We start from the raw sequence: 55,660 nt of genomic DNA on the forward strand, positions 1-55,660 counted from the left end.
GAGCCGTTGCAGCGCAGGTGCGCCGACCTCGCGGCGGACCCCGGGCACGTCGCCGAGGTCTACCGACGGGGCGCCGCCCGCTGCCGTGAGGTCACCGAGCCGGTGCTCGACGCTGCGCGCGCCGCGATCGGGCTGGGCGGTCGCTGAGGACGCCGCCCGGCCTAGGAGGCCTCGGGGCCCCGGCGCCGTACCTCCTCGACGTGCGTGAGCGACTCGCGGAGCTCGGCGAGCCAGTCCTCGGTGTGCTGCTGGACCAGCCGGACGCACCAGCCGAGGGCGTCGCTGCGACTGCGCGCCACGCCGCCGGACACCAGGAGGTCGAGGACCTGACGCTCGGGCTGGCGCAGCCTCGTCATCACCGGCGCCGCGACGTGGGTGAACAGCGCGCGCCTCTCGTCGCACTCGACGCCCCAGGACACCTTGCGGTCGAACCGGTGCTCCGCCTCGCGGGCGACGGCCATCCTCGCCTCCCGGGTGCGCTCGCGGAACTCGGCGATTCGCCCCTCGACCGTCGCGGCTCGCTCCGCGTCGGAGGCGTCGGCCGCGACCTCCGGCTTCGGGATCCGGCCGACCACGGTGATCTCCTCGCGGTCGACGGCGACGTCGACCAGCTCCTCGAACAGCCCTGCGGGCAGGCGGCCGGCGAACCAGCCACGCACTTCGTCTGTCGTCATGTAATCATGATTACTCGCTTGCACCGATTGCGCAAGGGACCTCGGCAAGAGGTGGCCCGCCGGGCGCCGGGCGTGGGACGCTGCCGGGCATGCTGACCGTCGGGCTCGCGCTCGCGGGGCTCGCTGCGGCCCTGCACGTCTACATCTTCTTCATGGAGTCGCTGGCCTGGACCAGGCCGAGCACCCGCGCGGTGTTCGGCACCTCGGCCGAGGAGGCCGAGGCCACCCGGGAGCTCGCGTTCAACCAGGGCTTCTACAACCTCTTCCTCGCGGTCGTGGCCGTCGTCGGGGTCGTCGTGGTCGCGGCGGGCCCCGACGACGTCGGGTCCGCCCTCGTGCTCGCCGGCACCGGGTCGATGGCCGCCGCCGCGACGGTGCTGGTGGCCGGGAACCCGGCGCGTTCCTCGGCCGCCCTGAAGCAGGGGCTGGTCCCGCTGCTCGCCGTGATCGCCGTGGTGATCGGGCTCGCCACCTGAGCGATGTCGGCGGCCGCTGCGAGACTGTGCGCCATGGCGATCCGGGCGGTCCTCTTCGACCTGGACGACACCCTGTTCGACCACCGCGGGGCCGCCGAGCGGGGCCTGCGGACCTGGCTGACCGGCCTCGGCCTGCACGACGCGCTCGAGGACCACGCCGAGCGCTGGTTCGCCCTGGAGGCCCACCACTACGAGCGCTACCAGCGCGGCGAGATCACCCACACCGGGCAGCGCCGGGCCCGGGTGCGGGCGTTCCTGCCGGGCTGGGACCTGGCCGACGACGCGATCGCCGACGACACCTTCGCCGGCTACCTCGCGTGCTACCGCGCGGCCTGGTCGGCGTTCGCCGACGCGGCGGCCGCTCTGGAGGCGGCCCTCGCGGCGGGCCTCCCGGTCGGGATCCTCACCAACGGCGACCAGGCCATCCAGGAGGAGAAGGTGCGCCGCACCGGGCTCGCGCCGTTCGGCGTGCCGGTGTTCGCCTCGTCCTCGCTCCCGGCCGCCAAGCCGGAGCCGGCGGCGTTCGTCGCGGCCTGCGCGCGGCTCGGCGTGGAGCCGGCGTCCTGCGTGATGGTCGGCGACTCGCTCGTGCACGACGTGGCCGGCGCCGCCGGCGCCGGGCTCGGCAGCGTGCTCGTGGACCGCTACGGGCGCTACGACCGGCGCGCGGACGCGGTCGGCGTACGCCGGGTCCGGACGCTCACCGAGCTCGCCTGGTAGTCGACGCTCAGCCGCCCGCGAGCTCGCGCGAGCGGTCGCGGGCGGCCTCGAGGGCCGCGAGGAAGGCGGCACGGACGCGGTGGATCTCGAGCTCGCGCAGCGCCGCCGCCGTCGTGCCGCCGGGCGAGGTGACCTGCTCGCGCAGCACGGTGGGGTGCTCGCCGGTCTCGCGGAGCATCAGCGCCGAGCCGACCAGGGTCTGGATCACCAGCTCGCTGGCCGTCGAGCGGGGCAGGCCGAGGTGCACGCCGGCCTCGATCATCGACTCCACGACGAAGAAGACGTACGCCGGTCCCGACCCGCTGATCGCGGTGACGGCGTCCTGCTGCTTCTCGGGCACCCGCACCACCTTGCCGACCGAGGCCATCAGCGCCTCGGCCTCGACCAGGTGCTCCTCGTCGCAGTGCGAGCCTGCCGAGATGGCGGACATGCCCTGGTCGACCAGCGCGGGGGTGTTCGGCATGACCCGGACGACGGCGACGCCGTGCGGGACGCGGGACTCGATGAAGTCGGTGGTGATGCCGGCGGCCAGCGAGACCAGCAGCTGGCCGGGGCGCAGCACGGAGGAGATCTCGGCGAGCACGTCGGCCATGTCCTGCGGCTTGACGACGAGGGCGACGGTGTCGGCCTTGGTGGCGGCGTCGAGGTTGGAGACGACCGCGACGCCGTACCTCTCCTGCAGCTCCGCGGCGCGCTCCTCACGCTTCTCGCCGACCAGCAGCTGGTCGACGCGGCGGCCGGCCCGGACGAGACCGGAGAGCAGCGTCTCCCCCATCACGCCGGCGCCGATCACAGCAGTCTGCTTCATCGCCACAGGATGACAGGTCGCGGCGGCTCGCGGGCCGGAGAGGTCCTAGTACCACCGGACAATGGCGGGCTGCCCGCGCCCCCGCACACGATGAGTGGACCGTCCCCCGACAAGGAGATCCACCCATGAAGAAGCTCACCTCCCGCCTCGCCGCCTGTGCCCTGCTGGCCGCGGCCGCACCGTTCGCGACCGCCGGCGCGGCCTTCGCCTCGCACGGAGCCGACGACGGCACCGGCGACGACAGCGGCGGCGGACGCGGCGGCGCCGACGTCCGCAACCACGGCAGCTGCAGCGGCACGACGAGCTGGAAGATCAAGGCGAAGCCCGACGACGGCCGGATCGAGGTGGAGGCCGAGATCGACAGCAACGCGTCCGGCCAGCAGTGGGACTGGGTGCTCAAGCACAACGGCAGCACCTCGGCCCACGGCACCGCGACCACCCACGGCGCGAGCGGCTCGTTCAGCGTCGAGCGACGGACGGTGAACGCCGCCGGCGCCGACGCGCTCCGGTTCCGCGCCACCCACGCCGGCGAGACCTGCGTGGCCCGGGTGCGGCTCTGAGCGCCGCAGCCGACCGTCCGGCTGGCGCACGAGCACTACTCCGCTGATACTTGCCCGATCATGGCCGGACCTGGATGGCGCCTCGTGAGGAGCCCGGTGACCCAGTTCCTGGTCGTCGGGCTCCTCGCCTTCGCGGCGATCGTCGTCGGCGCCCGCGTGCTCACCGCTCGCGCGGCGAACGACGAGGCGATCCGCGACGCGCGGCGGTTCACCGAGGTGCTGGCCGGCTCGGTGGCCGAGCCGGTCATCCCGCGGGGCCTGGTCGACGGCGACCCCGGCGCCGTCGACCGGTTCGACCGGGTCGCGACCGACCGCCTGCTCGTGGGCGACGTGCGCCGGATCAAGATCTGGTCCGCCGACGGCACGATCGTCTACTCCGACGAGGTGCGCCTGATCGGCGAGCACTTCAGGTTCGGCAGCGAGGAGCGCGAGATCCTGCGCGACGGCGGCTCGGACGCCGAGGTGACCGACCTCGACAAGCCGGAGAACCGCTACGAGCGCGGCGGCGACGGGCTCGTCGAGGTGTACACGAAGATCTGGTCGCCCGAGGGCGAGCCGCTGCTCTTCGAGGCGTACTTCACCGTCCAGGGCATCGAGGCGCGCCAGGCAGCGGTGATCGGCCCGTTCCAGCGGATCACCCTCGGCGCGCTGGCTGTCCTCGTGTGCGTCGCGACCGTGCTGCTCTGGCTGCTCACGCGGCGGGCCGCGCGTGCCGCCGCCGAGCGCGAGCGACTGCTGCGCAGCGCCGCGACCGCGTCGGAGGCCGAGCGGCGCCGGATCGCCCGCGACCTGCACGACGGCGTGGTCCAGGACCTCGCCGGCACGGCGTTCACGCTGTCCGCACTGGCGCGCGACACCGACGAGCCGACCCACGGAGGTCTGGTCGCGGCCGGGACCGCGCTGCGCGAGAACCTGCGCTCACTGCGCTCCCTGCTCGTCGAGATCCACCCGCCCGACCTCACCGCGGCGACGCTCCCGGCGGCGCTGGAGGACCTCTGTGCGCCGGCGGCGGCCCGCGGCGTCGACGTCACGGTGACCGTCGGGGAGCTCGGCGCCGTCACGCCCGACGACGCCGCGATGGTCTGGCGGGTCGCGCAGGAGACGGTGCGGAACACGCTCCGGCACGCGCAGGCGACGACGATGACCGTGGGCCTGCAGCGGCACGGCGACCGGCTCGTCCTGGCCGTCACCGACGACGGCACCGGCTTCGACCCGGCGGCGGTGAGCGCGACCGCGCACTACGGCCTGCGCGGGCTGGAGAGCCTGGTCCGCGACACGGGCGGGACGCTCGCGATCCGGTCCCGGCCCGGTGAGGGCACGAGCGTGCGGCTGGAGGTGGGCGGGTGAGCACCATCCGGGTGGCCCTGGTCGACGACCACGCCGTCGTCCGCAGCGGCCTCGAGCAGCTGCTCGGCGGTGAGCCCGACCTCGAGGTCGTCGGCACCGCGGCGGACGGCGAGGAGGCCCTGGAGCTGGTACGCCGGACGCGCCCCGACGTCGTGCTCATGGACCTGCAGATGCCCGGCACCGACGGCGTCACCGCCACCCGCCGGATCGTCGAGGAGCTGGGCACCGACGTCCTCGTCCTCACCTCGTTCTCCGACGCGACGCGCATCGTCGCCGCGCTGGACGCGGGAGCCGTGGGCTACCTCCTCAAGGACGCCGAGCCCGAGGACCTGGTCGAGGGGATCCGCGCGGTCAGCCGCGGGGAGTCGCCGCTGCACCCGCGCGCCGCACGGCAGCTCCTGCAGTCCCGCTCCGGGCCCCGCGCGGACCCCGACCTGACGCCGCGCGAGGTCGAGGTGCTCGGCCTGGTGCGCAAGGGGCTCGCCAACAAGCAGATCGCCCGGAGGCTCGGCATCTCCGAGCGCACCGTCAAGGCGCACCTGACCTCCGCGTTCGCGCGGATCGGCGTGCAGGACCGCACCCAGGCGGCCGTCTGGGCCGAGCGGCACGAGATCGGCGGTTGACCGCTACTTCTTGGAGACCAGCGAGGTCAGGAAGAACGAGAGGTTCTGCGGCCGCTCGGCGAGCCGGCGCATCAGGTAGCCGTACCACTGGACGCCGTAGGGGACGTAGACGCGGACCATCTCTCCGGCTTCGGCCAGCCGCTTCTGCTCCAAGGGCCGGATGCCGTAGAGCATCTGGAACTCGTAGGTGCCCTGCGCGCGGCCGAAGCGGCTGGCGAGCGAGGTGGCGATCTCGATCAGCCGGGGGTCGTGGGTCGCGATCATCGGGTAGCCCGCGCCGCTCAGCAGCGCCTTGAGGCAGCGGACGTAAGAGCGGTCGACCTCGGTGGCATCGGTGTAGGCGACCTCGGCGGGCTCGTCGTAGGCCCCCTTGCAGAGGCGGACCCGCGAGCCCTCGTGGGCGAGCGCGCGGCAGTCGGCCTCGGTGCGGTGCAGGTAGGCCTGCACGACCGCGCCGGTCTCGGGGAAGTCCTTGCGCAGCTCGCGCAGCACGGCGAGCGTCGCGTCGGTGGTGGTGTGGTCCTCCATGTCGAGGGTCACGGTGGTGCCTGCGTTGCGGGCCGCGCGACAGATGGCGCGAGCGTTGTCGAGGGCGATCTTGTGACCGCCGCCCGGCGCCCCGTCGAGGGCGAGCCCGATCGCGGTGAGCTTCACGCTGACCTCGGCCTTGCCGGTGAGCCCGGCCGCGGAGAGCCGGGCGAGCAGCTCTCGGTAGGCCTCGACGGTCGCGTCCGCGTCGGCGACGTCGGTCGTGTCCTCGCCGAGGTGGTCGATGGTCGCGGTCAGGCCGTCGGCCGCCAGGGCCTCGACCGCCGCGACGACGTCGTCGACCGACTCCCCGGGAACGTAGCTCCGCACGATCCCGGCCGACACCGGCATCGACGACACCAGACGCTTGATCGTTCCGCTCCGCGCCAGCAGCAGGAGCGTGTCTCGAACGGGCCGCATGCCCCCAACGGTACGGCGGTGACGGTGGCTGTCCTCAATCGCTGCGGCGACGCAGGGTGCCGGCGCCGAGGGCGAGGGCGGCGAGCACGAAGGCGGCGACGATGCCGAGATCTCCCCAGACGTCGCCGGTGGCGGTGTCGTCGCGGACGGCCGTCATCGCGTCGACCGCGTAGGACAGCGGCAGCACGTTGCTGATCGCCTCCAGCACGTCGGGCATCAGCGGGCGACTCATGAACAGCCCGCACAGCAGGATCTGGGGTACGACGACCGCGGGCATGAACTGCACCGCCTGGAACTCGGTGCGTGCGAACGCGCTCACGAACAGGCCGAGAGCCGAACCGAGGACGGCGTCGACGACCGCGACCACGGTGAGCAGCCAGACTCCGCCCTCGATGTCGAGACCGAGGGCGCCGACGCTCAGCAGCACCGCCGCTGCCGACTGCACGGCCGCGACCAGCCCGAACGCGATCGCGTAGCCCAGCAGGAAGTCGAGCTTGCCCATCGGCATCGCGAGCAACCGCTCGAGAGTGCCGCTGGAGCGCTCGCGCAGCGTGGTCACGCTGGTCACGAGGAACATCACGATGAACGGGAAGATCGCCAGCAGTCCCGGCGCGAGCTTCTGGAACTGGTCGACCGGCCCCGGGGCGTCGTCGAACATCCACCAGAGCAGGGTCATCAGCGCGCAGGGCAGGACGAGCATGATCGCGAGGGTGCGGTGGTCGCGCCGGAGCTGCACGAGCACGCGGCCCGCGACGGCGAGGGTGATCCGAGGGCTCACGCCGCCTCACCTCGCACGATCGCCAGGAACGCCTGCTCGATGTCGTCGACCCCGGCCTTCTCCTTGATCGCCGTCGGCGAGCCGTCCGCGATGATCACGCCGTCCCGCATCAGCATCAGCCGGTCGCAGCGCTCCGCCTCGTCCATGACGTGGCTGGAGACGAGCACGGCCGCGCCGGCGTCGGCGAGGCGGTGGAAGGTGCCCCAGAGGACCTCGCGGAGCACCGGGTCGAGCCCGACGGTCGGCTCGTCCAGGACGAGCAGGTCCGGGCTGCCGAGCAGCGCCACGGCCAGGTTGGCCCGCGACCGCTGGCCGCCGCTGAGCCGCGCGACCACCTGGTCGGCGTGGTCGCCGAGGTCGACGGCGGCGATGCAGCGCTCGACCTCCGCCCGGTCCACGCCGAGCACCCGCGCGAAGAAGGCGACGTTCTCGGTGACGCTCAGGTCGTCGTACACGCTCGGCGCCTGGGTCACGTAGCCGATCCGGTCCCGCAGCGACCGCGACCCCGCGGGCTCGCCGAGCACCCGCACCGAGCCGGACACCCGGGCCTGCACGCCCACCACGGCGCGGATCAGGGTGCTCTTGCCGCAGCCCGACGGTCCGAGCAGGCCGGTGACCTCTCCCGCGGGCACGATGAAGTCCAGGCCGTGCAGGACCTCCCGCCTCCCGCGGACCACGACGAGTCCACTCACCTCGACGGCGTTATTCATCATGTGTTGAATAATCCTCCTGCGCCCCGCCGGGCGCAAGAGGCAGCGGTGCCGTGAGGTAGCGCTGGATGGTCGGGCCGTAGATCCCGACCAGGGCGTCGACCGACATCGACGCGATCGGCTCGATCCGGACGACGTAGCGCGCCAGGATCAGCCCGATCACCTGGCTCGCGACGAGCGGCATCCGCAGCTCGGGGTGCTCGATGCCGAGGCTCTCGCCGACCGGCAGCAGCACGACCGGGAGGAAGCCCTCCCTGATCAGCCGGTCCCCGCCGGGCTCGAGGATGCCGCGGGCCGTCGCGATCAGCCCGGGCTGGAGCGCCTCGTCGTCCCAGATCGACAGGAAGGTGCGCAGGAACGGCTCGGCGGCCTCCTCCGGCGGCCCGATGATCGCCGCCGCGAGCAGCGCCCGCGGGTCGACCGGCAGGGCGAGAGCGGCGAGGAACAGGTCGTCCTTGGTGCCGAAGTAGTGGTGCACGAGGGCCGCGTCCACGCCCGCGTCGGCGGCGACGGCGCGGATCGTCGTACCTGCGAAGCCCTCGGCGGCGAAGCGCTCGCGCGCGGCGGCGAGGATGGCGGCCCGGGTGTCGGGGCTGCCGGGGCGACGGCCGCGACGGCCCGCGGGCGCCGCGGTCACTGCTCCGAGGGAGCCGGTACGGCGCTCAGGTGCTCGGCGGCGAACTCGAACGACTCCCGCAGGTCGTCCTCCCGCTCGGCGGTCGACCGGCAGCGGCGGGTGTTGATCTCGAGCACGACCTCGCCCCCGAACCCGGTCGCCGCGAGGTGCCGCAGGAACCGGTCCGCGCCCATCTCGCCGCGGCCCGGCACCAGGTGCTCGTCCTTGGGCGAGCCGGTGCCGTCGGTGAGGTGGATGTGCCGCAGCCGCGGCCCGAGCCGCTCGGCCATCGCGACGACGTCGTCGCCCGCGATCGCCGCATGGGAGAGGTCGATCGTGGTGTTGGCGTAGGGCTCGTCGGAGGGGTCCCAGCCGGGCAGGTACATCTCGAGGCGGCGGCGCTGCGAGGCCCGCCACGGGTACATGTTCTCGACCGCGAACGCGATCCCCGTCGTCTCCTCCAGAGCGGCGATGCCCTCGACGAAGCCGAGCGCGTAGTCCTTCTGCCACCGGAACGGCGGGTGCACGACCACGACCTCGGCGCCGACCTCGTGCGCCATCTCCGCCGAGCGCTCGAGCTTCCCCCACGGCTCGAGGCCCCAGACCCGCTGGGTGAACAGCAGGCAGGGCGCGTGCACGGCCGACACCGGCAGTCCGTGGTGCTCGGAGAGCTGCTTGATCGCGGCGGCCTGCTGGGACAGGGCGTCGATGCCGACCATGATCTCCATCGCCTCGTAGCCGGTGCGGGCGGCGTAGGAGAAGGCGTGCGCGGTCGACTCCGGGTAGACCGACACGGTCGACAGGCCGATGCGGGGGCGCGTCACGCTCACACCTCGTCGGCGACCGAGAGCTTGTCGATCCGCTCGAGGATCACACCCTCGCGCAGCGCCCACGGGCAGATCTCCAGCTCGGGCAGGTCGAAGATGTCCATGCACGCCTCGGCGACCAGGGCGCCCGGGACGATCTGGTGCGTCCGGCTCGGCGAGACCCCCGGCAGCTCGGCGAGCTCGGTCGTCGACATGGCCACCAGCTTGGGGATCCAGTCGCGCAGGTCGGCCAGCGGCAGCGTCCTCGGCACCAGCGGGCCGCGGTCGGACGGAGCGGCCCCGCAGATCCGCGCGAGCGAGCGGAAGGTCTTCGACGTGGCCGCCGCGCGGTGGGTCGCGCCGGCACGCAGGACGTAGCCGGCGTCCCTGGCGATCGCGGCCCGGATCTTCTTGCGGATCGTCCGCAGGTCGTCCTCGCCGATCGCGTCCTCGAAGTGGGAGCGGGCGAGCCGCGCGGCGCCCAGCGGCAGTGACTGCGCCACGTCCGGCCGCTCGTCGGCGCCCGCGGCGATCTCCAGCGAGCCGCCGCCGATGTCGAAGACGGTGAGCCTGCCGGCGGACCAGCCGAACCAACGCCGTACGGCGAGGAAGGTGAGCCGCGCCTCGTCCTCGCCGGACAGCACCTCGATGGCGACGCCGGTGCGCTTCTTGACGTGGGACAGGACCGCGTCGGCGTTGACCGAGTCGCGGACGGCGGACGTCGCGAAGGACAGCATCTCCTCGCAGCCCCGCTCCTCCGCGACGACCAGCGCCTCGGCGGTGAACTCCGTGAGGGCGTCGATCCCGCTCTTCGTGACGGCCCCGGACTCGTCGAGGTGCTCGGCCAGCCGGAGCGGCTGCTTGTGGGAGTAGGCGGGGAGCGGCGCGGCCCCGTCGTGCGCGTCCACCACGAGCAGGTGCCCGGTGTTCGAGCCGATGTCGAGCACGCCCAGCCGCATGCCCCCACGGTACCGCCACGGGCGCTGCACGCACCCGTGGCGGACCGCCCTTCAGGCCCGGCCGAAGAAGACGCGGAGGTCGCCGACGACGTCGCCCGGCACCTCCATCGCGGCGAAGTGGCCTCCCGCAGGGAACTCCGACCAGTGCTCGATCCGGGCGTTGTCGCGCTCGGCCAGCGGGCGGATCGTCCGGAAGTCGTCCTTGAACACCGCGACGCCGATCCGGCCCCGGCTGACCACCGGCTCGCGCTGGGCCCGCTGCTCCTCGAAGTGGTAGCGCGCCGCGGAGCCGTAGGTGTTCGTCAGCCAGTAGAGGGTCGCCTGGGCGAGCACCTGCTCCGGCGTCACGAGGCTGGTGCCGTTGCCGAAGCTCTCGAACAGCTCGCTGTAGGCCAGCACGGCGACCGGCGAGTCGGCGAGGCCGGCGGCCACGGTCTGCGGCCGGGTCCCGTTCATCGCGTTGTAGCCGCCGACCGACTGGAACCACTGCAGGTGCGCGAGGGCGGCGTACTCCTCGGGCCCGAAGTCGGCCATCTCGTCCGGGTCGCCGGAGGGGAAGGAGAACAGCTGGAGCACGTGGGCGCCGAGGAAGCCCTCCGGGTCGAGGACGGCGAGCTCGCGGCCGACCATCGCGCCGCCGTCGCTGCCGTGCACGCCGTAGGAGTCGTAGCCGAGCCTGCGCATGAGGGTGTCGTAGGCCCGGGCGACGCGCTCCATCGTCCAGCCGGTGTCGACCACCGGGGTCGACCAGCCGAAGCCGGGCATCGACGGCACCACGACGTGGAACGCGTCCTCCGGGCGGCCGCCGTGGGCCTCGGGGTCGACGAGCGGGTCGATCATGTCCAGGAAGTCGAGCACCGAGCCGGGGTAGGTGTGGGCGAGGAGCAGCGGCGTCGCGCCCTCGACCGCGGAGCGGACGTGGAGGAAGTGGATCCGCTGACCGTCGACCTCGGTGACGAAGCCGGGGTGGGCGTTCAGCCGCGCCTCGACGGTGCGCCAGTCGAAGTCCTGCCACCGGGCGACCATGTCGCGGAGGTAGGACTCGGGGGTGCCGTAGTCCCAGCTGTCTCCGGGCACGGCCGGCGCGAACCGGGTGCGGGCGAGCCGCTCGCGGAGGTCGTCGATGTCGGCCTGGGGAACCTCGACGCGGAAGGGGGTGACCTGCTCGTCCATGGCTGTTGCCTCTCGGTGGGGCCGGCGGATCCGACCTGGTGAGCACCACGCTAGGAACCATTCAGGAACGTTTCTTTCCGCTAAAATGCGGCGCGTGGCAGGAACTTCCGCGCGGGTGCTGGAGCTGCTCGGGCTGCTGCAGTCGCGGGTCGACTGGACGGGTCCCGAGCTCGCGGCGCGGCTGCGCGTCACCGACCGCACCGTCCGCAACGACGTGGCCCGGCTGCGCGAGCTCGGCTACCCCGTCGACGCGGTGCGCGGCCGCGGCGGTCGCTACCGCCTCGGAGCAGGGGCGAAGCTGCCGCCGTTGCTGCTCGACGACGAGGAGGCGGTCGCCGTCACGGTCGGGCTGCGCACCGTCACCGGCGTCGCGGGCTTCGAGGACAGCGGCGGGCGGGCACTGAGCAAGCTCGAGCACGTGCTGCCGGACCGGCTCCGCCGGCAGGTGGCGGCGGTGCGGGACGCGACCACGTCCGGTCCGGTCAACACCGACTCCAACGTGGCGGACCCGGAGGTCGCGCCGGCGGTGCTCACCGAGATCGCCGCGGCGGTCCGCGACCGGCGCGGCCTGCGCGCGTTCTACCGCGAGGACCAGCGGATCGAGATCGAGCCGTACCTCGTGGTCGGCTGGCAGCGCAGGTGGTACCTCGTCGCCCGCGAGCCGGCGTCGGGCACGTGGTCGCCGTACCGCGTCGACTGGCTGCGGCTCCGTACGCCCGGAGGCCGCCCGTTCCCGCCGCAGGAGCCGCCGTTCGACCTCACCGAGTTCGTCGTCCGCGAGGTCGCCCGCACCGGCTGGGCCGTGCACGCGCGACTGGTGATCGACGCGCCCGCCGAGGAGGTGCTCGCCCGGATCAACCCAGCGGTCGGCACGGTCGAGTCGCTCCCGGACGGGCGCAGCGTGCTGGTGACCGGCGGCGACAGCCTCGAGGTGGTCGCCGTCTGGATCAGCATGCTGGGCCTCGAGTTCGCGGTCGAGCGGCCCGCCGAGCTGGTCGACCACCTCGCTGTCCTGCGCGACCGCTACACCCGCGCCGTGAGCGCGTCCTCGGCGGCACCGGGACGCCCTCAGCCGGAGGGTGGGCGGGCGGCGAATTCGAGAGGGTAGGTTTGCGCGGTGCCCGAGGTGTCCCTGGACTTCCCCCGTGCCTACGTCGAGTTCGTCAACCCCGACGACGACTCCGAGGTGCTGCGCTGCGACCTGACCTGGCTGACGTCGTCCTACCGGTGCATCTTCGGCCAGGGCTGCCAGGGCATCTACGCCGACTCCCCCGACACCGGCTGCTGCACCCTCGGCGCGCACTTCGCGGACAAGGCCGACGAGAAGCGCGTGGAGAAGTACGTCGAGCAGCTCACCCCGGCGCAGTGGCAGTTCCATCCCGGGCGCAAGGTCAAGAAGAAGGACTGGATCGAGCTCGACGAGGACGGGGAGCGGAAGACCCGGGCGCACGAGGTCGGCGGTCAGCGCGGCTGCGTGTTCCACAACCGCAGCGACTTCGCCCCGCCGACGGGTGGCGGCGGCGCCGGCTGCGCCCTGCACCTGCTGGCGCTCGAGCAGGGCCGCAACCCGCTGGAGACCAAGCCGGACGTCTGCTGGCAGCTGCCGATCCGGCGCACCTTCCGGACCGTCGAGCGGCAGGACGGCACGTCCTACACCGAGGTATCGATCGGCGAGTACGACCGCCGCGGCTGGGGTCCCGGCGGCCACGACCTGGACTGGTACTGCTCCGGGAACACCGAGGCGCACGTCGCCGTCGAGCCGGTCTACGTCACCCACGAGCCCGAGCTCGTCGAGCTGATGGGGCGGGCGGCGTACGACGAGCTCGCCCGGCACTGCGAGGCACACCTGCGGTCACGGTCGGCCCTCGCGATCCACCCCGCCGGTTGAACCCTCACTTCGAGCACGTCGAGCCGTCAGTTCGCGCGGCCCGAACCGACGGTTCGAGGTGCTCCACGTGAGGGTTCGATTGCTCGACATCGAGAGAACCCCACCCCGATTACTCGAACGGGCGGACGCATGTCGACAATGTCTGACATGCGCCTCGACCATCTCTCGTACGCCGCCGGACCCGACGGGTTGGCGGCCACCGCGGCTCGTCTCGCCCAGGCGATCGGGCGGGAGTTCACCGACGGCGGGGTGCACCCGCGGTTCGGCACGCGCAACATGATCCTGCCGATGGCGGACCGGACCTACCTCGAGGTCGTCGAGGCGCTGGACCACCCCGCATCGGACAAGGCGCCGTTCGGCCAGGCCGTCAAGGCCCGCTCCGCGTTCGGCGGCGGCTGGCTCGGCTGGGTGGTCGCGGTCGACGACCTGACCCCGGTCGAGGAGCGCCTCGGCCGCCCCGCGGTGGTCGGCAGCCGGCACCGTCCCGACGGGACCGAGCTGCGCTGGAAGCAGATCGGCGTCAACGGCCTGATCGCCGACCCGCAGCTGCCGTTCTTCATCCACTGGGAGAACGACGACGACCTGCACCCGTCGGCCGGTGCGGACGGCAGCATCTCGCTGGCCGGCATCGAGATCGCGGGTGACCCGCAGCGGGTGAGCGAGTGGCTCGGTGAGCCCGTCGAGGCCCCGCTCGAGGACGTCAAGGTCGAGTGGGTCGCCCCGCACGGAACCCCCGGCATCCTCGCCGCCCAGGTGCAGACCCCCGCCGGACTCGTCCGCATCTGACCCACGGGATGAACCCCGTCAAGGGCGCCATCCCGAGCCCCAACATCTGGCGGACGCCGGCGACGTACGAGATCGAGAACCGGGCCGCCGACCCGGACGGCCGGTTGTGGGCGGCGATGGAGGCCCGCGCCGACTGGGCCGGCCGGACCGTGCTCGACCTGGGCTGCGGCACCGGCTTCCACCTTCCGCGGTTCGCGGAGACGGCCGCCCGGGCGATCGGTGTCGAGCCGCACCCCGACCTGCTGCGCCTGGCCGCACGCCGGACCCGGTCCCTCGACAACGTCACCCTGCTCGCCGGCGCGGCGCAGGACCTGCCCCTGCCCGACGCGTCGGTCGACGTCGTGCACGCCCGGTGGGCCTACTTCTTCGGTCCCGGCTGCGAGCCCGGCCTCGCCGAGCTGGACCGGGTCCTGCGTCGCGGCGGGGTCGCGCTGGTCATCGACAACGACGGCTCGCGGTCGACCTTCGGTGCGTGGTTCCGGCGCGGCTACGCGCACCTGCCGGCGCCCGCGGAGATCGAGCGGTTCTGGACCACCCGCGGCTGGACGCTGACCCGGGTCGACATGGGCTGGCGGTTCGGCTCGCGCGCCGACCTCGAGGCCGTCGTGCGGATCGAGCTCCCTGCCGACGTCGCCGAGCAGGTGCTGCGCCACCACGACGGGCTCGAGGTCGACTACGCGGTCGACCTCTGGTCCCGCACGTACTGAAGCGGTCCGGACCCTCCTACTGGAACGCCGCCGCGAAGGGCGCGGCCGCGCCGTACAGCTTGTACAGCGCGAACGGGCCGGCCTGGAAGGTGCTGCACCGGTCGTCGAACAGCCAGGCAGCCTGGTTGTCGGTCAGCGCGGCGCCGTAGCCGAACTGCGCCGACCCGCGGCCGCCGTTGACCGGACCCGACGCGAACTTCCGGATCCGCTGCACCATCCCGTGCTTGGCGGAGTCGTCGGCCGAGCGCCACCAGTCGCACGTGAACGTGCTCAACCGGCCCGGGCTGAAGGACGGCTTCGTCATCAGCACGGCGTTGGTCGGCTCCGCCGCGCGGAACTGCAGCGGCACGTCCGGCAGCTGGTCCTGGTACGCCGAGCACAGCCTGCGCGCCAGCCCCATCGCGCAGAGCGTGGCGAACTGCTGCCGCCGTACCTGGTGGTGCGCATGGGCGGCGACCGGTCGAGCGCGCGCGGCGGTGCCGGGCTGCGGGGGCGTCTTGGTCCAGTTGCAGGCCAGGTCGCTGCCGTCCGGGTAGCCCGCGAGCGTGAAGCCCGCCTCGCAGCCGACCAGCTCGAGCTCGTTGGGCAGGAACGTGGTCCCGACGCTCAGTCGCGGGTTGGTCCCGTTGGCACAGGACGGCAGGTAGCCCGGCGAGGAGGTGACCTTCTTGCCCGGCGCCGCCTTGTTGCCCCACCAGCAGTTCCCGGTGTTGCCGAGGAAGGAGTCCCACCAGAAGTCCACGCCGTTCGGCTTCACGTGCCCCTGCGGGTCGACACCCATCACGTTCCCGTGGACCCGGTTGTTGTAGGACGTCGAGACCTTGAGCGGGTTGCAGCCGGGGACGGGCGTGCTGGAGCCGACCGGGGGCGGCCCGCAGACGGTCGCGTCGGGCACGGCGAAGATCATCAGCCCGCGCCGCCAGTTGTTCCAGAAGTGGTTGCCGACGACCTGGTTCTCGTTGCCGCCGGCGATCCAGCCGCCGGTCCCGACCGGCGCCGGGATGAACGGGGCGACGTCGCTGCCGGCGACGTAGGGGTTGAAGTTGTTGTCGTAGAAGTTGTTGTTGCTGAAGGTGTTGCCGTGCTGCGGGTAGCCCGGGTGCCCGGGCGCGGTGAATACGTCGACGGTGAAGCCGAGCGCGTTGTCGTAGAAGTTGTTGTGGGTGATCAGGGTGCCGTGGCTGTCGGTGCCGGACATGCCGCCGGTGTTGTGGTGCATGTCGCAGTCGCGGATCACCTGGCTGTAGCGCCACTGCGGGTAGAACGGCAGGTACCGGTGGTCGGTGCTGTCCGCCCCGGACCCGGGGTAGATGCCCGAGTCGCCGTTGCCCGCGGCCTCGCAGTGCTCGATCACGCCGTGGTCCTCGACGAAGGTGAGCACGCCGTACCCGCCGGCGTAGAACGTCTTGAACTGGCTGAACCGGTAGCCGTCGGTCTCGAGGATGTAGACGTCGTGCTCGCGGGCGTGCCGCACGACGAGGTTGCGCAGCACGAAGCCGTCGGCCCGGTCCACGAAGATGCCGACGTCCTTCTGGTTGCCGACCGCGGACGGGCCGCCGTCGCCGGCGGAGGCGTCGCCCGCCTCGACGACCACGTCGTCGGGACCGACGCCCGAGCCCTCCAGCTGCAGGTTGCAGCGGATGCAGGGGCCGACGTTCGGGATCCCGTGCCGGTTGGTCAGCGGCGGGCTCGGCGGCGGGGCGGTGTCCGGCCCGCGGCCGATCACGGCGACCAGGTTCGCGTCGTTGGGGCAGTGGATCTGGTAGTCGTGGCTCAGCGCGCCGGGGTCGCCGCTGTCGGACGGGATCGCGTACTGCGCGCAGGCGGGGTCGTGCGTCGGCTGCGACCGCGCGGTCGGCTCGGTGTAGAGGCCCGGCATCACGACGACCCGGTCGTTGTTGCCGGAGTCGTTCACCGCGGGCTGGATCTCGTCGTAGCTGCACATCGCGAACAGCTGCTGGTTGACCGCGAGCAGCTGGTCGGCCTGCGCCTGGCTCAGCGTGTGGTGCTCGGTCGGGCGCACGTAGTAGCCGTGCTGCCGCGCCGCGTCGATCGAGTCCTGCAGCCGTTGCAGCGAGTCGTCCTTGCAGACGACCCGGGTGTCGCCCGGCTGCGAGGTGTCCAGCGCCGACGCGAGCGACCGCACGTCGGGCACCTTGCCACCGGCGCACGGCGAGACCGAGCAGTCGGGCTTGGGGTCGGGCCAGTACGACGGCCGCTCGACGTGCGCGGAGGCCGGCGGCGCGAGGGCTACGGGGGCGACGAGACCGACGAGGGCGCCCGCGAGGAGCGCGAGCAGGGCGACAGGTGAGACCGCCCGGGGAGCACGGGACATTTTCGCACCATAAATGAGAACACGTTCTCGGGGGAATGGTCTTTCAGATCAGGTCGCGACTGGTCTGGACCGTCGCGTCGTCCGGGAAGTCCCGCATCCGCCGGATCGGGCTGAGGAACAGCACGAGCGGCGACAGCACGCTCAGGGCCGCCAGGACGAACAGCGCCGGGCGGGGCCCGAGCCAGCCGCCGAGCGCTCCGGCGGCGACGCCACCCACCGGAATGGCCCCCCAGGAGACGAAGCGGACCGTTGCGAGCACCCTGGACAGCAGCTCCGGCGGGGTCGCGACCTGACGGTAGGTACGGGTCGTCGTGCTCAGCACGACGACCCCGCCGGCGAAGACCACGTTCCCCAGCGCGAACAGCAGCCAGGCCGCGGCGCCGCTCCCGAGCGGGATGAGGAACGCGCCACCGACCGAGACGACGCCGCCGGCGAGGCAGGCGCGCGCCGAGCCGATCCGCCGTACGAGAGCCGGGCAGACGGAGGCGCCGACGAGCGCGCCGACCCCCTCGGCGGCGAGCAGGAAGCCGACCAGCCCGGCCGGGGCATCGACCACGCGGACCAGGTAGATCGCGAACAGCGCCATCTGCCCTCCGCACACGAAGTTGGTCGCGGTGGCGTCCCACAGGCAGGGGTTCATGACCGGGTGCCGGGTCACGAAGTGCCAGCCCTCCCGGATCTGCTCGACGATCGGGGCGCGCGACTCCTCGCGCGGTGACGTGCGGTCGGGCAGCGATCGGAGCAGTGCGGCCGAGACCAGGTAGCTGGCACTGTCGACGAGCAGGGTCGGCACCGCACCGAGCAGCTGCACGAGCACGCCGCCGAGGGAGGGTCCGCCCAGCTGGGAGACCGCGTGGGTGCCGCTCATCAGGCTGTTGCGCGCCTGCAGCTGCTCCTTCGGCACCACGCTGGGAAGGAACGTGGAGTTCGCGACGAAGAAGACGACGTCGGCGAAGGAGATGACCAGGGCGACCCCGATCAAGTGCGCGATCGACAGGCTCCCGAGCCACCAGGCGACCGGGACCGAGCCGATCGCGAGCGCGCGGACGACGTCCATCGCGACCTGGGTGCCCCGCAGCGGCAGGTGCCGGACGAGCGCGCCGGCGGGCAGGCCGATCACCAGCCAGGCGACGTACGCCGCCGCGGCGAGGAGGCCCATCTGCAGGGCGCTCGCACCGAGCACCAGCACGGCGGTCAGCGGCAGGGCCACACCGGTGACCGCCGAGCCGACCGACGATGCGCTCGACGCCGACCAATAGGTCCAGAACTGCCGGGACACGGCCGTGGTGGCGTCGGCGGTCGTCGTCACGAGAGTCCTTCCGATCAGTACATTCCATTTTGGAACCTACTACACTGAGCGCGGTCCAGGGAAGGAGCCGGCCATGAGGTACGACGACCTCGCGGACGCCGACTGCGGCATCGCGCAGACGCTCGGCGTCGTCGGCGACTGGTGGTCGTGGCTGATCGTCCGCGACGTCGCGGGCGGCACCACCCGCTTCGACGGGCTGCAGCGTGCGCTCGGCATCAGCCGCCGGGCGCTGGCCGAGCGGCTGGTCTCGCTGGTCGACCACGGCGTGCTGCGCCGGTCGCCGTACTCCGACCGGCCGGTGCGCTACGACTACCTGCTGACCGACCGGGGCGAGGGCCTGCTGCCGGTGCTCGTCGCCATGCAGGAGTACGGCGACCGCTTCCTCCTCGGCGACGGCTCGGTGACGGCGACGGCCGGCGCGGGATCGCGCGAGGCCGACCGGGTGCGCGCGCTCACCGGGAGCACCGTGCCCCCGCTCACGCTCTCGGCGCACGACGGGTCGTCCGTGCCCGTCGCGGGCGACGGGTGGCGGGTCCTCTACTTCTTTCCCGGCGCCTTCGCCCCGGACGTGCACGGCTACCCCCCGCGGTGGGACGAGATCCCCGGCGCGGCGGGCTGCACGCTCGAGTCGACGACGTACGCCGCGCGGCACGCGGCGTTCGCCGACCTCGGCTGCGGCGTCTACGGCGTGAGCACGCAGCGGCCCGACCAGCAGGCGGCCTTCGCCGACCTCGCGGCGCTGCCCTTCCTGCTGCTCTCCGACGAGGACGCCCGGCTCGGTGCCTCGCTGCGACTGCCGATGTTCCGCGCCGCCGGGGTCGACCGCTTCAAGCGGCAGTCGCTGCTGGTCGACCCCACCGGCACCGTCCGGCACGTGCAGATGCCGATCACCGACCCGGCCGGATCCGTCGACGAGATGCTCGAGGTCCTCGGGTCGCTGGCGCGCTGAGCCCGGCGGCGGCGTTGCAGGTTTCCCAAGGGATGCAGCGACCTCTGCGCTCCCCACGCCGTACAACCATGGGGAAGCGCAGGTCTTCCTGCATCCCTTGGGAAACCTGCAGGCCCTCAGCCCCGCGCCGTCGACCCGCGTACGGCGAGCGTGGGCGTGAGCAGCACGCCCTCCGCCTGGTGCGGCTCGTGGGCGAGGAGGCGGCGCAGGGCGCGGACCAGCTCGACGGCGACCTGCTCGAGCGGGGGGCGCACGGAGGTGAGGCCGGGCGGCACCACCTGCGCGACCTGGGAGTCGTCGAACCCGACCACGCCCACGTCCGGGCCGGCGCGCAGCCCGCGCGCCACGAGGGTGTGCAGCACGCCGATCGCGAGGGTGTCGGACGCGCACACGAAGGCCGTCGGCGCCGCGGTGTCGAGCAGCGCGGCCGAGGCGGTCCAACCCGCGTCGAGGGTGTCCTCCACCCGGACGGCGAGACCGTCGGTCGCCAGGCCGCGGGCCGCCATCGCCTGCTCCCAGCCCGCCCGGCGGTCCTCGCCGAGCCTGGAGTCCTCGCGCCACCCGAGCCAGGCGATCCGCTGGTGGCCGCGCTCGAGGAGGTGCTCGGTGGCGAGCCGGGTGCCCGCGGCGCCGTCGACGTCGACCCAGGGATGCCCGCTCGTCTCGTCGTCCCACGGACGCCCGAACGCCACGAACGGCGCGCGCCGCTCGGCGAGCCAGGAGGCCTGCGGGTTGCCGAGGTAGGTGTCGGTGACGATGAAGGCGTCGACCGCGGTCGAGCGCAGCAGCGCGTCGTAGCCCGCCAGCAGGTCGGGACGCTCCCCCGCCACCACCGGACCCCCGGAGAACAGCAGCACGTGGTAGCCGGCCTCGCGGCTCGCCTCGACGAGCGCATGCACGAAGCGGTCCATCGTGGCGTCGGCGGTGAACTCCTGCGCGGGCGACATCCGCAGCCCGATCAGCCGCGACGACCCGGTCCGCAGGTGCCGGGCCGCGCGGTTGGGGGCGTAGCCCAGCGCCTCGATCGCGTGCTGGACGCGGGCCAGCGTCTCGGGCCGCAGCAGCGCTGGCGAGTTGATCGCGTTGGACACCGTCTGCCGCGAGACGCCGGCGAGCTCGGCGACGTCGGCGAGCGTCGGCGGCAGCGGCGGCTGGTCGTCGACCACGGCCCACCTCCCTCGCGACTTGATCGATCGAATTCGACGCAAGGGTACGGCGCTGCCGTGTCGGGCGCGGCTGTGTCGGACGGATCGCCTAACGTCGGGCCCATGGCCTCTTCGAACACACGCTCGACCCGCGCGGTCTACGTCTGCAGCGAGTGCGGGTGGTCCACCGCCAAGTGGGTCGGCCGCTGCGGCGAGTGCCAGGCGTGGGGCTCGGTGGCCGAGCGGGCCGCTGCCCCGACCGGACGGACGCAGTCCGCGCCGGTGACGTCGCCGGCGGTGCCGATCGGGAAGGTCTCGGCCGAGCAGGCCCTGCACCACCCGTCCGGGGTGCCCGAGCTCGACCGGGTGCTCGGCGGCGGACTGGTCCCCGGTGCTGCCGTGCTGCTCGCCGGCGACCCCGGCGTCGGCAAGTCGACCCTGCTGCTCGAGGTGGCCGCCCGCACGGCGGGCCGTGGCCAGCGCACGCTCTACGTCACCGGCGAGGAGTCGGCGGCCCAGGTCCGGCTGCGCGCCGACCGCACCCAGGCCGTGCGCGACGAGCTCTACCTCGCCGCCGAGACCGACCTCGGCGCCGTGCTCACCCACGTCGAGCAGGTCCGGCCGGCGCTGCTGGTGATCGACTCCGTGCAGACCATCGGTGCCGCCGGCGTCGACGGCGTGCCGGGTGGCGTGACCCAGGTCAAGGAGGTCGCCGCTGCCCTCGTGCGGGTGGCCAAGACGCGCGACATCACCGTGGTCCTCGTCGGCCACGTCACCAAGGACGGCTCGATCGCCGGGCCACGCGTGCTGGAGCACCTGGTCGACGTCGTGCTGCACTTCGAGGGCGACCGGAGCTCGCGGTTCCGGATGGTCCGCGCCGTGAAGAACCGGTTCGGACCGGTCGACGAGGTCGGCTGCTTCGACCTGTCCGCCGACGGCATCACCGCGGTGCAGGACCCGACCGGGCTGTTCGTGGAGCAGCACCACGGCCGGGTCGCCGGCACCTGCGTGGCGGTGTCGATGGAGGGCCGCCGGCCGCTGCTGGCCGAGGTGCAGGCGCTGGTGACCACGACCGCGGCCGACCGGCCCCGCCGTACCACCTCCGGGCTGGACGGCTCCCGGCTCGCCATGGTCCTCGCCGTGCTGCAGCAGCACTGCCGGATCGCGCTCGGGCAGCACGACGTCTTCGCCTCCACGGTCGGCGGTGCGCGGCTCATCGACCCGGCCAGCGACCTCGCGGTCGCGGTAGCCCTGGCCTCCGCGCACTTCGTGATGCCGGTCGAGGCGGGCGTGGTCGCGCTCGGCGAGATCGGTCTCTCCGGTGAGCTGCGCCGGGTCCGCGACCTCCCCCAGCGGCTCGCGGAAGCAGCCCGGCTCGGGTTCCGCACGGCCGTCGTGCCCGCCGAGCCCGACTCCGAGGGCCGGCGCCGGGTGCGCGCCGACCGCGGCCAGGGCGAGCTCAACGTGATCGAGGTGCCGGACGTCGCGACGGCGCTCCGCGTCCTGCAGGTCCACGAGCGCACCAAGGACGCGCTGTCGGCGGTCCCCGACTTCTGACTCCCGCCCCGGCACCGGTGCCTTAAGGTTTGAGGTGGGGCCCGCCACGAGCGCGCCGTACGTCGAGGGGAGTTCCTTGTGGTGACCGAGCGGCCGGGCGATCTCCGGCTCCGGGAGACGCTCGCGTCCATCGCGCCGGGCACCGGCCTGCGGGACGGTCTCGAGCGGATCCTGCGCGGCCGCACCGGTGCGCTCATCGTGCTGGGCCACGACCGGATCGTCGACGGCATCTCGACCGGCGGCTTCGAGCTCGACGTCCCGTTCACCGCCACCGGCCTGCGCGAGCTCGCGAAGATGGACGGGGCGATCATCATCGACCGCGACATCTCCCGGATCATCCGGGCGGCGGTGCACCTGATGCCCGACCACACGATCCCCTCCGAGGAGACCGGCACCCGGCACCGCACGGCCGACCGGGTCGCGCGCCAGACCGGGTTCCCGGTCATCTCGGTCTCGCAGTCCATGCAGATCATCGCGGCGTACGTCGGCGAGACCCGCCACGTGCTGGAGGACTCCGGCCAGATCCTGTCCCGCGCCAACCAGGCGCTCGCGACGCTGGAGCGCTACAAGCTGCGGCTCGACGAGGTGTCCTCGACGCTGTCCGCGCTGGAGATCGAGGACCTGGTGACGGTCCGCGACGTCGCCGTGGTCGCGCAGCGCCTGGAGATGGTGACCCGGATCGCGCGCGAGATCGAGGACTACGTGCTCGAGCTCGGCACCGACGGCCGGCTGCTCTCCCTCCAGCTCGAGGAGCTGGTGACCGGCGTGGACGTCGAGCGCGAGCTGGTGATCCGCGACTACGTGCCGTCCCGTCGCCGCAGCCGCGACCCGCAGGAGCTGCTCGGCAAGCTCGAGAACCTGTCCGCGACCGATCTCGTCGACCCCGCCTCGGTCGCCCGGGTGCTCGGGATCGGCGCCGGCGAGCACCTCGACGGCGCGGTCGCCCCGCGTGGCTACCGGTTGCTCACCAAGGTGCCGCGGCTCCCCACCGCCGTGGTCGAGGGCCTGGTCGACCACTTCGGCACCCTGCAGAAGCTGCTCTCCGCCGGCATCGACGACCTGCAGGCGGTCGAGGGCGTCGGCGAGCTCCGCGCCCGGAGCGTGCGCGAGGGTCTGTCCCGCCTCGCCGAGTCCACCATCCTCGAGAGGTATGTCTGATCGGAGGGCAGCGACTGCCCGAGGAACGAGGGCAGTCGCGTCCGCCCGAAGCGGTTGAGGAGGCGCTGCACCACGGAGCGAAGCGACGAGGTGCAGCAGCCGTCTCGAAACCCAGGTGCCTCCGCAGCTCACAAGTCCCCTCACCCGAGGACCATCGGCACTGCCCCTCCCCCGCGCGCGGGCGCACGCTGGTGACGTACGAGGAGTGAGCCGCGGTCCTCGGACGGAGGGCGAGATGGACGTGGGGTGGCAGCTGCCGGTGGCCTGGTTCGCACTGGGCGCGACCGTGGTGGTGTGCGCGGTCCGAGCGCACCGGAGCCGGCGCGCGTACGTCGCCGGGATCGCGGCCGTGAGCCTGCTGTGGGTCCTGGCGGGCGCGGGGGCGAACGCCTGGTTCCTGCTGCGGGGCGACACCTACTCGGGATTCGCCGACGGCGCGTCCACGAGCTTCGTGCGAACCTCGTGGCAGACGGTCGTCGTACCGCACCACCACCTGTTCATCGGGCTGCTGATCGCCTTCGAGGCGGCGGCCGGCCTGCTCGTCCTCGTCGAGGGCGTGCTGCGGCAGACCGCGCTCGCACTCCTCATCGCCTTCGACGTCGCCCTGCTGTCCTTCGGCTGGGGCTACCTCGTCTGGTCGGTCCCGATGGTCGTCGCGCTCGCGCTGCTGCTGCACGCCGGGCGGGGCCCGCGCCGTCCCGATGCCGGGAGGCGGCCCACGACGTCGGCGGCCGGCGCAGCCCTGTGAGTCTCTGGCGTCGGGAGGGCGTCAGCGGACCGGGACGCCGGCCGTCGACCCACCCAACGGCTGCCCGTCGGGGCCGAGGTCGTCGCGTCCACCCGACGGGCCGGTGCCGCTCGGCTGGCCGGTGCCGCTCGGCCGGCCGGCACCGCTCGGCCGGCCGGTGCCGGTTGACTCCGGGGTCGGCGGGTCCGTGACGGTGGCGGCTGCCGGGTTGGTCAGCGCGAAGCGCTCCTGGGCGGGCTCGCCGCCGAGGGCGGCAGCCGCGACGACGTAGCTGCCGGCACCCGCCCACTCGGTGCCCTCGTGGCAGCGCTCGTCGGACCGCTTCGCGTTCCAGGTCATCGGGACGACCGTCGCGACGACGTCCCGGACGACCACGTCCCGGTCGGGCACCGCAGCCGGGCACTCCTGCGAGGTCCAGATCTGCTCGCCGCCGTGGGTGATCCGCACGAGCACGTGGTCACCGGAGATGTGCCAGCTGCACGCCGCAGGACCGGTCGAGCGCAGGCTCAGGCCGATGGTGACGTCCCGGCCGGCGACCGCTCCGTCCACCCGGGGGGTGATGCTGACGTCGTCGGGCGAGCAGGGACCCGACGGCGGGGCGAGCACGTTCGGGTCGAAGGTGGGGCCGTAGGACACCGGCGCACGGCGGGCGTGCCGCTTGGCCTTGCCGGTCGGCGGCAGGGTCACGCTCGGGATGTCCACGTCCGCCCCCGCCTGCTGCGCGACGGGCGCCTGGTCGTCGGAGCCGTCGCTGCCTCCGCGCAGCACGTTGGCCACGATGAAGACGAGCGAGGCCGCGATCGCAAGGACGAACACACGACGCCGCCAGTAGACGCCCGGCGGCAGCGGGCCACGGGTCATCGACGCCATGCTCGAACGTTAGGTCGCCGTGGCCCCCGATCCGCGTTCCCGCGCCGAGTCGGCAGAATCGGGGCATGGAGGTGGCGGGGAGCGGGCTCGTGGGGCCCGTGCTGGCGTGGTACGACGCCCACGCGCGCGACCTGCCGTGGCGCCGCGCGTCGGCCTCGGCGTGGTCGGTGCTGGTCTCCGAGTTCATGCTCCAGCAGACGCCGGTCTCGCGGGTGCTGCCGGTGCACGAGGCATGGCTGGCGCGCTGGCCGACGCCGGCCGACCTGGCCGCCGAGCCGGCGGGCGAGGCGGTGCGGGCGTGGGGCCGGCTCGGGTACCCGCGGCGCGCACTGCGGCTGCACGGCGCCGCGACCGCGATCCGTGACCGGCACGGCGGGGCGGTGCCGGCAGAGTACGACGACCTGCGCGCGCTGCCCGGCGTCGGCGACTACACCGCCGCCGCGGTGGCCGCGTTCGCGCACGGCCGCCGGCATGCGGTGCTGGACACGAACGTGCGGCGGGTGCTGGCGCGAGCGGTCTCCGGCGTCGAGTTCCCACCGCGCTCGGTGACCCGCGCCGAGCGGGACGTGGCCGAGGCACTGCTGCCGGCCGACCCGCCGACGGCGGCGACCTGGTCGGTCGCGGTGATGGAGCTCGGCGCGCTCGTGTGCACCGCGGACCGGCCGCGCTGCGGCAGCTGCCCGGTCGGTCCGGCCTGCGCCTGGAACACCGCGGGGCGGCCGGCGTACGACGGCCCGCCGCGTCCGGTGCAGACCTACGCCGGCACCGACCGGCAGTGCCGTGGCCGGCTGCTGGCCGTGCTGCGGGACGCCGCGGGCGCCGTACCGGAGTCGCGGCTGGCCACCGCGTGGGACGACGAGGTCCAGCGCCGGCGCTGCCTCGAGTCGCTGCTCGCGGACGGCCTCGCCGTCAGGACCGGCGCAGGAATCGCCCTCCCCTAGCGGGCTGGTCGCTGTCCTCGTCCCGGTCGACCGGGCGCGTGACCGGCGGTCGGTACTTCTCCTTCGACGACGCGGCGGCCCGCTCCAGCGCGGCCCCGAGGTCGGCGCGCTGGGCATCGGTGAGCGTCGCCGGGCGATGCGCCCCCCGGTCGGGGTCGATCTCCTCGACCAGGCCCAGGTCGCGGAGTACCTCGAGGTCATCGGCGATGGTCTGCTCGAAGATCCGGAGCAGGTAGCGCTCGGTCACGTCCGCCGGCAGCTGCCGGTCGACGAGGGCCTGCACGGCCACCAGGATCGGCTGCCGGCCCGGGCGGAACTTCGTGCCGGGACCGGCGCCGAGCAGGGCCAGCCACTTCCGGGCGAACTCCTCGCCGGAGTAGGACTCGTAGTGCAGCACCTGGAGCGCCTCGTCCGCTGCCTCCGGAACCGCGCGACCGGCGTCGTCGACCGGGTCGTGCAGCGTCAGCCACGCGTCGGCGCCGGGCCGGATGCCGGTCTTCCCATCGGCGTGCCCGTGGAGGTAGGCACCGTTGCTGGGCCGGTCGATCACCCCGAGCTGGGTGAGCAGGACGAGATCGGGCTCGGCCAGCGGCCGCTTGAACCACGTGGGGGGTCGCTCCCAGTGGACCTGGCTGACGGCCTCCCGCACGGCGAGCCGCACCGCCCGGGTCTCCGCGGGCACCTGCGCCAGCACGGTCCGGTCCGCCTGCACCACCTCGTCGCCGTCGACGTGGAAGAGCCACGATGCCCAGCCGAGCTCGGCGAGCACGGCGTTGACGGCGTTGGCGTTGAGCCGCTGCCGGTCGTTGAGCTGGTGCGGCCGCTCGCCGCGCCACCACTGCTTGTCGGTGCGCACGCACGTGACGTGCGGGTGCTCGTCGAGCCAGCCGCGGACCTCGCGGTCGCCCGCGTCGAGGAAGACGAACAGGTGGTCCACCCCGCCGGCCAGGTTGCGGGCGACGTACTGCTGCAGCCTCGGCAGGGTGTCCTTGACCGTGCTGACGACGCAGACGAGGCCGTCAGGACTGCTCGTCACGCTCTTGCCCGCGCTCGAGTCGTCGCTGCGCCGCCCGCTCGATCCGGTGCTGGTACAGCTCGGCCACCTGGTTCTCCAGGAGCACGTGCAGCGCCTGGGTGGCGGCCTCGGCCACCATCGCCTCGTCGACGGGCGGCAGGTCCACGGCGAAGGCGGAGTCCGGCGCCTGGAGCTCGCCGAGCTCGCCGACGACGGCGAAGCCGCCCTGCCGGAGGGTGTCGATGGTGCGGGCGGTGTGCTCCTCGACCCACGGGCGGTACTGCGCGGGCAGTCGGATCCGGTCGCCGCCGAGGGGCGAGAGCACGCGGAGACCGAAGCCCCGCTTGATGACGGTGTTGTGCAGGTCGCGCCGGCGGGCGAGGTCCGACCAGCCCTCGTTCAGCCGACGCAGCAGCTCGGCCTGGCCGCGGCCCAGCGCCTCGTTGGCACGGTTCGCGGCCGGCGGCAGGGTGGCCGGGTCGATGCCGAGGACGCTGCAGAACCGCTCGAGCAGCACCGTCGGGGCCGCGCCCGGCTGGGGCAGCACCACCAGGTGCATCCGCTCGGGCGGCACCAGGTGGGCCCAGCGCTGCAGGAGCTCCGGTACGCCGTACGCGCGCCAGAAGCCGTTCGCCGCCTCCCCCTCGCCGCTCACGACCGACGCGACGAAGTCGTCGTAGGGCATCGCCGAGCCGCCCTTGATCGTCTGCTGCCAGGCGGACGGGATGGTGCGGGCCAGGTCGCGGACGGTGAGCACCAGGTGCACCTCACGCGGCCCGAGCTTCTTGCCGAGCGTGGTCACCTGCTCCGGCGTCGAGCCGCCGAACACCTCGTCGGTGATCAGGACCCGGTCGCCGGGCGCCTCGTCGAGCTCCCGGGGCAGGCGGACCAGCGCGCGCCGGGCGCGCGGGCCGTCGATGCCCTCCTGGAGCTGCCCCTTGAGGGCGCGGACCAGCTGGCGGGTCGCGATCTGGCTGCCCGGCACCATCGACAGGCCCTGGGCGGCGAGGGCGTCCTCGTTGGCGCGGAAGATCTCCTGGAGGTACGACGTCCCGGTCTTCTTCAGCCCCACGTGGAGGAAGACCGGCCCGTCCGACATGCCCCGATCTAATCGCATCCGCCGACCCGGCAGGAACTCGCCCGAGAATTGCGCCGACCCGGCTCGAGCTTCGAGCCGGGTCGGCGGTCGTGCAGGGGCTTGCTACTCGGTTCCGGTCGACCGGGGGACGTCGGAGGGGCCGTCCTCGGCGGAGGAGTCCGCCGGGCCGTCGATCGCGGCCTCGGAGACCGTCTCGAGCGGCGGCATGTCCGGCAGCTCGGCCATCTTCTGGCCCTCGAACGTGAACGACGCGGTCGGGCCCTCGCCGTCGACGTCGACCAGGACGATCTGGCCCGGGCCGACCTCGCCGTACAGCATCTTCTCGGCGAGCACGTCCTCGATCTCGCGCTGCACCGTGCGCCGCAGCGGCCGGGCGCCCAGGACCGGGTCGAAGCCCCGCTCGGCGAGCAGGTTCTTCGCGGGCTGGGTGAGCTCGATCCGCATGTCGCGGTCGCGCATCCGCAGCTCGACCGACGCGATCATGTTGTCGACCATCGCGATGATCTGCTCCTGCGTCAGCGGCGGGAACACGATGATCTCGTCCACACGGTTGAGGAACTCCGGCCGGAAGTGCTGCTTGAGCTCGTCGGAGACCTTCGCCTTCATCCGCTCGTAGGAGCCGGCGGCGTCACCGGACTGCTGGAAGCCGAGGTTGATGCCCTTGGCGATGTCCCGGGTGCCGAGGTTGGTCGTCATGATGATGACCGTGTTCTTGAAGTCCACGACCCGGCCCTGGGAGTCGGTCAGGCGACCTTCCTCCAGGATCTGCAGCAGGCTGTTGAAGATGTCGGGGTGGGCCTTCTCGACCTCGTCGAAGAGCACGACCGAGAACGGCTTCCGGCGCACCTTCTCGGTGAGCTGGCCACCCTCCTCGTAGCCGACGTAGCCCGGAGGCGAGCCGAAGAGCCGCGAGACGGTGTGCTTCTCGCCGAACTCCGACATGTCGAGCTGGATGAGCGCGTCCTCGTCGCCGAACAGGAACTCGGCCAGCGTCTTGGACAGCCAGGTCTTCCCGACACCCGAGGGACCGGCGAAGATGAACGAGCCGCCGGGGCGCTTCGGGTCCTTGAGGCCGGCACGGGTACGGCGGATCGCGCGGCTGAGGGCCTTGACGGCCTCCTCCTGCCCGATGACCCGCTTGTGCAGCTCGTCCTCCATCTTGAGCAGCCGGGTCGACTCCTCCTCGGAGAGCTTCACGATCGGGATGCCGGTCGCCACGGCGAGCACCTCGGCGATCAGCTCCTCGTCGACCTCCGCGACCTCGTCCATGTCACCGGCGCGCCACTGCTTCTCGCGCTCGGCCTTCTTCAGGATGAGCTGCTTCTCCTCGTCGCGCAGGCGCGCGGCGGCCTCGAAGTCCTGGCCGTCGATCGCGGCCTCCTTGCGCTGGCGCACCTCGGCGATCTTGTCGTCGTACTCGCGCAGGTCGGCGGGCGCCGTCATCCGGCGGATCCGGAGCCGCGAGCCGGCCTCGTCGATGAGGTCGATCGCCTTGTCCGGGAGGAACCGGTCGGAGATGTAGCGGTCGGCCAGCGTCGCGGCCGAGACCAGCGCCTCGTCGGTGATCGTCACCCGGTGGTGCGCCTCGTAGCGGTCCCGCAGGCCCTTGAGCATCTCGATCGTGTGCGCGATCGACGGCTCGGCGACCTGGATCGGCTGGAAGCGGCGCTCCAGCGCGGCGTCCTTCTCGAGGTACTTGCGGTACTCGTCGAGGGTGGTCGCGCCGATGGTCTGCAGCTCGCCGCGGGCCAACATCGGCTTGAGGATGCTCGCCGCGTCGATCGCGCCCTCGGCGGCGCCGGCGCCGACCAGGGTGTGGATCTCGTCGATGAACAGCACGATGTCGCCGCGGGTGCGGATCTCCTTGAGCACCTTCTTGAGGCGCTCCTCGAAGTCGCCGCGGTAGCGGCTGCCGGCGACCAGGGCACCCAGGTCGAGGGTGTAGATCTGCTTGTCCTTGAGCGTCTCGGGGACGTTGCCCTTGACGATGTCCTGGGCCAGGCCCTCGACGATCGTGGTCTTGCCGACGCCGGGCTCGCCGATGAGGACCGGGTTGTTCTTGGTCCGCCGGCTGAGGATCTGCATGACCCGCTCGATCTCCTGCGCGCGGCCGATGACCGGGTCGAGCTTGCCCTCACGGGCGTCCTGGGTGAGGTTCCGCCCGAACTGGTCGAGCACCAGGCTCGACGACGGGGCGTCCGAGCCGCTGGCGCCGGTGGCGGCGGCCGACTGGCCGGACTCCTTGCCCTGGAAGCCGGAGAGCAGCTGGATGACCTGCTGGCGGACCCGGTTGAGGTCGGCGCCGAGCTTCTGCAGCACCTGGGCGGCGACGCCCTCGCCCTCGCGGATCAGGCCGAGCAGGATGTGCTCGGTGCCGATGTAGGAGTGGCCGAGCTGCAGCGCCTCGCGCAGCGAGAGCTCGAGCACCTTCTTGGCGCGCGGCGTGAACGGGATGTGCCCGCTCGGGGCCTGCTGGCCCTGGCCGATGATCTCCTCGACCTGCGCGCGGACCGCCTCGAGGGAGATGTCGAGGGACTCCAGCGCCTTGGCGGCGACGCCCTCGCCCTCGTGGATGAGGCCGAGCAGGATGTGCTCGGTCCCGATGTAGTTGTGGGAGAGCATGCGGGCCTCTTCCTGGGCCAGCACGACCACCCGGCGGGCTCGGTCCGTGAACCGCTCGAACATTCGCATCTCTCCTCACGCGTCACGGGGTTGACGACAAAGGGTCCAACCCCGCAGACAGCCTACGCGTTCCACTGAAGAAGAAATCCGCGTCCGCTATCAGCGAACATCCGAGCCCGGGACCCCTCCGAGGAACGAGGAGCGGCCCCGAAAGGCGAGGAGGTTGAGGAGACGGGGACGGACCGGCGCTTGCGACGGGCCGTCCCCCGGCGTCTCGAAACCCGTGAGCCTCTGACCTCCGCGTGGATCAGTGCGCGGCGTCGAAGGCCTGGCGTACGTCGGCGGGAATCCGGCCGCGGGCGGGCACGTCGTAGCCGTTGGAGCGGGCCCAGTCGCGGACCTCGGCGGGCGTGTGGGCGGAGCTGGAGGCGGCCGCGCTGCGCGCGCTGCCGTTGCGGCGGCGACCGCCGCTGACCTTGCGCGCGTGGCCGACGTACCCGGCCAGCGCCTCGCGCAGCTCGCTCGCGTGCGCGTCGTTGAGGTCGATCTCGTAGGTCGTGCCGTCGAGGCCGAACGAGACCGTCTGGGTCGCGTCGGATCCGTCGATGTCGTCGACGAGGACGATATTTACCTTCTGAGCCATCACATTGCCTTTCCGCACCGGAATGCGACTTCTGGGAATATCGGGCGACGTCGGCCGAGGACGGCGCAAATGCAGGACCGATAATGTCAGACCGAATCCCGGACGGCCATCCGGGGTGCGGTGAGGGGCCCTACCGCATTTCACTTCTGGTTGCGGAGGAACACCATTTCCAGGCCGCGCAGGGTGAGCCACGGTGAATCGTGGGTGAAGCAGCGGCATTCCCCGACCACGAGCGGAGCGAGATATCCGGTGGAGATCACCTTGACCGCCGCGGGCTCGGCCCCCAGGGCGGCGATGATCCGCTCGACGACCCCCTCCACCTGGCTGGCGACCCCGAAGATCATCCCCGACTGCAGCGCCTCCACGGTGTTCTTGCCGATCACGCCGCGTGGTCGGACCAGCTCCACCATCCGCAGCTGCGCACCGCGCCGGCCGAGCGCCTCGAGCGAGATCTCGATTCCGGGGGTGATCGCCCCACCGATATAGCGGCCCTCGCTATCCACGACGTCGAAGGTCGTCGCGGTACCACCGAAATCGACGACGATCGCCGGGCCGCCGAAATCGTTGGCAGCGGCAAGCGCATTGATGATGCGGTCCGAGCCGACCTCCCGCGGATTGTCGACGAGGATCGGAACTCCGGTGCGGACGCCGGGTTCGACGACGACCCGGGGCAGGTCGCCGAAATGCCGCTCGAGCATCTCCCGCCACGCCTGCAGGACCGCCGGCACGGTCGCGCACACGGCGATGCCGGTGACGTCGGCCGCTCGCTTCCCGAGCAGACCGCGGAGGAGCACCGCCCACTCGTCGGCCGTGCGGTGCTCCTGCGTCGCCACCCGCCAGTCGGCACCGACCTCACCGCCGTCGATCAGACCGAGGACGGTGTGCGCGTTCCCGATGTCGGCCGCGAGCAGGCTCATCGCGGGGGTCGCCGATCGAGGTGGCTCATCGCAGGTCCATGCCGAGGTCGAACACCTTCACCGAGTGGGTGAGGGCGCCGACCGAGATGAAGTCGACGCCGGTCTCGGCGACCTCGCGGGCCCGCTCGATGGTGAGGCCGCCGGACGCCTCGAGCGTGGCCCGGTCGGCCGTGATGCGGACCGCCTCGGCCATGGTGGCGGAGTCCATGTTGTCGAGCAGGATCTCGGTGCAGCCGGCGTCGAGCAGCTCGCGGAGCTGGTCGAGGTCGGTCACCTCGACCTCCACCCGCAGGTCGGGGTACGCCGACCGCACCGCCCGGTAGGCGGGCACCACACCGCCCGCGGCCAGGACGTGGTTGTCCTTCACCATCGCGCGGTCGGAGAGGCTGAACCGGTGGTTCACGCCGCCGCCGCACGCGACGGCGTACTTCTGCAGGGCGCGCAGGCCGGGCAGGGTCTTGCGGGTGTCGAGCACCCGGGCGCGCGTGCCCTCGAGCGCGGTCACCCATGCCGAGGTCGCGGTCGCGACGCCGGAGAGGTGGCAGGCGAGGTTGAGCGCGGTCCGCTCGGCGGTGAGCAGCCCGCGGGTCGGGCCGGCGACGGTCAGCACCGGGTCGCCCGGGGCGACGGCGGTCCCGTCGGGCACGCGGAGAGGCACCTCGACGTCGGGCCCGGCCACCATCCGGAAGACGAGCTCCGCGACGCCGAGCCCGGCCACCACGCCGCGCTCGCGGGCGTTGAAGTCGGCCACGCCGCGCGCGTCCGCGGGGATCGTCGCGACGCTGGTGACGTCCTCGGTCGGCACGTCCTCTGCCAGCGCACGGGCGACCAGGTCGTAGACGGAGCGTGGGTCGAGCCCGACCTTGTCCAGCTCCTCGACGAGCGCGGCCGGCAGGTCGTCGTACGCGGTGACGGGGAGCGTCATCGGCCCTCCTCGGCAGGCTCGGGCAGCTCGGGCAGGTCGAGGTCGGTCGCCGGCGACGGCGTGAACGCGACGGTCGTGACGCCGTCGGACATCCGGACGTCGAAGTGACCCGCCCAGTGCTCGTCGTCACGCTCGGGGAAGTCCTCGCGCCAGTGCGAGCCGCGGGTCTCCTCACGCAGCAGCGCGGCGTCGGCCAGGGCGCTGCTGATCGTGACCAGGTTGGTGGTCTCCCAGGAGTCCTGGTCGATCTGGTCGGCCGCCACGCCGACGAGCTTGTCGAGGATCGCGCCGGCCTCGCTCAGGCCGGGGGCGGAGCGGAGCACGCCGGCCTTGGCGGTCATCGTCTCCTGCAGCTCCCGTCGTACGCCGCCCGCGACCAGTCCGGCCGTCCGGGTGTCGGGAACCGGGTCCAGCCACGGGCGCAGCTCGCCCGGCAGCACCTTCGCGATCCGCCGCGAGAACACCAGGCCCTCGAGCAGCGAGTTGGAGGCCAGCCGGTTGGCGCCGTGCACGCCCGAGCAGGCGACCTCGCCGGTCGCGTAGAGGCCCGGGAGGTCGGTGCGGCCGTCGAGGTCGGTGCGCACCCCACCGGAGGCGTAGTGACAGGCGGGCGCGACCGGGATCAGCTCGGTCACCGGGTCCACCCCGTGGGAGCGGGCGGTGGCCAGGATCGTCGGGAACCGCCTCTCCCAGAACGCGGCGCTGTCGGGACCCAGGTGCCGGGCGTCCAGCCACATGTGCGGCTTCCCGGTCTCGAGCATCCGCTTCATGATCGCCTTCGCGACGACGTCGCGCGGCGCGAGGTCGGCGAGCGGGTGCACGCCCTGCATGAAGCGGTTGCCGTCGTCGTCGACGAGGAAGGCGCCCTCGCCGCGGACCGCCTCGGAGATCAGCGGCTGCTGGCCGCGCGAGTCCGGGCCGAGCCACATGACGGTCGGGTGGAACTGCACGAACTCGAGGTCGCGGAGGGTCGCACCCGCGCGGAGCGCGACGGCCATGCCGTCGCCGGTGGACACGACCGGGTTGGTCGTCTGGGAGAACACCTGGCCGAGCCCGCCGCTGGCCAGCACCACCGCACGGCAGAGCACCGCACCCACGCCGTCGCGCTGACCCTCGCCCATCACGTGCAGGGTCACGCCCACGACCCTGTTGCCGCCGACTGCTTCATCGTGCCCGAGCAGCAGGTCCACGGCGAGGGCGTGCTGGATGACCTCGATGTTGGACCGCGCGGCGACCGCCTCCATCAGCGCGCGCTGGATCTCGGCACCGGTCGCGTCGCCGCCGGCGTGCGCGATCCGGTCGCGGTGGTGCCCGCCCTCCCGGGTCAGCGACAGGTCGCCGCCCTCGTCGAGGTCGAAGACGGCGCCGCGGCGGATCAGCTCACGGACCGCCTCGGGGCCCTCGTTCACCAGCACCCGCACGGCGTCCCGGTCGCAGGCACCCGCACCGGCGACGAGCGTGTCGACCTCGTGCTGCTCCGGGGTGTCCCCCGGACCGAGCGCGGCGGCGATGCCGCCCTGCGCCCACTGGGTCGACCCGGCGCTGAGCACGTCCTTGGTGACGAGCAGGACCTTGTCCACCCGCTTGCGCAGCCGCAGCGCGGCGGTCAGCCCGGCGATGCCCGACCCGATGATCACGACGTCGGCGCGCGTGGTCCAGCCCGGAGGCGGCGCGGTCAACCGGCCCGGCAGCCGCCTCGTGGCTGCCGTGCCGGCGTTCGGTGCGTCGAGCATCCCCGCAGGCTATCGGTGCTCGGTCAGACGCCGGCGGCCGTCAGGTCGCCGCGCCGGAGCGCCGGGTCCCCGAAGGTGTCGGCCGGGTCGGCGCTGGTGCCCATGATCTTGTTGTCGGCGTCGACGAAGACGACGTGCGGCTCGTAGGCCTTCGCCTCCTCGGTGGTCATCTGGCCGTAGCCGATCAGGATGACCAGGTCGCCGGGGTGCACCAGCCGCGCGGCCGCGCCGTTGATCCCGATGACGCCGCTCCCCCGTTCGCCGGCGATCGTGTAGGTCTCCAGCCGGGCGCCGTTGGTGATGTCGACGATGTGCACCAGCTCGCCGGCCAGCAGGTCCGCCGCCTCGAGCAGGTCCTCGTCGACGGTGACCGAGCCGACGTAGTGCAGGTCGGCCTGGGTCACCGTGGCGCGGTGGATCTTCGACTTCATCATGGTGCGCAGCATCAGCTGCTCCCTTCCGGTGCCCGGGTCCCGATGACCAGGGGCAGGTTGTCGATCAGACGGGTGCTGCCGACGCGGGCGGCGATGAGCGCCCGCGCGGGAGTTCCAGGGGGTACGTCGTCCGCGAGCTCGGCGAGGTCGCTCCCGCGGATGACGAAGTAGTCGAGGTCGACGCCGTCGCTCGCGCCCAGCTCCGCGCGCCCCGCGGCGAGCGCGGCGGCGTACCCCTCGTGCGCCGACTCCGCCGCCCGCCGCAGCACCCTGCTGAGGGCGACCGCCTGGACCCGCTGGCGCGGGTCGAGGTAGCGGTTGCGGCTGGACCGCGCGAGGCCGTCGGGCTCGCGGTCGGTGGGTGCGCCCACGATGTCGATCCCCAGGCAGAGGTCGGTGACCATCTGCCGGATCAGCGCGAGCTGCTGGAAGTCCTTCTCCCCGAACACGGCGACGTCGGGCCGCACCAGGCCGAACAGCTTGGCCACCACGGTGAGGACGCCCCGGAAGTGGCCCGGCCGGCTGGCACCCTCGAGGACCGTGGCGAGCGGGCCGGGGTCGACGGTGACCGTGCCGCCCTCCTCGCCGGCCGGGACGAAGCCGTTGGGGTAGACCTCGGCGACCGACGGGGCGAAGACCACGTCCACGCCCTGCTCGCTGCAGAGCTCGAGGTCGGCGTCGAAGGTGCGCGGGTAGCGGTCGAGGTCCTCCCCCGCACCGAACTGGGTCGGGTTCACGAACACCGACACCACCACGGCACCGTCGGGCCCGACCTGCTCCCGGGCCACGCGCATCAGGCTCGCGTGCCCCTCGTGCAGCGCACCCATGGTCGGCACCAGCGCCGTACGGCGCGGCCCGCGGCGCTCGAGGGCCGCGGCCAGCTCGGCCCGCGTCGGTGCGACGGCGGGCGTGGTCGCCAGGGCGGTCCCGGAGGAGGTCGTCCTGCGACCGTCTCGAAGGGTCACTGGTGGTTCACGGGGTTGGTCGTACGGCGCGGCGCGGCCCAGGCGACGTCGTCGAGCAGCCGGGCGATCTTCCGCGCCTGGATGGGCAGCACCCGGCCGTCGGTGACGGCGCGGTCGAGCGTGGCGCGCGCCATCGCGACGTACGTCGGGAGCGTGTCGGGGGCCTTGGCGGCGATGTCGTCGAGGTGCGCGGCGACGGTCCTCACGTCACCGCGGACGATCGGCCCGGTCAGCGCCGCGTCGCCGTTCGCGAGGGCGTTGTCGAGCGCGGCCTGGAGCAGCGGTCGCAGGGTGCCCGCCGGGTCGGCCGCACCGGCCGCGGTCAGCATCTCCATCGCCTCGCTGACCAGGGTGACCAGGTGGTTCGCGCCGTGCGCGAGCCCCGCGTGGTAGAGCGTCCGCATCTCCTCGGGCACCCACATCGGCGTGCCGCCGATCTCGGCGACGAGCTGCTCGGCGAGCTCCCGCTCGCCGGCTCCGGCGGTCAGGCCGAACACGCACCCGGCGAGGCGGCCGAGGTCGACCTCGGTGCCGGTGAAGGTCATCGCCGGGTGCAGCGCGATCGCGCGGGCACCGGCGGCCGTGGCCGGCGCGAGGACGGCGAGCCCGTGCCGGCCGGAGGTGTGCGCGACGACCTGGCCCTCGCGGATCGCGCCGGAGTCGGCCAGCACGCGCACCACGTTGGGGAGCATGTCGTCGGGCACCGTCAGCAGCAGCAGCTCGGAGGCGCGGGCGACCGCGCTCGGCTTGAGCAGCGGGACTCCGGGCAGCAGCGCCGCAGCGCGCTCGCGCGACGCGTCGGACTCACCGGCGGCCGCAACGACCTCGTGGCCGGCTTCGCGGAGACGTGCGGCGAGCACCGCGCCGACACGACCGGCACCGATCACACCGACGGACAGCGGGCGCCCGGACGGGCGCTCCTGGCTGCGCACGGACATCGTGCTCATGGACTTCGAACCTCTCCGTTCCAATCCCGCCGACCACCCGTTCCACTGCGGAAAGGGCCGGTGTGGGTACCGGACGTACCTGCTCGGTTGCTTCAACAACGAGCGTAGGGGGATCGATGGCACGGCGACAGACGCCGAGAAGGTGACCTACGCCACCCGGATGCGCGCGCCGGTCACTCGCCGGGGCGGACGAGAAGGGCGGCGGGGTCGACCGTGGCCGGGTCCAGGCCGGGTACGTCGACGCGCGCCGAGCCGTCCGGGAGGGTGACCCGGGGCAGCGGCCGGCCGGCGAGCGCGGCGACCTGCTCGATCACGGCGACCGCGTCGGAACGGCGGTCCTGCTCGACCAGCCACCCGGTGAGCCGGTGGGCCGGCGGCAGGATGCTGTGGGTCAGCGACCGCTCGCCGCCCCAGAACTCACGCACGCCCGACACCAGGAGCTGCCACCACTCGTCGTCGGCCTGCGGGATCTGCAGGAAGTAGCGCCACAGGTCGCCGGGCAGTACCCGGTCGACGAAGACCCGGGTGACCTTGTCCGAGCCGAAGTCCCGAACCGTGGCGAGGGACGACCGCTTCGTGGTCCAGCGGTCCCGGAGGTCGGCGGTGCTGGCGCGCTGCTGGGTGATCGAGGTGCCGTCGTCGCGGACCCGCCAGTGGTAGACGACCTCGGGCACGACCCCGATCAGCCGGGCGTGCACGTAGGCCCGGGTCAGGGTCGGCTGGTCCTCGTAGCGGACGCCCTCCGGCCAGGACAGCCCGGCCCCGTCCCAGAACTCACGCCGGTAGAGCTTGTTCCACGCGAAGACGTCACCGAGGAGCTCGGGGCGCTGCTCGATGAACACGGACGCCCGATCGGCGTGCAGCCTGCGCATCCAACGGATCCGCTGGACGTCGTCGCCGACCAGCCGCGCGACGTCGCCGGTGACCAGGTCGGCGCCGGTCCGGCGGAGCTGGGTGAGCATCGCCGCGTAGGCGCCGGGGGGCACCACGTCGTCGGAGTCGGCGAACGCCAGCACGTCGCCACGGACGTGCCGCAGGCCCTCGTTGCGCGCCGCGCCGAGGCCGCGGTTCTCGATGTGCACGACGCGGACGCGTGGGTCGCGCGCGGCGTACTCCTCGGCGACGGCGCCGGACTCGTCCGGCGACCCGTCGTCGACGACCACCACGTCGAGCGCACGGTGGCTCTGGCCCAGGATGCTGTCGAGGCAGGCCGGGAGGTACCCCGCCACGTCGTACGCCGGCACCACCACGCCGATGAGTGGTTCGGAGCGGCGCAGCGACAGACGGGGCACCCCCGCAACCTATCGACGCAGCAGCGTCAGTCGATCAGGCCCTTGGACTGCAGGAAGTCCTTCGCGACGTCCTCGGGCTTCGCACGGTCCACGGTCACCTGGGCGATCAGCTCGCCGAGCGTCTGGTTGTCCAGTGCGGCCATCAGCGAGTTCAGCGGGTCGGCGACGTCCGGGTTGTCCTTGAGGAAGTCGCTCGAGACCGCCGGGACCAGGTTCTGCGCCGGCTGGATGCCCTTGTCGTCCTCGAGCAGCACCAGGCCCTGGTCGTCGAGGGTGCCGTCGAGGGTGCCGGTCTCGCCGAGCTGCGACTCGCCGTCGAGCACCGACTTGTAGGTCTCCGGCGTGGCGTAGCCGAGCGGCAGGATCTTCGCGATGTCGATCCCGTAGACGCCGGTCAGGCCGCCCTCGCAGTCCGACCGACCCTTGCAGTCCGGCGGGGCGGCGAGCGTGATCGACTTGCCCTGCAGGTCCGAGAGCTTGGTGACGCCGTTCTGCTCGGAGTAGTCCTTGGTCACGAAGAAGGCGTTCTGGGACGCCGCCGGCGACGGGTCGAGCAGCGTGATTCCGGCCTTGTCGAGCAGCGGCTGCATCGCCTGCAGCGACTCGTCGGTGTCGTTCGTCGTGACCGGCTTGGCGTCCTCGCCGTTCTGGTCGATGTTGAGGTAGTCGCCGATGCCGGCGACGTACTCCGGGACGACGTCGAAGTCACCCGGGAACTTCGCCATGTAGACGTCACGGGTGTCGACGAACGTCGGGTCCGGCACGGTGTAGCCGGCGTTCTCGAGCACCTGCTGGTACATCGTGGTGACGAGCACCGCCTCGTCGAAGTTCTGGCTGGCGAGGCGGACCGTGCCCTTGTCGCCGCTGCCGGAGCTGTCGTCGCTGGAGAGGTCGTCGCTGCCGCAGGCACTCGCGGTCAGCAGGGCGCCGGCCGCGAGCGCGACGGCGAGGGTACGGCGGATGGGGCGGAGCGTTCTCATGTGTCACCTTCTGTGTCCCGCGGCCGGCGGCCACGCGTGTCCGGTTGGATCCGTGCACCCTAAGCGGTGACGCCGACAGCCCGCTCGGTCGTCTCGCCACGGAGGGGGTCGGGAGCCAGCGTGCGCGCCAGGAGCGCGCCGGCGATCTCGAGCGCGAGCGCGACGACGGCGACCACGACCGCACCCGCCACGCCCTCGCTGTAGCGCTGGTTGGAGAAGCCGTCGGTGATGACGTTGCCGAGGCCCGGACCGGCCACCAGGGCGGCGATCGTCGCCGTGGCCCAGACTTGCACGAGGGCCAGCCGCACCCCGCTGAGCACCAGCGGCAGCGCGAGCGGCAGCTCGACGCGCACGAACAGCTGCCAGCCGCTCATCCCCAGGCCGACGGCGGCCTCCTTGGTCTCCGCGGGCACCTCGCGCAGCGCGACGTACGTCTGGGTGATCAGCGGCGGCAGCGCGAACAGGGCGAGGGCCAGGAGGGTCGCCACGCCGGCGCGCCCGTAGGGGCCGAGGTACGCCGTTCCCGGCCACTCGGCCCGGACCAGGATCGCGAGCAGCGCCAGGGTCGGGACGGCCCGGCCGATGTTGGAGACGCTGACCGCGAGGAACCCGCCACGCCCGATGTGCCCGAGCCAGGAGGCGAGGGGCAGCGCGACGAGGAGCGCGATCACCAGGGCGGTGACGCTGAGCAGCAGCTGCTGGCCGAGCAGCGGCAGCAGGCCGAGGTCGCCGTGCCAGTGCGACCCGTCGAGGAGGTAGCGGACGACGTCGCCGAACAGGCTCATCGGACGGCCTCCGAGCCGGCGCCCTGCGCCCGGGACCACGGCGTGAGGACCCGCTGCACCACCAGCAGCAGCGCGTCGAGGAGAAGCGCCATCGCCACGCAGATCACCGCCGCGGTGAGCAGCTCGGCCTTGAAGTCGTAGGCCCTTCCGTGGTTGATCAGGTTGCCGAGGCCGCCGTGGGCCACGATCGTCCCGACCGTCGTGAGGGCCACGGTCGACACGGTCGCGACGCGGATGCCGGCGAGCACCACGGGCAGGGCCAGCGGCAGCTCGACCCGGGTCAGCAGCCGCATCGGCCCGTAGCCGAGGCCGACGGCCGACTCGCGCACCTCGTCCGGCACCGCGCGCAGGCCGTCCAGGAACGCGCGCACCAGGATCGTCAGGCAGTAGAGGGCGAGCCCGATCACCACGGTGGTCGCGGTGAGCCCGGTGAACGGCGCCAGCAGCGGGAACAGCGCCAGGGAGGGGATCGTGTAGATCCCGGTCGCGACGCCGAGCACCCCGGCCTCGAGCCGGGGGGACCGGCGGGCGAGCAGCGCCAGCGGCAGGGCGAGGAGCAGCCCGAGTAGCACCGAGGTGACCGTGAGCCCGAGGTGGGCCAGCGTCGCGCTGACGATCTCGTCCCAGCGGTCGTGGATGTAGTCGCCGCACACCCACTTGTTCGTGAGAAACGTGTAGCACTTCTGGGACTGCGGGCCGTCCGCGGCCAGTGCCACTAATGTCACGGCATGGACCGTAGTCCAATGATCCGCCTCCGTGGCGTCAGCAAGACCTATCCCGATGGCACGACAGCGGTCCGCGAGCTCGACCTCGACGTCGAGCGCGGCGAGCTGGTCTGCCTCGTCGGACCCTCCGGCTGCGGCAAGTCGACGACGCTGAAGATGATCAACCGGCTGGTCGAGCCGACGACCGGGACGATCGAGATCGACGGGCACGACGTCACCGACGGCGACCCGGTCGCACTCCGGCGCGGGATCGGCTACGTGATCCAGCAGGTCGGGCTGTTCCCGCACCAGAAGATCATCACGAACGTGATGACGGTGCCGCTGCTCCTCGGTGAGTCGAAGTCCTTCGCCCGCGAACGCGCGGGCGAGCTGCTCACCCTCGTCGGCCTCGACCCGGCGAGGTACGCCGACCGCTATCCCCACCAGCTCTCCGGCGGTCAGCGCCAGCGCGTCGGTGTCGCCCGGGCGCTGGCGGCGAACCCGCCGGTCCTGCTGATGGACGAGCCGTTCGGGGCCGTCGACCCGATCGTGCGCGGCCGGCTCCAGGACGAGTTCCTCCGGCTCCAGCGCGAGCTCGGCAAGACGGTCGTCCTGGTCACCCACGACATCGACGAGGCGGTCAAGCTCGGCGACCGGGTGGCCGTGTTCGCCGACGGCGGGCGGCTGCTGCAGTCCGACGTGCCCGCGCGGCTGCTGGGCTTCCCGGTCGACGACGAGGTCGCGGCGTTCGTGGGCGCCGAGCGCGGGCTGCGGCGGCTCTCGGTCACCGCGATCGACCCCTCGCTCGTCGAGCCGCTGGACGGCGTACCTGCGTCCTCACTGGGCGCGACCGTCGAGGTCGGCGCGAGCCTCGAGGACGCGCTCGCCCTGATGCTGCGCGACGACCGCGGAATGGTCGGGGTGACCGACGGCGCGAAGTTCGTGGGCGTGCTGACCCCGGCCGGGATCCACCGCGCGCTGCGGGAGTCGCTCCGGGCCTAACCCTGCTGCCGAGGAGTGCCGGTCACCGGCACGTCGCGGTGCCAGGACTCGGTGACGTAGGAGGTCTCCCAGCCCATGCCGACGTAGAGGCCGTCGGCGCCCGTCGGGCTGTCCGCGTCGACCTCGAGGGTGACCCGGTCGCGCCCGCGGCCCGCAGCGTCCGCGATCACCGTCGAGAGCAGGCTCTTGGCGACGCCTCGGCCGCGAGCGTCGCCGAGCACGCCGATGTAGGAGACGTAGGAGCCGTTCGGTCCGGTGGCCGAGGAGACCTCGGTCGCGACCAGGGCGCCGACCGGCTGGGGCGCGTCGGGTACGTCGAGCAGCTCGGCCAGCCACCAGTGGTCCCAGCGGTGACCGGGGTCCTCGCGGAGCCGGTGGACGAACTCGTCGAAGGTCTCCTCCCGCGAGTTGAAGTGGTCGCGGAAGGCCTGCTCCAGCACGTCGTGCACGTCACGCAGGTCGTCGTGGTCGGGCATCCCGTCCGCCCCGCGGCCGACCAGCCGGACGCGGACGCCTTCGGACTCCCACTTGTCGGTGGACGGGACGAGCGTCGCCTCGTCGGGAGTGACCGGGCGCTTCATCTGCCACCAGCTGCGGACCCGGTCGAAGCCCGCCCCCTCGAGCCAGTCGTGCTGGCGGGCATCGTCCTCGAACGCGCCGGTGTCGATCTGCTGCACCTCGAGCCCGCGCGCGGACCCGACCGCCACGGCCTGGCCCTCGGCCCAGTGGAACAGCACGTCGGAGCAGACCTTCGCCACGTCGTCGGGCAGGTCCCGGTCGACGATGTGCACGAACAGCATCCGCCCGCCGGCGCGGTCGTGGACGCTGCCCCAGGCGCGGATCTCCTCGTCGCCGTCGCGGACCACGACGTTGGCGCGCATCCGCTCGCCGGTGTCGGAGACCTCGACGAGCACGTCGTCGACCCCGGAGCCCGGCCAGCCACGGCCGTGCCGCTCGTGGTCGCGGAGCAGCCTGGTCAGGCGGGAGACGTCGAAGCGGTCCCGCGCGTCCGGTGTGTCGACGGTCCAGCCGGACGGGAGCTCGGCGTACCCACCGACGACCTCGACCAGCCCTGTCTCGAAGCGTGATTCCTCAGGGAGCATCGGCTCCATTGTCCCAAAGTCGCAGCCTGCCGGGCGACCGGGTGTGGCGGGTGAGACCGCGCGATCGTGCTTCAGGCGCCCTTGCGGATGCTCAGCTGCTCGGCGAGCGCGGCCTCGGCGGCCTGCCACTGGGTGGTCAGCACGTCGATCTCCTGCTCGAGCTCGGCCACCCGCACGACAGCCGCGGTCGCGCGCTCGTCGGCGTCGGCGAGCCGGCCGCCGAGCCGCTCGGCCTCGCGCTCGGCGAGCACGGTGCGCTCCTCGGACTCGGCGAGGTTGCGCCGGGCCTCGGCCAGCTCGGCCGCCGCGTCGGTGAGCCGGCGCTCGAGCCGGGACACGGTCGCGTCCCGCTTGGCCACCAGGCCCTGCATGTCGGCGGCGAACTCGACGCCCTCGGCGGAGCGACGTACGTCGAGCTCGCGGTAGGCCTGGGCCTGCTCGGCACGGTCGCGCGCGGCCCCGCGGCGCGAGGACATCAGCTCGGAGTGGGTGATCTTGGTGGCGGCGGCGCCGAGGACGACGGCCAGGAAACCGGCCCCGGTCACGAGACCCCAGGAACCGGTGAGTGCGGTGGCGGCGACGGCAGCCGTCGCCAGCATCAGGAGCAGTACGGCGACCAGCACCCGGGTGGAGCGCTGGCGGCGACGAGAGCCGTTCACAGAAGTCACATCCGTCACAGTAGGTGACCCAGCGGCCGGATCCGCGCAGGTGCACGCGCATGTCCGCGATCGGCCGCGAAGGCCCCGGGACCGCTCTCAGGCCTTGGCGTCCGGGTCGGTCCGCACCCGGCAGGCCCGCTCGAGGACGAGCGCTGCGACGGCCGCGACGACGGCCCCGGCCGCGGCGACCAGCGAGCGCACCAGCCGGTCGCCGGCCATCTCCGCGGGGTCGTCGATCCAGCTCAGCGCGTAGCCCAGGTAGCCGCCCGCGACCAGGGCAGCGACCATCGCGCAGGCGCGGGCGAGCACGAACCGGTTGACCGCCTGGTGCGGCAGCAGCCGCTCGCGACGTACCTGCACCGAGCGCCAGGTGGCCCAGGCGGTGTAGGCGAGGATGGCGGCCATCAGCCAGAGCGCGACCGGCTGCGCCCAGGAGACGAGCGGGGGCACGGTGCCCGCCCGCTCGCAGAGCGAGTGCAGCGCCCAGCCTGCGACCAGGCCGGCGACGGCCCAGCCGAGCAGGACCGGGACCGCGGTCGGGCGCAGGTTCCCGGGTGGCTCGCCGGAGTCGTCGGGGCGCCTCGGCTCCTCGACCTCCGGCGGCTCGTCCCTCACCTGGGTGTCGTCCGGGCCAGGGTCACTCGATGGCGAGCGACAGGTCGTCGCGCAGCTTCAGGCCCTCGGCGCCGACTTTCTCCAGCAGCACCGCGACCGGGCCCATTCCCGGGAACTCGGCGTCGGGCTCGAGGTCCAGCCAGGGCTTGAGCACGAAGGCGCGCTCGTGCGCCAGCGGGTGCGGGAGCTTGAGCGTCTCGGTGTCGCTGCGGCGGTCGCCGACGACGATCAGGTCCACGTCGAGGGTCCGCGGGGCGTTGACGCCGTGGGACCGGTCGCGGTCGTAGGCGTCCTCGATCGCCAGCGCCCGGTCGAGCAGCCGGCTCGCCGACAGCGTGGTGTCGGCGAGAACGACGGCGTTGAGGAAGTCGCCGGAGTCGGGCGGGCAGTCCACCGGGGTGCTCTCGTAGACCGGCGACACACCGGTGATCCACACGTCGGGGGTGTCGCCCAGCTGCTCGACGGCGCCCTGCAGGTTGTCGAGCCGATCGCCGAGGTTGGATCCGAGCCCGATCACCACCCGCCGGATCGGACGCATCTCGCCCGTCAGGGTGTCGGCGTCGATGATGTTCGGATTGGGGGTCTCGGTCATCGTGGGCCCTCTCCCGGTCCGGCGGCCGGCGTATCTGTTCGTTGGCGGGTGATCGTCAATGTGACGTCCGAGAACCTTGCGGAGATCGGAGCACTCGGCTTGTGCACGGTCACCCGCGCCCATTCAACACGAGAGTCCAAGAGACAGACACCGGCCACCCGATCCGCGAGAGTCTCGATGAGATCGACCGGTTCGCCCGTCACGACGGCGGTCACCCGGTCCACGAGACTTCCGTAGTCGACGGTGTCGTGCAAGTCGTCCGACCGCGCGGCAGGACGGGTGTCGAGGCCCAGGGAGAGGTCGACGACGAAGGTCTGGCCGTCCCTCCGCTCGTGGTCGAACACCCCGTGGTGCCCGAAGCACTCGATGCCGAGGACCGAGATCTCATCCATGGTCCTCACCCTCCCACTGCCCCACGACGCGCAGCGCGTCGAGGTGCGCCCGTACGTCGTGGACGCGCACTCCCCACACCGGGGCCCCGCCCATCCCGGCCGCCAGCAGGGCGGTGAGGGCGACGCCGGCGGCCTCGCGTCCGTCGACCGGGCGCGGGTCGCCGTGCTCGTCCTCGAGCAGGCGGCCCAGGAAGGTCTTCCGGCTGGCGCCGATCAGCAGCGGCCGGCCCAGCCGGGCCAGCCGGTCGAGGTTCCGCATCAGCTCCCAGTTGTGGTGGGCGAGCTTGGCGAAGCCGAGGCCCGGGTCGAGCACGACCCGGTCCTCGTCCACCCCCGCTGCCCGGATCGCCTCGAGCCGCTCCCCCAGCTCCGCGCACACGGCCGCGACGACGCCACCCGGACCGTCGTAGGACGCCAGCTGCTGCATCCGGTCGCCGTGGGCGCGCCAGTGCATCGCCACGTAGGTGAGGTCGTACGCCGACTGCCGCTCGGCGACGACGTCGAGGATCGCGGGGTCGGCCAGCCCGCCCGACACGTCGTTGACCACCCGCGCACCGGCCTCGACGGCCGCGGCGGCGACCTCCGCCCGCATCGTGTCGACCGAGACGAGCACGCCGTCGGCGGCGAGCGCGCTGATCACCGGGATGACCCGGTCGAGCTCCTCGGTCACGAGCGGCCGGGTCGCACCGGGTCGCGTCGACTCTCCTCCGACGTCGAGGATGTCGGCACCCTCGGCCCGCAGCCCGCGCCCGTGCACCACCGCCCGCTCGGTGTCGAAGTAGCGGCCGCCGTCGGAGAAGGAGTCGGGGGTCACGTTGACGACCCCCATCACCAGCGGCCTCGGCATGGCGCCGACCCTACTGCCGGCGAGAGGCGGGCGAATCATCACGGTATGCAGGCGAATCCGCACTTCCCGGGCGGAGCTCCGCGGGGGAGGAGGCGGCTCGCCCGCTTACCGTGATGATTCGGCGGCCGCTAGCGGCGCGAGTGGATCAGCGCCATCGCCTCGGAGCGGGTGGCAGGGTCGTGCAGCATGCTGCCGCGTACGGCGGAGGTGATCGTCCGGGCGCCGGCCTTGCGCACACCGCGCATCGTCATGCAGAGGTGCTCGGCCTCGATCACCACGATCACCCCGCGGGCGTCGAGGATCCGCATCAGGGCGTCGGCGACCTGGGTGGTCAGCCGCTCCTGCACCTGCGGCCGCTTGGCGTAGAGGTCGACCAGCCGGGCGAGCTTGGAGAGCCCGGTGATCTTCCCGCTCTCCGAGGGGATGTAGCCGATGTGGGCGACGCCCGTGAACGGCACCAGGTGGTGCTCGCACATCGACCACATCTCGATGTCCTTGACCAGGACCATCTCCTCGTGGCCGATGTCGAACGTCGTCGTCAGCACGTCCTCGGGCCGCATCCGCAGCCCCGCGGTGACCTCGGCGTACGCGCGGGCCACCCGGGCCGGCGTGTCCTGCAGGCCCTCGCGGTCGGGGTCCTCACCGATCGCGATCAGCAGCTCGCGGACGGCGGCCTCGGCGCGTGCCTGGTCGAACGGCGGCACGTCCGCCGGGTCGCGCTCCGGCAGCCGGATCGGGTCAGCCATCCGCGGCCTCAGGCACCGGCTGTCGGGGGCGTCGGCGGCGTGGGGCCGGTCGGCGGCGAGACCTGCGGGCCGCCGTACACGTCACCACCCGGACCCGGCGGCGTCAGGATCGCGCCGCCCTCGACCTCGTCGTCGTGCACACCGTTGCCGTTCTGCGCGGCGCGGCGGCGGACCTCCTCCGGGATGTCCACCGGCGGGATCGTCGACGGCACCCGGGTCGGGGAGCCCGTCCAGGCCGGCCGGTCGGGACGCTTGCGGAGCGCCGTGAAGATCTCGGCGACCTCGCCCTTGTCGAGGGTCTCCCGGTCGAGCAGCGCGAGCACCAGCGCGTCGAGGACGTCGCGGTTCTCCTCGAGGATGTCGAACGCCTCCTGGTGGGCGACGGCAAGGAGCTTCTTGGTCTCCTCGTCGACGATCGCGGCGACGTCCTCGGAGTAGTTCCGGGCGTGCCCGATGTCGCGGCCGAGGAACGGCTCGGAGTTGGACTCCCCGAGCTTGATCGCACCGAGCCGCTCGGTCATGCCGTACTGGGTGACCATCGCCCGGGCCAGGTTGGTGGCCTTCTCGATGTCGTTGCCGGCCCCCGTGGTCGGGTCGTGGAAGACCATCTCCTCCGCCGCGCGGCCGCCCATCATGTAGGCCAGCTTGTCCAGCATCTCGCTGCGGGTCTGGGAGTACTTGTCCTCGTCGGGCAGCACCATCGTGTAGCCCAGCGCCCGCCCGCGCGGCAGGATCGTCACCTTGTGCACGGGGTCGGTGCCGGGCAGCGCCGCCGCGACCAGCGCGTGGCCGCCCTCGTGGTAGGCGGTGATGAGCTTCTCCTTCTCGCTCATCAGGCGGGAGTGACGCTGCGGCCCCGCGATCACGCGGTCGATGGCCTCGTCGAGCGCGGCGGACGTGATCATCTTCGCGTTGTTGCGCGCGGTGAGCAGCGCGGCCTCGTTCAGCACGTTCGCGAGGTCGGCGCCGGAGAATCCCGGAGTACGCCGAGCGACGGCCAGCAGGTCGACGTCGCCACCGAGCGGCTTGCCCCGGGCGTGCACCTCGAGGATCCGCTTGCGGCCGTTGAGGTCGGGCGCGTCGACACCGATCTGCCGGTCGAAGCGGCCCGGGCGCAGCAGCGCCGGGTCGAGCACGTCGGGCCGGTTCGTGGCCGCGATCAGGATCACGCCGCCCCGGACGTCGAAGCCGTCCATCTCGACGAGGAGCTGGTTCAGCGTCTGCTCGCGCTCGTCGTGGCCGCCGCCCATGCCGGCGCCGCGGTGGCGGCCGACAGCGTCGATCTCGTCGATGAAGACGATCGCCGGGGCGTTCTCCTTGGCCTGCTCGAACAGGTCGCGCACCCGGCTCGCGCCCACGCCGACGAACATCTCGACGAAGTCGGAACCGGAGATCGAGTAGAAGGGGACGCCCGCCTCACCCGCGACGGCGCGGGCGAGCAGCGTCTTGCCGGTGCCCGGCGGGCCGTAGAGCAGCACGCCCTTAGGGATCTTGGCGCCGACGGCCTGGAACTTGGCGGGCTCCTGGAGGAACTCCTTGATCTCGCCGAGCTCCTCGATCGCCTCGTCGCAGCCCGCGACGTCGGCGAAGGTGGTCTTGGGCATGTCCTTGGAGATCAGCTTCGCCTTGGACTTGCCGAACTGCATGACCCCGCGGCCGCCCCCCTGGACGTTGTTCATCAAGAAGATGAAGAGCAGCACGATCAGCGCGAACGGCAGCAGCGTCGCCAGGATCGAGCCGAGGATGCTCGGCTGCGGGTTGTCGGAGTCGGACTTCTCGATGGTGCCCTTGGCGACCTGCTGGTCGACCTCCTTGATGATGCCCTCCTGCTGCCCGAGGATGTAGTGGCTCATCACCTGGTCGCCCTCGTCGCGGGTACCGCTGTCGAGGGTCGCCTGGATGGTCTGGTCGCCGTCGATGAACTTGATCTCCTTGACGTCGCCCGACTGGATGTACTTCTCCATCTGGGACGTCGGGACCTCGTCGTACCCCCCTCCGGGGGCGAGGAACTCCAGGGCGAGGAGGACGGCGACGACCGCCACCACGATCCAGAGCCAGGGCCCCCTGAACACGCGCTTCACAGACTCATCCGCTCCTTGGACCCGGCTCCCGGCCGGGCATCACCGATCTCACGACGGTACACGGCGCCGTGCGACCCCAGTGTCCCAGGCGACCAAGCGCCACAGAACAGCAACGGCTGAGTACGGCGAACCGTTCCCCTAGGAGTAGACGTGGGGGGCCAGGGTGGCGATGTCGCGCAGGTTGCGGTAGCGCTCGCGGTAGTCCAGGCCGTAGCCGACGACGAACTCGTTGGGGATGTCCCAGCCGACGTACTTCACGTCGACGGGCATCTGCAGCGCCTCCGGCTTGCGCAGCAGGGTGCAGATCTCGACGCTGGCGGGCCCGCGCGAGCCGAGGTTGGACGTCAGCCACGAGAGGGTGAGGCCGGTGTCGATGATCTCGTCGACGATCAGCACGTGCCGGCCGCTGATGTCGGCGTCGAGGTCCTTGAGGATCCGCACGACGCCCGAGGACTTGGTGCCCGAGCCGTAGGACGACACCGCCATCCAGTCCATCTCGACGTGGCTGTCGAGCGCGCGCGACAGGTCGGCCATCACCATGACGGCACCGCGCAGGACGCCGACGATGATCAGGTCCTTGCCGGCGTAGTCGCGATCGATCTCCTTCGCCAGTTCGCCGAGCCGGTCCTGGATCTGCTTCTCCGTGAACAGGACCTCGACGAGGTCGCTCTCGACGCTGGAGGCTTCCATGGCGGTCAGGATGTCACAGCGGTCGGGCGGAACTCGACCGACCGTCCCTCCCGGTAGGCGGTGACCCGGCCGGGCAGCTGGATCTCGCCCTGGATCCGCCCGGTGGCGAGCGCGAACAGCCGCTCCACGTGGACATGGAAGAGCTCGCTGTCGGTCGCCCCGGCCTCGATCGCGGCGATCCGCAGGATCCGGGTCGCGAGCGCCTTCGGGTAGTCCGCCACGTCGAGCTCCTCCAGGGACCAGAACTCCGCCTCGGCCGTCTCGTCGAGGAAGGTGACGTCCTCGCGGAGCTGGTCGGCGGTGCGGGCGAGCGCCTCGGCGACGCCGGGGCCGAGCTCCTCCTCCAGGACCGGCAGGACCGTACGCCGGACGCGCACCCGCGTGTAGCCGGGATCGTCGTTGTGCGGGTCCTCCCAGAAGTCGATCCCCTCGACCTGGCAGGCGGTCACGGTGTCGTCGCGCGAGACGTCGAGCAAGGGCCGGGCGTAGTGGTCGAACGAGCGCCGCATGCCGGCCAGCGACCGGGCACCCGAACCCCGGGTCAGGCCGAGGAGGACGGTCTCCGCCTGGTCGTCGCGGGTGTGGCCGAGGAGCACGAGGGCGGCACCGAAGTGCTGCCGCATCTGCTCGAGGACGTCGTACCTCGCCCGGCGGGCGGCGGCCTCCGGCCCCTCGCCGGCGCCGCTGACCTGCACCCGCGCGGACGCGGTCTCGTCGGCCCCGAGACCGGCCATCTGCTCCACGACCCGACGGGCATGCTCGGCCGAGCCCTCCTGGAGGCCGTGGTCGATCGTCGTGCCGACGACGCGCACGGCGGCCTTGCGGCCCTCGAACACCGCCGCCGAGAGCAGGGCCAGCGAGTCCGCGCCCCCGGAGCAGGCGACGAGCACGGTGTCACCCGGCTCGAGCTCCTCCAGCACCTCGCGGACGCCGCGGCGCACCGCGGCCACGGCGGGGTGGAGCGACATCTCAGCCGAGGACGCGCCGGACCCAGGCGTCGGGGTCGCCGAGCTCGGTCTTGGAGGGCAGGTTCTCCGGCGCCGACCACACGGCGTTGAACTGCTCCATGCCGACCTTGTCGACGACGCCGCGCACGAACTTGGCGCCGTCGCGGTACTGCGCCATCTTCGCCTCCAGGCCGAGCAGTCGGCGCAGCAGCCGGTCCAGGGTGCCGACGCCCTTGCGGCGCTCGGTGAACTTCGCGCGGATCTTCTTGACGGACGGGATGACGGTCGGCCCGACGTCGTCCATGACGACGTCGGCATGGCCCTCGAGGAGGGACATCATCCCGGTCACCCGGTCGAGGATCTCCTTCTGCTCGGGCGTGCTGAACATGTCGACGATGCTGCCGCCGCCGCGGCCGGCCTTGATCGCCTCGGCGATCCGCTCGAACCCGCCCTCGAGCAGCGACGCCGGCTCGAGCGTCTCGGAGATCGCGCGGATCTCCGACATCAGGTGGTCGCGCATCCACGGCACGGCGGTGAACTGGACCCGGTGGGTCTCCTCGTGCAGGCAGACCCACAGCCGGAAGTCGTGCGGGTCCACGTCGAGCTCCCGCTCGACGTGCGCGATGTTGGGCGCGACGAGCAGCAGCCGGCCGTGCACCACCGTCCCCGCCGACTCCGCCGCGTGGGCACCCCCGCTGCCCGCGTCGATCCCGTAGAACGGGTCGAACTGGCCGAGCACCTTCCCGGCCATGAACCCGAGCAGCCCGCCGACCTCGGCCGCGGTCACCTTGGACCCGACCCGGAGCGACAGCCCGGTCGGCGCCTTCTTCTCGACGAGCTTCTCGATCATCGGGCGGGACGCGACCGCGAACCCCTCGGCGTTGGCCCGCACCCAGCCGGGCCGGTCGACGACCAGCAGCGGCGCCGTGCCGGTCGGCGCGTCCAGGCCGGTGAACTCCCGGACCAGCCCGGTCGAGCGGTTCGCGCCGTCCCGCAGCTCGGAGACGACCTCGGCCGCCTCGTCCCGCGTGACGACGGGGCCCTCGCCCGCGAGCCGCGACCCGATGCTGATCGCCAGCCGCCAGTCGACCATGGCGGGCAGCTCGGGTGCCGGGGAAGCGTGACTCATGGACGAAGCCTAGGAGGTGCTTGGTCGTCAGCGACCGCAGTGACAGGCACCCAGGGCGTCGGCGGCGTCGTCCATCGCGGTCTGGGCGAGGCCCTCCCGGGGCGGCGGCACCCTGTCGGCCATCAGCGCGAAGACCATCAGGTCGCCGTCGAGGTCGACGGCGATCCCGGCGAGGGCCGTGACGCCGGTCAGGGTGCCGGTCTTGGCGCGCACGCGACCGCGGCCGGCCGGCGCCCCGTGGTCCATCCGGTCGGCGAGCGACCCGGTGTACGCCGCCACGGGGAGGCTGCTCACGACCGCGCGCAGGTCCGGCTGCCTCGGGTCGGCCGCGAGGCGGAGCACGTCGAGGAGCAGCTCCGGCGCCATCCGGTCGTCGCGGGACAGGCCGCTGCCGTCGTACAGCACCGAGCCGGCCATGTCGACGCCGTTGGCCTTGAGCACCCGACGGACGCCGGCCTGGCCGGCGACGATCGAGCCAGCACCCTGGTCGGCGACACCGACCTGGCGGAGCAGCACCTCGGCGGCCTCGTTGTCGCTGACCTCGATCAGCCGCTGCACGATCTGGGCCAGCGGCGGGCTGGACACGGAGGCGACGTCCGCGGCCGCGTGGGCGGCGACCGTGTGCGTCGGTGCGCCGAGGACCGTGATCCCGGCCTTCTCCAGCGCCGCCGCGAACACCTGGGCCGCGGCGAGCGACGGGTCCCCGACCCGCCCGTAGCCGCTCGGGTCGCGGCCCTCGTCCACCCACAGCGCGCTGATCGGCGAGACCACTCCGTCGGGGACGTAGCTCGGCTCCCAGTGCGGGTTCACCGCCGGGCCGTCGAAGAGGCTGTCGTCGTAGCCGAGCCGGACCCGGCGCACGCCCTCGCTGCGGAGCTCCCGCGCCGACCGCTGGGCAAGGGTGCCGATGTCGGCCTTGGGCGGGGAGTAGGTCGCGGGCGTCGACGTACCCCACTGCGCGTCCTGGCTGCTGAGCAGGAACGGGTCTCCGCCGCCGACCAGCACGAGCTGCCGGTCCGCCCCACGGCCCTCGAGCACGGTGGTGGTGTCGAAGGTGTGGTCGGGCCCGAGCAGGAACAGGGCCGCGGTCGAGGTCACCACCTTGGTCGTCGACGCGGGGGTGGCGAGCCCGGTCCCGGACGTGTAGGTGACGCCCGACCCGTCCAGGGGCGCCACGGCTGCGAGCACGTGCTTGCCGAGGTTCTTGTTGCGCAGGAGGCCGCCGATCGCCCGCCCGATCGCCGCCTTGTCGAGTCGCGCCGACCCGTCGGCGGGCCGCGCGAGGGCGGCCGGCTGTTCCACCGGGGGTACGTCGACGTCCGGGGGCGGGGCGACGTCGGCCGGGCTGGTCGGGGCGTCGTCACCACCGAACCCGTCGATCCAGTCGTCGAGGTAGCCGAGCCGCCAGCAGGCTGCACCGGCGACGAGGACGAGCACCAGGACCAGTGCCGACCACTTCAGGACACGACGGGGCCCGTGCTCCACGTCACGTCCGGCCACCGTGCCTCCTGTCTCGACTGCGCGTTCCGGGTCATTGTGCGGGAGGATGACCCCGATGACGGATCCGGGGTTGCCCCGAGACGGGGTCGCCGAGGATCCGAGGGACGAGACGCGGAGGAAGAACGTGCTGGAGTTCGACGTGCTGGTGGAGATCCCCAAGGGGAGCCGCAACAAGTACGAGGTCGACCACGAGTCGGGCCGGATGCGCCTCGACCGCTTCCTCTTCACCTCGACCATGTACCCCGCCGACTACGGCTACATCGAGGACACCCTCGGCCAGGACGGCGACCCGCTCGACGCGCTGGTCCTGCTGCAGGAGCCGACCTTCCCCGGTTGCCTGATCCGCTGCCGCTCGATCGGCATGTTCCGCATGACCGACGAGAAGGGCGGCGACGACAAGGTCCTCTGCGTCCCGACCAGCGACCCGCGCATGGAGCACCTGCGCGACATCAACCACGTGCCGAAGTTCGACCGGCTGGAGATCCAGCACTTCTTCGAGGTCTACAAGGACCTCGAGCCCGGCAAGTCCGTCGAGGGCGCCGACTGGGTCGGCCGCACCGAGGCCGAGGCCGAGATCAACGCCTCCTTCGAGCGCTTCAAGACCACCGGCCACTGACGCGCGCTCCGGTCGAACCCTCACTTCGAGCACCTCGAACCCTCACTTCGAGCACCTCGAACCCTCACTTCGAGCACGTCGAACCCTCACTTCGAGCACCTCGAACCCTCGCTTCGAGCACCTCGAGACGTCAGTTCGGACACGCAAAACTGACGGTTCGACCCGTTCGAACTGAAGGTTCGAGGTGCTCGAACGCAGGGTTGGACGTGCTCGAAGTGAGGGTTCAACCGCGCTTGACGCCGCGGAAGTAGACGAGGGCGCCGCTCTTGTCGAGGACGACGTCGCTGACGCCGTTCTCGCGCAGCCAGGTCTTCAGCTCCTTGCGGGTGCAGCAGGGGCCGAGGAGGCCGGCGAGGCGGCCGACCCGGCGGATCGGCTCGTACTGCAGACCCGTGTCGTTGAGCAGCGCGCTGCCGGTCAGCACACCGCCGGGGCGCAGCACCCGCGCGATCTCGACGACCGCGGCGCGCGGGTCGGGGAAGCAGTGCAGGCCGGTGAAGCTGACGACCATGTCGAAGCCGGCGTCGTCGAACTGGAGCGCCCCGACGTCGGCGACCACCGGTGTCACCTGGTCCGCGACGCCGCGGCGCTCCGCGGCGGCCATCGTCTTGTCGAGCATCCGCTGGGAGATGTCGGCGGCGACGTAGTCGACGCCCTGGCCGGGCCGCAGCCCGCGCAGGGCGACACCGCCACCACTGGGGATGTCCAGGACCCGCGCCCCTGCAGGAAGCCGCCCGATCTCCGCCGCGGCGGCGTACAGCTTCCGCAGGTCGCTCTGGACGCCGAGCCGCCAGCCGAGGCCACCCACCCGCGGGTGCTCGACCGACCAGTCGTAGACGTGCGCCCACAGCGGGTCGTCGGACCAGCCGCCGAGGCCGGGGATTCGCGGGGCGCGCAGCTCAACCATCGGTGTTCTCCCCCCAGCTCAGCAGGTCCGGCGAGCGCAGGACCTGGCGCGGTACGCCGAACGCGGCGACCAGGTCGACGGCGACCGGCCGCAGCCGGCGGCAGAGAGCGCCGACCTCGCGGGAGATCGCCTTGGACCGCTGGCTGCTGAGCCGGCCGTGCTCCATGAACCAGGCCCGGTCGGCCTCGATGGAGGACAGCGCGTGCAGGTCGCACACCGCGTTGAGCACGTCGCGGAGCTCACCCTCGGGGAGCTCCTGCACCCGCTCGACGAAGGCCTCGAGGACGAGGCGCTCGACGTGCGAGCGGGCCGCTGCGATGACGTGATCCTGCACGCGGGAGAACACCTCACCGGGGTTCATCCCGGAGTCGACGCCGCGCTTGAGCCGCCGGGCGACGCCGCCGAGCTGGTGCTCCTCGCGGAACCGGAACATCGCGAGGTGGTACTCCGGGTCGAGCACACCGGTGTCCTGCTCCCCGCCCTCGATCCCGGGGAGGACGTCCTTCACCCGCTCCAGGAGCTTGTGCACGGCGGTCTTCTCGAGGACCGTGTCGACGGCGAGGCCGGCGACGAAGCGCACCATGCCGAGCTGGTCGAGGTCGGAGAAGTCGCTGGCGTAGTCGGTCAGCAGCCCCTTCGCGACCAGCTGCAGCAGGACCGTGTTGTCTCCCTCGAAGGTGGTGAACACGTCGGTGTCGGCCTTGAGCGCCGTGAACCGGTTGACGGCGAGGTAGCCCGCGCCGCCGCACGCCTCGCGGCACTCCTGGATGGTCCGCGTCGCGTGCCAGGTCGCCAGCGCCTTGGTGCCGGCCGCCCGTGATTCGAGGTGGCGGCGCGACACCTCGTCGGTCGTGATGCCCGAGAAGACGTCGTGCAGCCGGGAGGTCAGCACCTCCTGCGCGAAGCTCAGGGCGTAGGTCCGCGCCACCAGCGGGAGCAGCCGGCGCTGGTGCTGGCCGTAGTCGAGGAGCCGCTCCTCCTCGTCGTCGGAGGTCGCCTCGAACTGGCGGCGCCGGTCGCCGTACTCGACCGCGATGGTGAGGGCCACCTTGGCGGCGCTGATCCCCGCCGCACCCACGCAGGTCCGGCCCTGCACCAGGGTGCCCAGCATCGTGAAGAACCGCCGGCTGGGGTTCTCGATCTCCGAGGAGTAGGTGCCGTCCTCGCTGACGGTCGCGAAGC

Annotated in this window: 58 protein-coding genes (2 of these 58 only partly in view); 17 read left to right on the forward strand and 41 right to left on the reverse strand. The window is 72.6% G+C overall.

Going from position 1 to position 55,660, the window contains the following annotated elements; all coding sequences use genetic code 11:
- Window positions 1-147, forward strand: partial view of a tryptophan--tRNA ligase gene (gene trpS / locus ABD709_RS08530; protein ID WP_344774299.1) — the final stretch only. 840 nt of this gene lie to the left of the window's left edge; the window shows 147 of its 987 coding nt (coding positions 841-987); the start codon falls outside the window, past its left edge; its stop codon occupies window positions 145-147.
- A 14-nt stretch (window positions 148-161) separates the two neighbouring features.
- On the opposite strand, the gene ABD709_RS08535 is transcribed toward trpS, so the two are convergent.
- On the reverse strand, window positions 162-674 hold the full coding sequence (locus ABD709_RS08535) for a hypothetical protein (protein ID WP_344774301.1): 513 nt from the start codon (window positions 672-674) through the stop codon (window positions 162-164).
- 89 nt (window positions 675-763) lie between these two features.
- Here ABD709_RS08535 and ABD709_RS08540 point away from each other — a divergent pair, with 89 nt between their 5' ends.
- Together ABD709_RS08540 and ABD709_RS08545 are read left to right on the forward strand one after the other, a co-directional pair.
- Window positions 764-1,150, forward strand: a complete 387-nt coding sequence (locus tag ABD709_RS08540) for a DUF1304 domain-containing protein (protein WP_344774303.1) — start codon at window positions 764-766, stop codon at window positions 1,148-1,150.
- A 33-nt stretch (window positions 1,151-1,183) separates the two neighbouring features.
- Entirely contained in the window at window positions 1,184-1,870 is a 687-nt protein-coding gene (locus ABD709_RS08545) for an HAD family hydrolase (RefSeq protein WP_344774305.1), read from the forward strand.
- 7 nt (window positions 1,871-1,877) lie between these two features.
- Here ABD709_RS08545 and proC read toward each other — a convergent pair whose 3' ends face one another.
- Entirely contained in the window at window positions 1,878-2,678 is an 801-nt protein-coding gene (gene proC, locus ABD709_RS08550; protein ID WP_344774307.1) for a pyrroline-5-carboxylate reductase, read from the reverse strand.
- Between the two features lie 125 nt (window positions 2,679-2,803).
- On the opposite strand from proC, the gene ABD709_RS08555 reads away from it, so the two are divergent.
- The 3 genes from ABD709_RS08555 to ABD709_RS08565 all read left to right on the forward strand — a co-directional run bounded on the left by ABD709_RS08555 (window position 2,804) and on the right by ABD709_RS08565 (window position 5,208).
- Window positions 2,804-3,238, forward strand: coding sequence for a hypothetical protein (locus ABD709_RS08555; protein ID WP_344774309.1), 435 nt, complete (start codon window positions 2,804-2,806; stop codon window positions 3,236-3,238).
- A 96-nt stretch (window positions 3,239-3,334) separates the two neighbouring features.
- The gene (locus ABD709_RS08560) at window positions 3,335-4,585 is read left to right on the forward strand and encodes a sensor histidine kinase (RefSeq protein WP_344774311.1); all 1,251 of its coding nucleotides are present in this window, start codon (window positions 3,335-3,337) and stop codon (window positions 4,583-4,585) included.
- Window positions 4,582-5,208, forward strand: coding sequence for a response regulator (locus ABD709_RS08565; protein WP_344774313.1), 627 nt, complete (start codon window positions 4,582-4,584; stop codon window positions 5,206-5,208). Before ABD709_RS08560 ends, ABD709_RS08565 begins: the two co-directional genes overlap by 4 nt.
- Before the next feature lie 3 nt (window positions 5,209-5,211).
- Here the strand turns inward: ABD709_RS08565 and ABD709_RS08570 are convergent, their stop codons facing one another.
- From ABD709_RS08570 to ABD709_RS08600, 7 genes are read right to left on the reverse strand one after another with little or no spacing between them, the layout of a single operon-like run.
- Window positions 5,212-6,156: a proline dehydrogenase family protein gene (locus ABD709_RS08570; RefSeq protein ID WP_344774314.1), complete on the reverse strand. Its 945-nt coding sequence runs from the start codon at window positions 6,154-6,156 to the stop codon at window positions 5,212-5,214.
- Window positions 6,157-6,190: 34 nt separating this feature from the next.
- Entirely contained in the window at window positions 6,191-6,934 is a 744-nt protein-coding gene (locus ABD709_RS08575) for an ABC transporter permease (protein ID WP_344774315.1), read from the reverse strand.
- Window positions 6,931-7,647 (reverse strand): ABC transporter ATP-binding protein, encoded by a 717-nt coding sequence (locus ABD709_RS08580; protein ID WP_344774316.1) that lies wholly within the window; start codon window positions 7,645-7,647, stop codon window positions 6,931-6,933. The genes ABD709_RS08575 and ABD709_RS08580 overlap by 4 nt, the downstream gene beginning before the upstream one ends.
- Window positions 7,637-8,281, reverse strand: a complete 645-nt coding sequence (locus tag ABD709_RS08585) for a TetR/AcrR family transcriptional regulator (RefSeq protein WP_344774318.1) — start codon at window positions 8,279-8,281, stop codon at window positions 7,637-7,639. Before ABD709_RS08585 ends, ABD709_RS08580 begins: the two co-directional genes overlap by 11 nt.
- Complete coding sequence (locus ABD709_RS08590) at window positions 8,278-9,084, reverse strand: sugar phosphate isomerase/epimerase family protein (RefSeq protein ID WP_344774320.1); 807 nt, start codon at window positions 9,082-9,084, stop codon at window positions 8,278-8,280. The genes ABD709_RS08585 and ABD709_RS08590 overlap by 4 nt, the downstream gene beginning before the upstream one ends.
- A gap of 2 nt (window positions 9,085-9,086) precedes the next feature.
- Complete coding sequence (locus ABD709_RS08595) at window positions 9,087-10,025, reverse strand: Ppx/GppA family phosphatase (RefSeq protein ID WP_344774322.1); 939 nt, start codon at window positions 10,023-10,025, stop codon at window positions 9,087-9,089.
- Between the two features lie 51 nt (window positions 10,026-10,076).
- The gene (locus ABD709_RS08600) at window positions 10,077-11,198 is read right to left on the reverse strand and encodes an epoxide hydrolase family protein (RefSeq protein WP_344774324.1); all 1,122 of its coding nucleotides are present in this window, start codon (window positions 11,196-11,198) and stop codon (window positions 10,077-10,079) included.
- 94 nt (window positions 11,199-11,292) lie between these two features.
- Between ABD709_RS08600 and ABD709_RS08605 the strand changes: the two genes are divergently transcribed.
- From ABD709_RS08605 to ABD709_RS08620, 4 genes are all read left to right on the forward strand, one after another.
- Complete coding sequence (locus ABD709_RS08605; RefSeq protein ID WP_344774326.1) at window positions 11,293-12,306, forward strand: helix-turn-helix transcriptional regulator; 1,014 nt, start codon at window positions 11,293-11,295, stop codon at window positions 12,304-12,306.
- Window positions 12,307-12,315: 9 nt separating this feature from the next.
- Window positions 12,316-13,086 carry a DUF3109 family protein gene (locus ABD709_RS08610; RefSeq protein ID WP_344774328.1) on the forward strand — a complete coding sequence of 257 codons (771 nt, stop codon included), beginning with the start codon at window positions 12,316-12,318 and terminating at the stop codon, window positions 13,084-13,086.
- A 147-nt stretch (window positions 13,087-13,233) separates the two neighbouring features.
- Complete coding sequence (locus tag ABD709_RS08615) at window positions 13,234-13,872, forward strand: VOC family protein (RefSeq protein ID WP_344774330.1); 639 nt, start codon at window positions 13,234-13,236, stop codon at window positions 13,870-13,872.
- A gap of 8 nt (window positions 13,873-13,880) precedes the next feature.
- Window positions 13,881-14,579 carry a class I SAM-dependent methyltransferase gene (locus ABD709_RS08620; protein WP_344774332.1) on the forward strand — a complete coding sequence of 233 codons (699 nt, stop codon included), beginning with the start codon at window positions 13,881-13,883 and terminating at the stop codon, window positions 14,577-14,579.
- Between the two features lie 16 nt (window positions 14,580-14,595).
- On the opposite strand, the gene ABD709_RS08625 is transcribed toward ABD709_RS08620, so the two are convergent.
- Window positions 14,596-16,914, reverse strand: a complete 2,319-nt coding sequence (locus ABD709_RS08625; RefSeq protein WP_344774334.1) for a right-handed parallel beta-helix repeat-containing protein — start codon at window positions 16,912-16,914, stop codon at window positions 14,596-14,598.
- 43 nt (window positions 16,915-16,957) lie between these two features.
- On the reverse strand, window positions 16,958-18,223 hold the full coding sequence (locus ABD709_RS08630) for an MFS transporter (RefSeq protein ID WP_344774336.1): 1,266 nt from the start codon (window positions 18,221-18,223) through the stop codon (window positions 16,958-16,960).
- Window positions 18,224-18,296: 73 nt separating this feature from the next.
- On the opposite strand from ABD709_RS08630, the gene ABD709_RS08635 reads away from it, so the two are divergent.
- Complete coding sequence (locus ABD709_RS08635; protein ID WP_344774338.1) at window positions 18,297-19,172, forward strand: winged helix-turn-helix transcriptional regulator; 876 nt, start codon at window positions 18,297-18,299, stop codon at window positions 19,170-19,172.
- A 116-nt stretch (window positions 19,173-19,288) separates the two neighbouring features.
- Here ABD709_RS08635 and ABD709_RS08640 read toward each other — a convergent pair whose 3' ends face one another.
- Complete coding sequence (locus ABD709_RS08640; RefSeq protein WP_344774340.1) at window positions 19,289-20,338, reverse strand: LacI family DNA-binding transcriptional regulator; 1,050 nt, start codon at window positions 20,336-20,338, stop codon at window positions 19,289-19,291.
- A 102-nt stretch (window positions 20,339-20,440) separates the two neighbouring features.
- Here ABD709_RS08640 and radA point away from each other — a divergent pair, with 102 nt between their 5' ends.
- The 3 genes from radA (at window position 20,441) to ABD709_RS08655 (ending at window position 23,780) form a co-directional block, all read left to right on the forward strand.
- Window positions 20,441-21,874, forward strand: coding sequence for a DNA repair protein RadA (gene radA / locus ABD709_RS08645; RefSeq protein ID WP_344774342.1), 1,434 nt, complete (start codon window positions 20,441-20,443; stop codon window positions 21,872-21,874).
- A 78-nt stretch (window positions 21,875-21,952) separates the two neighbouring features.
- Window positions 21,953-23,032, forward strand: coding sequence for a DNA integrity scanning diadenylate cyclase DisA (gene disA / locus ABD709_RS08650; RefSeq protein WP_344774345.1), 1,080 nt, complete (start codon window positions 21,953-21,955; stop codon window positions 23,030-23,032).
- A 235-nt stretch (window positions 23,033-23,267) separates the two neighbouring features.
- Window positions 23,268-23,780 carry a hypothetical protein gene (locus tag ABD709_RS08655; RefSeq protein WP_344774347.1) on the forward strand — a complete coding sequence of 171 codons (513 nt, stop codon included), beginning with the start codon at window positions 23,268-23,270 and terminating at the stop codon, window positions 23,778-23,780.
- 21 nt (window positions 23,781-23,801) lie between these two features.
- Here the strand turns inward: ABD709_RS08655 and ABD709_RS08660 are convergent, their stop codons facing one another.
- Window positions 23,802-24,650, reverse strand: coding sequence for a hypothetical protein (locus tag ABD709_RS08660; RefSeq protein WP_344774349.1), 849 nt, complete (start codon window positions 24,648-24,650; stop codon window positions 23,802-23,804).
- Window positions 24,651-24,715: 65 nt separating this feature from the next.
- Here ABD709_RS08660 and ABD709_RS08665 point away from each other — a divergent pair, with 65 nt between their 5' ends.
- On the forward strand, window positions 24,716-25,591 hold the full coding sequence (locus ABD709_RS08665; RefSeq protein WP_344774351.1) for an HhH-GPD family protein: 876 nt from the start codon (window positions 24,716-24,718) through the stop codon (window positions 25,589-25,591).
- On the opposite strand, the gene ABD709_RS08670 is transcribed toward ABD709_RS08665, so the two are convergent.
- From ABD709_RS08670 to ABD709_RS08735, 14 genes are all read right to left on the reverse strand, one after another.
- Window positions 25,560-26,627 carry a glycosyltransferase family 2 protein gene (locus tag ABD709_RS08670; RefSeq protein WP_344774353.1) on the reverse strand — a complete coding sequence of 356 codons (1,068 nt, stop codon included), beginning with the start codon at window positions 26,625-26,627 and terminating at the stop codon, window positions 25,560-25,562. The two genes, ABD709_RS08665 and ABD709_RS08670, sit on opposite strands and share 32 nt — an antisense overlap.
- Entirely contained in the window at window positions 26,611-27,705 is a 1,095-nt protein-coding gene (locus ABD709_RS08675; protein ID WP_344774355.1) for a hypothetical protein, read from the reverse strand. Before ABD709_RS08675 ends, ABD709_RS08670 begins: the two co-directional genes overlap by 17 nt.
- Before the next feature lie 102 nt (window positions 27,706-27,807).
- Window positions 27,808-30,390, reverse strand: a complete 2,583-nt coding sequence (locus ABD709_RS08680; protein WP_344774357.1) for an ATP-dependent Clp protease ATP-binding subunit — start codon at window positions 30,388-30,390, stop codon at window positions 27,808-27,810.
- Window positions 30,391-30,634: 244 nt separating this feature from the next.
- Window positions 30,635-30,970: a histone-like nucleoid-structuring protein Lsr2 gene (locus ABD709_RS08685; protein ID WP_344774359.1), complete on the reverse strand. Its 336-nt coding sequence runs from the start codon at window positions 30,968-30,970 to the stop codon at window positions 30,635-30,637.
- Window positions 30,971-31,110: 140 nt separating this feature from the next.
- Window positions 31,111-31,887 (reverse strand): type III pantothenate kinase, encoded by a 777-nt coding sequence (locus ABD709_RS08690; RefSeq protein ID WP_344774361.1) that lies wholly within the window; start codon window positions 31,885-31,887, stop codon window positions 31,111-31,113.
- Window positions 31,888-31,912: 25 nt separating this feature from the next.
- Window positions 31,913-32,812, reverse strand: coding sequence for a carboxylating nicotinate-nucleotide diphosphorylase (gene nadC, locus ABD709_RS08695; RefSeq protein WP_344774363.1), 900 nt, complete (start codon window positions 32,810-32,812; stop codon window positions 31,913-31,915).
- Window positions 32,809-34,545 (reverse strand): L-aspartate oxidase, encoded by a 1,737-nt coding sequence (locus ABD709_RS08700; RefSeq protein ID WP_344774365.1) that lies wholly within the window; start codon window positions 34,543-34,545, stop codon window positions 32,809-32,811. The genes nadC and ABD709_RS08700 overlap by 4 nt, the downstream gene beginning before the upstream one ends.
- A 23-nt stretch (window positions 34,546-34,568) precedes the next feature.
- Entirely contained in the window at window positions 34,569-34,991 is a 423-nt protein-coding gene (gene panD / locus ABD709_RS08705) for an aspartate 1-decarboxylase (RefSeq protein WP_344774367.1), read from the reverse strand.
- Window positions 34,991-35,944 carry a pantoate--beta-alanine ligase gene (gene panC / locus ABD709_RS08710; protein WP_344774369.1) on the reverse strand — a complete coding sequence of 318 codons (954 nt, stop codon included), beginning with the start codon at window positions 35,942-35,944 and terminating at the stop codon, window positions 34,991-34,993. The genes panD and panC overlap by 1 nt, the downstream gene beginning before the upstream one ends.
- Window positions 35,941-36,891 (reverse strand): Rossmann-like and DUF2520 domain-containing protein, encoded by a 951-nt coding sequence (locus tag ABD709_RS08715; protein ID WP_344774371.1) that lies wholly within the window; start codon window positions 36,889-36,891, stop codon window positions 35,941-35,943. Before ABD709_RS08715 ends, panC begins: the two co-directional genes overlap by 4 nt.
- A gap of 173 nt (window positions 36,892-37,064) precedes the next feature.
- The gene (locus tag ABD709_RS08720) at window positions 37,065-38,183 is read right to left on the reverse strand and encodes a glycosyltransferase family 2 protein (RefSeq protein ID WP_344774373.1); all 1,119 of its coding nucleotides are present in this window, start codon (window positions 38,181-38,183) and stop codon (window positions 37,065-37,067) included.
- Window positions 38,184-38,209: 26 nt separating this feature from the next.
- Window positions 38,210-39,163 carry an ABC transporter substrate-binding protein gene (locus ABD709_RS08725; RefSeq protein ID WP_344774375.1) on the reverse strand — a complete coding sequence of 318 codons (954 nt, stop codon included), beginning with the start codon at window positions 39,161-39,163 and terminating at the stop codon, window positions 38,210-38,212.
- Window positions 39,164-39,222: 59 nt separating this feature from the next.
- On the reverse strand, window positions 39,223-39,948 hold the full coding sequence (locus ABD709_RS08730; RefSeq protein ID WP_344774377.1) for an ABC transporter permease: 726 nt from the start codon (window positions 39,946-39,948) through the stop codon (window positions 39,223-39,225).
- Window positions 39,945-40,673 (reverse strand): ABC transporter permease, encoded by a 729-nt coding sequence (locus tag ABD709_RS08735; protein ID WP_344774379.1) that lies wholly within the window; start codon window positions 40,671-40,673, stop codon window positions 39,945-39,947. The genes ABD709_RS08730 and ABD709_RS08735 overlap by 4 nt, the downstream gene beginning before the upstream one ends.
- Before the next feature lie 3 nt (window positions 40,674-40,676).
- On the opposite strand from ABD709_RS08735, the gene ABD709_RS08740 reads away from it, so the two are divergent.
- A complete protein-coding gene (locus ABD709_RS08740) occupies window positions 40,677-41,654 on the forward strand; it encodes an ABC transporter ATP-binding protein (RefSeq protein ID WP_344774381.1) in 978 nt (325 codons plus the stop codon).
- Here the strand turns inward: ABD709_RS08740 and ABD709_RS08745 are convergent.
- The 12 genes from ABD709_RS08745 to dacB form a co-directional block, all read right to left on the reverse strand.
- Entirely contained in the window at window positions 41,651-42,757 is a 1,107-nt protein-coding gene (locus tag ABD709_RS08745) for a GNAT family N-acetyltransferase (RefSeq protein WP_344774383.1), read from the reverse strand. The genes ABD709_RS08740 and ABD709_RS08745 overlap by 4 nt on opposite strands.
- Window positions 42,758-42,828: 71 nt before the next feature.
- Entirely contained in the window at window positions 42,829-43,425 is a 597-nt protein-coding gene (locus ABD709_RS08750; protein ID WP_344774385.1) for a hypothetical protein, read from the reverse strand.
- A gap of 87 nt (window positions 43,426-43,512) precedes the next feature.
- Complete coding sequence (locus ABD709_RS08755; RefSeq protein ID WP_344774387.1) at window positions 43,513-44,031, reverse strand: DUF3180 domain-containing protein; 519 nt, start codon at window positions 44,029-44,031, stop codon at window positions 43,513-43,515.
- 22 nt (window positions 44,032-44,053) lie between these two features.
- A complete protein-coding gene (gene folK, locus ABD709_RS08760) occupies window positions 44,054-44,623 on the reverse strand; it encodes a 2-amino-4-hydroxy-6-hydroxymethyldihydropteridine diphosphokinase (RefSeq protein ID WP_344774389.1) in 570 nt (189 codons plus the stop codon).
- On the reverse strand, window positions 44,620-45,015 hold the full coding sequence (gene folB / locus ABD709_RS08765) for a dihydroneopterin aldolase (protein WP_344774392.1): 396 nt from the start codon (window positions 45,013-45,015) through the stop codon (window positions 44,620-44,622). The genes folK and folB overlap by 4 nt, the downstream gene beginning before the upstream one ends.
- Window positions 45,008-45,862 (reverse strand): dihydropteroate synthase, encoded by an 855-nt coding sequence (folP, locus tag ABD709_RS08770; protein WP_344774393.1) that lies wholly within the window; start codon window positions 45,860-45,862, stop codon window positions 45,008-45,010. Before folP ends, folB begins: the two co-directional genes overlap by 8 nt.
- Before the next feature lie 128 nt (window positions 45,863-45,990).
- A complete protein-coding gene (folE, locus tag ABD709_RS08775; RefSeq protein WP_344774395.1) occupies window positions 45,991-46,608 on the reverse strand; it encodes a GTP cyclohydrolase I FolE in 618 nt (205 codons plus the stop codon).
- 8 nt (window positions 46,609-46,616) lie between these two features.
- Window positions 46,617-48,689 carry an ATP-dependent zinc metalloprotease FtsH gene (ftsH, locus tag ABD709_RS08780; protein WP_344774396.1) on the reverse strand — a complete coding sequence of 691 codons (2,073 nt, stop codon included), beginning with the start codon at window positions 48,687-48,689 and terminating at the stop codon, window positions 46,617-46,619.
- Between the two features lie 138 nt (window positions 48,690-48,827).
- On the reverse strand, window positions 48,828-49,379 hold the full coding sequence (hpt, locus tag ABD709_RS08785; protein ID WP_344774398.1) for a hypoxanthine phosphoribosyltransferase: 552 nt from the start codon (window positions 49,377-49,379) through the stop codon (window positions 48,828-48,830).
- Between the two features lie 5 nt (window positions 49,380-49,384).
- Window positions 49,385-50,347 carry a tRNA lysidine(34) synthetase TilS gene (gene tilS, locus ABD709_RS08790; protein ID WP_344774400.1) on the reverse strand — a complete coding sequence of 321 codons (963 nt, stop codon included), beginning with the start codon at window positions 50,345-50,347 and terminating at the stop codon, window positions 49,385-49,387.
- Window position 50,348: 1 nt separating this feature from the next.
- On the reverse strand, window positions 50,349-51,455 hold the full coding sequence (locus ABD709_RS08795) for a zinc-dependent metalloprotease (RefSeq protein WP_344774402.1): 1,107 nt from the start codon (window positions 51,453-51,455) through the stop codon (window positions 50,349-50,351).
- A 27-nt stretch (window positions 51,456-51,482) separates the two neighbouring features.
- A complete protein-coding gene (dacB, locus tag ABD709_RS08800; protein ID WP_344774404.1) occupies window positions 51,483-52,955 on the reverse strand; it encodes a D-alanyl-D-alanine carboxypeptidase/D-alanyl-D-alanine endopeptidase in 1,473 nt (490 codons plus the stop codon).
- 127 nt (window positions 52,956-53,082) lie between these two features.
- Between dacB and ABD709_RS08805 the strand changes: the two genes are divergently transcribed.
- Complete coding sequence (locus ABD709_RS08805; RefSeq protein ID WP_344774473.1) at window positions 53,083-53,571, forward strand: inorganic diphosphatase; 489 nt, start codon at window positions 53,083-53,085, stop codon at window positions 53,569-53,571.
- 223 nt (window positions 53,572-53,794) lie between these two features.
- Here ABD709_RS08805 and ABD709_RS08810 read toward each other — a convergent pair whose 3' ends face one another.
- Window positions 53,795-54,478 carry a class I SAM-dependent methyltransferase gene (locus tag ABD709_RS08810; RefSeq protein WP_344774406.1) on the reverse strand — a complete coding sequence of 228 codons (684 nt, stop codon included), beginning with the start codon at window positions 54,476-54,478 and terminating at the stop codon, window positions 53,795-53,797.
- Window positions 54,471-55,660, reverse strand: the 3' portion of a protein-coding gene (locus ABD709_RS08815) for an acyl-CoA dehydrogenase family protein (RefSeq protein WP_344774408.1). It continues 811 nt past the right edge of the window; the window shows 1,190 of its 2,001 coding nt (coding positions 812-2,001); its start codon lies off the right edge, out of view; the stop codon is at window positions 54,471-54,473. Before ABD709_RS08815 ends, ABD709_RS08810 begins: the two co-directional genes overlap by 8 nt.

The sequence above is a fragment of the Nocardioides panacisoli genome, from assembly GCF_039537325.1.
In the GTDB taxonomy this organism is placed as follows: Bacteria; Actinomycetota; Actinomycetes; order Propionibacteriales; family Nocardioidaceae; genus Nocardioides; species Nocardioides panacisoli.

Coding starts and splice junctions, on each gene's coding strand:
- ABD709_RS08740 (WP_344774381.1), top strand. CDS start 40,677: ATGGACCGTAGTCCAATGATCCGCCTCCGTGGCGTCAGCAAGACCTAT.
- panD (WP_344774367.1), bottom strand. CDS start 34,991: ATGCTGCGCACCATGATGAAGTCGAAGATCCACCGCGCCACGGTGACC.
- ABD709_RS08730 (WP_344774377.1), bottom strand. CDS start 39,948: ATGAGCCTGTTCGGCGACGTCGTCCGCTACCTCCTCGACGGGTCGCAC.
- folE (WP_344774395.1), bottom strand. CDS start 46,608: ATGGCTGACCCGATCCGGCTGCCGGAGCGCGACCCGGCGGACGTGCCG.
- ABD709_RS08745 (WP_344774383.1), bottom strand. CDS start 42,757: ATGCTCCCTGAGGAATCACGCTTCGAGACAGGGCTGGTCGAGGTCGTC.
- folK (WP_344774389.1), bottom strand. CDS start 44,623: ATGACCGAGACCCCCAATCCGAACATCATCGACGCCGACACCCTGACG.
- ABD709_RS08620 (WP_344774332.1), top strand. CDS start 13,881: ATGAACCCCGTCAAGGGCGCCATCCCGAGCCCCAACATCTGGCGGACG.
- ABD709_RS08680 (WP_344774357.1), bottom strand. CDS start 30,390: ATGTTCGAGCGGTTCACGGACCGAGCCCGCCGGGTGGTCGTGCTGGCC.
- ABD709_RS08580 (WP_344774316.1), bottom strand. CDS start 7,647: ATGATGAATAACGCCGTCGAGGTGAGTGGACTCGTCGTGGTCCGCGGG.
- ABD709_RS08675 (WP_344774355.1), bottom strand. CDS start 27,705: ATGTCGGACGGGCCGGTCTTCCTCCACGTGGGGCTGAAGAAGACCGGG.
- hpt (WP_344774398.1), bottom strand. CDS start 49,379: ATGGAAGCCTCCAGCGTCGAGAGCGACCTCGTCGAGGTCCTGTTCACG.
- ABD709_RS08690 (WP_344774361.1), bottom strand. CDS start 31,887: ATGAGCCTGCTCGCGGCCGACATCGGGAACGCGCACACCGTCCTCGGT.
- ABD709_RS08795 (WP_344774402.1), bottom strand. CDS start 51,455: ATGAGTCACGCTTCCCCGGCACCCGAGCTGCCCGCCATGGTCGACTGG.
- folB (WP_344774392.1), bottom strand. CDS start 45,015: ATGGATGAGATCTCGGTCCTCGGCATCGAGTGCTTCGGGCACCACGGG.
- ABD709_RS08685 (WP_344774359.1), bottom strand. CDS start 30,970: ATGGCTCAGAAGGTAAATATCGTCCTCGTCGACGACATCGACGGATCC.
- ABD709_RS08655 (WP_344774347.1), top strand. CDS start 23,268: ATGGACGTGGGGTGGCAGCTGCCGGTGGCCTGGTTCGCACTGGGCGCG.
- ABD709_RS08535 (WP_344774301.1), bottom strand. CDS start 674: ATGACGACAGACGAAGTGCGTGGCTGGTTCGCCGGCCGCCTGCCCGCA.
- ABD709_RS08570 (WP_344774314.1), bottom strand. CDS start 6,156: ATGCGGCCCGTTCGAGACACGCTCCTGCTGCTGGCGCGGAGCGGAACG.
- ABD709_RS08615 (WP_344774330.1), top strand. CDS start 13,234: ATGCGCCTCGACCATCTCTCGTACGCCGCCGGACCCGACGGGTTGGCG.
- ABD709_RS08725 (WP_344774375.1), bottom strand. CDS start 39,163: ATGAGAACGCTCCGCCCCATCCGCCGTACCCTCGCCGTCGCGCTCGCG.
- ABD709_RS08540 (WP_344774303.1), top strand. CDS start 764: ATGCTGACCGTCGGGCTCGCGCTCGCGGGGCTCGCTGCGGCCCTGCAC.
- ABD709_RS08715 (WP_344774371.1), bottom strand. CDS start 36,891: ATGAGCACGATGTCCGTGCGCAGCCAGGAGCGCCCGTCCGGGCGCCCG.
- ABD709_RS08810 (WP_344774406.1), bottom strand. CDS start 54,478: ATGGTTGAGCTGCGCGCCCCGCGAATCCCCGGCCTCGGCGGCTGGTCC.
- ABD709_RS08595 (WP_344774322.1), bottom strand. CDS start 10,025: ATGCGGCTGGGCGTGCTCGACATCGGCTCGAACACCGGGCACCTGCTC.
- radA (WP_344774342.1), top strand. CDS start 20,441: ATGGCCTCTTCGAACACACGCTCGACCCGCGCGGTCTACGTCTGCAGC.
- folP (WP_344774393.1), bottom strand. CDS start 45,862: ATGCCGAGGCCGCTGGTGATGGGGGTCGTCAACGTGACCCCCGACTCC.
- tilS (WP_344774400.1), bottom strand. CDS start 50,347: ATGTCGCTCCACCCCGCCGTGGCCGCGGTGCGCCGCGGCGTCCGCGAG.
- ABD709_RS08635 (WP_344774338.1), top strand. CDS start 18,297: ATGAGGTACGACGACCTCGCGGACGCCGACTGCGGCATCGCGCAGACG.
- ABD709_RS08555 (WP_344774309.1), top strand. CDS start 2,804: ATGAAGAAGCTCACCTCCCGCCTCGCCGCCTGTGCCCTGCTGGCCGCG.
- ABD709_RS08665 (WP_344774351.1), top strand. CDS start 24,716: ATGGAGGTGGCGGGGAGCGGGCTCGTGGGGCCCGTGCTGGCGTGGTAC.
- ABD709_RS08625 (WP_344774334.1), bottom strand. CDS start 16,914: ATGTCCCGTGCTCCCCGGGCGGTCTCACCTGTCGCCCTGCTCGCGCTC.
- ABD709_RS08600 (WP_344774324.1), bottom strand. CDS start 11,198: ATGGACGAGCAGGTCACCCCCTTCCGCGTCGAGGTTCCCCAGGCCGAC.
- ABD709_RS08545 (WP_344774305.1), top strand. CDS start 1,184: ATGGCGATCCGGGCGGTCCTCTTCGACCTGGACGACACCCTGTTCGAC.
- ABD709_RS08660 (WP_344774349.1), bottom strand. CDS start 24,650: ATGGCGTCGATGACCCGTGGCCCGCTGCCGCCGGGCGTCTACTGGCGG.
- proC (WP_344774307.1), bottom strand. CDS start 2,678: ATGAAGCAGACTGCTGTGATCGGCGCCGGCGTGATGGGGGAGACGCTG.
- ABD709_RS08700 (WP_344774365.1), bottom strand. CDS start 34,545: ATGCTCGACGCACCGAACGCCGGCACGGCAGCCACGAGGCGGCTGCCG.
- nadC (WP_344774363.1), bottom strand. CDS start 32,812: ATGACGCTCCCCGTCACCGCGTACGACGACCTGCCGGCCGCGCTCGTC.